The organism is Acidimicrobiia bacterium (assembly GCA_029210695.1).
In the GTDB taxonomy this organism is placed as follows: domain Bacteria; phylum Actinomycetota; class Acidimicrobiia; order Spongiisociales; family JAHEDJ01; genus JAHEDJ01.
The window spans coordinates 1-57671 of sequence record JARGFH010000014.1; the positions used below are offsets into that span (position 1 = coordinate 1).

Below are 57671 nucleotides of genomic sequence, written 5' to 3' on the forward strand. Positions count from 1 at the left end.
GATCGCCGAGGACACCCTCGGCAACGGGCGACGCTGGAACGAGATCCAGACCCTCAACGCCGGCCGCACCATGAACGGCGGGCACCGCTTCACCGAAACCACCGACACCCTCACGCCCGGCTGGCAGCTCCTCCTCCCCGCCGACGCCAACGCGACCGACGAGCTGGCGGCGATCGAAGAGGCCACCACCGAGGTGACCGTCGAGGTGGGGGATGCCTTCTGGAGCATCGCACAAACCGCACTGGCCGACGCCTGGGGACGACCGCCGTCCACGGATGAGATCACCCACTACTGGCACGAGCTGGTCGACACCAACCGGGACCGGCTCGCACCCCCATACGACCCGGACCTCATCTACCCGGGACAGGTCTTCGCACTCCCACCCGTCGCCTCCGACCCCCGCACTGAAACTACCGTGCCACCTCCAGCCGAAAGTACTACGAAGGTCACCGTCGCAGGGGGCGACACCTTCTGGAGCATTGCTGAGAGCTCCCTCACGAACGGGCTCGACAGAACGCCGACGACCGCCGAAGTCGCCGAATACTGGCGCGAGCTGGTTGACGCCAACCGGGAGCGGCTCGCACCCCCCTATGACCCGGACCTCATCTACCCGGGACAGGTCTTCGAACTGCCCGCCATTCCCGGCAAACCGGTTCCCGCAGCCGAGCCCGACACCGTTCTGGCCGAACCGAGCGTCGATGTGCCACCACCGTCCACCTCGACACCGGACCCCACACCGCCAGATGCGACGCCGCCAACCACCGTGCCTGCCCCGGCAACGACAACACCGACGGTGCCGCCCGTGGAAGACACCACGCCGCCGCGCCCGATCCAGGCCGACGACATCGAACCGGCCGATAACGAGACGGCTGATGACACCGCCGACGCCGGGCGGTTCGGGGATCTATTCCCAATCGCCGCCCGGCTGGCCGGCCTCGGCATCCTCGGTGTCGGTGTCGTCGCCCTGCTGCGCCGCCTCCGAGCCGGTCAGCTGCGACACCGCCAACCCGGGACCACACCCACACCGCCACCCGCAGAGGCACGCGAGACAGAGGCGACGATACGAGCCGCAGCTGCCCCGACGGCCACCGAGTTCGTCGACATCGCCGTGCGAGCCATGATCCACGACGTCACCGCTGCCCACCAACAGCCACCGCATGTCGTCGGTGTCCACCTCACCCCACACACCCTCCAGCTCCTCCTATGGACCCCGCACACCAACCCGCCACCCGGATGGACTATCGACGACGACGGCCGCACCTGGACACTCCCGGCCTCCACCGACCCTGAGCTACTCCGACGCAAAGCAGCCAGGGTCCCCGCCCCCTACCCGACACTCGTCACGGTCGGGCACACCGACGACACCCACCTCCTCCTCGACCTCGAATTCGCAGGAGCAACCCGCATCGCCGGCGACCCGGACGATCTCCTCGACACGTGCGCCACAATCGCCACCGAGCTCGCCACCACACCCCTCGCCGACGGCATCCAAATCATGTGCGTCGGATTCGGAGACGGCCTCGAACAGCTCGAACGGATCACCGTCGCCGACAGCCTCACCGACGTCCTTCCGATCCTCGAAGCCAAAACAGCCGCAGTCGAGGTGACCGCGACCACACCGCTCGATGGTCGGCTCTCGCCAATCAACGACGGCACCTGGGACCCGATCATCGTCCTCGACCCCGCGCAAGAGGCACCCGACGGAGCCGAACGTCTCCTCGCCATGGCCCAGGCAGGTCGGGGAGTGGCCGCCCTCGTCGGCTACCCAACCGGCGACCGCTGGCAACTCCAAATCAATGACAACTCGGTTCGCATAGAACCGCTCGGCCAGACCTTCGACCGACGCAACCTCACCGCCGACGAGCAGACAGCGCTGGCGGACCTCGTCACCGCAGCCAAAGACACCGACGGCATACCAGCTGAGTTGGTCGACGACCCGCTGGCAGACACCGCAATAGCCGACGACCCGATCGAGGAAGCCGACGAACCCGTCGAACAGACCCTATTCCACGCCGATTCACCCGCCGTCGAAGGCGAGCTGCGCGAGTTGCCCGAGATGAAGCTGCTCGGGACCCTCCGAGTCGAAGGCAGCGACCGCCCGTTCCCGCTCCGCAAATGCACCGAACTCGTCGCCTACCTCACCTTCCACCGCTCCGGCGTGGAACCCGACACCCTGATGGAAGCCCTCTGGCCAGAACAGCCACCCGACAACGAACGACTCAACCGGCACACGTCCCGAACCCGAACCACCCTCGGCACCGGTCCCGACGGTGAGCCCTACGTGCCCTACATCACCGACGGGCGGTACCGGATCAGCAAGCACCTGCGCAGCGACCTCGAACACTTCACCAACCACATCCGCCAGGCCGACAAGGAAACCGGGGACGAACGAGCAGGTCGTCTCCACGCCGCCCTGGAACTCGTCGAAGGCGCACCGTTCTCAGGTGCTGGCAACGCCTACACCTGGGCCCACATCGACGGCATCATCACCCACAGCATCGTCGCCATCGACAACGCCGCCCACCGCCTCGCCGAACACGCCCTCGACAACGACGACCCAGACGAAGCCAGATGGGCCGCACGCAAAGGCCTCCTCGCCACCGGCGCCTGCGAAGCCTGCTACCGCAACCTAATGCGAGCCGCCGCCGCCGAAGGCAACCAAGTCGCCTTCGAAGCCACCTACAAGGAACTACTCGCCGTCCTCGACGCCGACGACGGCCCCGACGCATCTGCCTACCTCGACCCCGAAACCATCGACCTCTACGAACAAGAAAGGCGCAGGGGGCGACGCCAGGCCGGTTGAGCGACATTCCAGGCATGAAGAGACGCGCACGAACGACCAATGGATCGGTTCGCCCGGAGTGTGCGAGTCGGCATCCGTCTGCGGCCATGACATCAGGACACGTCGCCACAAGGAGAGGCATTGATTAGCGCATCCGACGACGACGTCCGGCTCATCTCGGCCGGTCAGGCAGCGGAGCTCCTGCTCATCAGCTACCCGATGATGCTACGCATCATCAGTGACGGGACACTCCCAGCCGAATGCATTATCGCACGACGCCCATACCAGATATCTCAGGACAAGCTGCTCAACTGGTTACGGAAACACCCCATACCCAACGACTGACATGACACGTCAGAGACGTCCCGGATACAGCGACTGATTCCGGCCGTGGGACGTAGCGGAGTTCAACTGCGAGCGTTGGCGGCAGGGTTGGTGGTCGCGGCGTCGAGTCGGCGATGGAGCATCGAAGCCAGGGTCAGCATGTCGAGCGCCTCGGCCTGGTCGGTGGCCCAGAGCACCTTCGGGGCGTGTGCCGTCGGGTTTCGAAAGGTGCCGAAGAGGCCCTTGAGGAGAGTTGCCAGGCCGTTCTGTTCTGATCGCTCCCAGGCCGTGGACAGACTGTTGAATGCGAGGATCGGACCAGACGCGAGGGAGCAGGTGGCATCGACGAGGGGGGCGCCATCGCCAGCGTGACCGGTCAGATCCCGGAGCTTTTGGGCGACGCTCTTGCACGCCTCCAGGACGGCGTGAAAGTAGTTCCTCTGCAGGAGCTCGGCGCGGCAGAAACGGAGCACATCGGGGTGCACGCCGCGACGGGAAAGCTCAGTACGGAGGGCGTCAGCTCGCTCCTGGGCTTCGGCGAGGGTACGGGCGGCCCGCACCCGACCCACCTTGCCATCCTCTCGCACCATGTACCCCGACAATACGAGGCGCTCGTTGACCGCTGTCCGGTGTGCCTCGAAGTCCTCGGGCGAATCGAAGCGAACCGGCTGCATCACATCCCCAATGAGTCGTAGCAGTGGCCGTCCGTCCCTCTGTCGGTTCTGTGCCTCAGCGACGGCGTTGAAGAGACGCTTCCATTTGGTGTTGCGCTCCTCCCCTGGCGGCTCGGAGACCTTGAGCCGAGCTATAAGGTTAGGAATCTGACCCCCGGTCACAGCCTGGCCGAGCGTGCGGGTGATCATTTCCACGGTCTCAGCGGTGAACGCCACCGGCGGTTGGTTCGTCTCCATGGCGACCATTATCGACTGGCTGGTGCTCTGGATGATGGCAATGTCCCTACGACTCTGTCCATCATCGCTGACTGCGGACTACCGCGCCTGACCACGGGGTCGCGTAATTTGCCAGTGAAGACGTTTGTCGCGCTTCGTATCGGGCTGACGTGGTCGTCGGGTATCGTCCGAAGGCAAGGCAAGGTAACGTCCGGGGGGCGGGGTGATGACCGATCAGGACCGGCCAGCGAACCATCCGGTGTTTGACCATCCGTGGCTGAGTGAGTCGCTCGATGAGGCTCACTACTTCCTTCATGAGTGTGTCGAGCACTACCACGACGCGGAGCTGGTTCGATTCAATCTGAACGCTGCTATTCAGGCCCTCCGCAACGTCACATTTCGCATCCAGGCGCACAAAGACGAGATCCCTTCTTTCGATGATTGGTACGAGCCGTGGCAGAGATGCCTGGGCGCTGACAGCTCGCTCAGGTGGGTGAAGGACGCACGCACAACCGTCGTTCACAAGAAGGGCCTTGAGACGGCAAGCCGTGCGAGTGTCGAACTCATCTACTCGTACGAGCAATCGCCGATACAAGAGTTTGATCTACCTGCATCATTGCCCACGCACGTGCTCGTCACGCGGGCGCTTGAGTCGGTACCGGAGGCTCTCGCCAAAAACTCGCTCGTCGAGGTCAAGCGCCGATGGATATCCGGATTGTTTCCCGATGCGAACGTCCTCGATGTCGCCGGGCGAGCCCTGTCGGTGCTAGGAGCAATGGCGTTCGACCTGAGCCGGTACCTGTCCGAGGGTGGACTAGTGGACGTCGCTAGCTTGGCTGATGGTGCCGCGCTGCCAGATTGCCTCGAGAACATCGAGGAATCGACGGCGATTCGTGTCACCCCCGGAAGCGGCGAGTATTACGAGCTTGTCTCTCAAGGAACGATGCGGCCGACCGAGGACGAACTCGAGGAAGCCGAATCGCGTTATGGGGTCGAAGCGTTGCTGGAGGCGATCGACCCGAAGAGGGTTCACGACCCGTTCTACTTCGTAGAGGCATTTGTCCTGCCGCAAGCGAGGGCCATCATTGCCCTGGACGGCCACCATGTAACGGTCGTCTTCCTCCGGATCAGGGGAGCCTGGGTACCTCAGGAGTTCCGGTCCGAGAATCGACTGGAGAAATACCTGATGTGGCGGTCTATTGCCAAGACCGTGGCGAAGACGAAAGCCGATGGGGTGATACTTGTCGCTGAGGCTTGGTTCGCTCATGCAGATGCATTCAACGGCGAGCTATACCCCGACATCGCCAATGCGGAGGGTCGGATCGAGGGGCTCCACATCTACGCCGAATCCGAGGATGGACCACATCGCTCGTGGGTCCTTTTCTTCCGACACGTCAACGGTCGCACTGTGGTGGATGAACCAATCATCGATGACGTAGCAGGCATGTTTCTTGAACCCGTCCGGGAGGTGTGGAGGTCGACCTCCGCAGACTGCTAAGCCGATGCGTCACCTCTGAGGCAGTGAACGAGCGACCAACGGATACGGTCGAGCGGCACAGAAGCGATACCCAAACATCAGATGAAGAGATATCCACCAGGTCGCTCCCCTTTCAGAATTGTCCTTGTGATGGTGCTCGATTCTGCCGACGACAGTGTGTGAGCTCGTGCCCTAAATATCCAGCCGGTCAGACCATTGAGAGCCGCTGAGCGACGTCGCCGGGGGTGGGTCTCCAAGTCAGATATTGCTCGCTACGAGCGGTGCGCGTATGGCTGGTGGGCGTACGAGAACGGCCTGATGGTGCACTCGCCGCTTGCGTTGGCACTCCTGGACAGAGGTAACAGGCTAGATCGGCAAGTAGCCGAGGATTCCGATCCAGCCGCACAGCAGCTCTCCTCGTTGGCTGGCGGCGGCCCGGTTACCGTCGGCAGCGCGAAGCTCCGAGACCGGAAGCGGAAGATCTACGGTATCCCCGACGGGTCCGTTGCTCTGCCCGATGGAACGATCGCTGGTCTGGAGGTGAAGTCCCATGGGCAGCCCCGGCGCAGCGACGACCTCGAACTGGCCTTCTACAACATGCTGTTGTCGGGACACCACGGCACCCCGATCGCTCAATGCGGATTCCTTGTGACCGTCGCCTTGGACGGCTCGCAGCGTTGTCACCTCCGCCAACTGACTCAGGCGCATTTCGAGCGTGTCGACGAACTGATCGGAATGGTGAGAGCGGGTCGACGTAACCCACCGTCTGATCGCTACTGCGGGTGCGCGACCTGCAAGGCGCGTTTGACGGACAAACAGGAGCGGAGCCGCCTCGAGCGAGAGGAGCTAACCATGCTGTGGAACCTCGGCCCGGCCAAAGCAGATGGTCTGGCCAAGGTCGGCATCACCACGATCACACAGCTAGCTGAGGCTGACCCGAACACCCTCCTGGGTGAGCTGACTGATGCCGGGATCCGCCACAGCATGGAAGACCTCCGTGGGTGGCAGGCCCACATAGCCGCCTACCGGACCCAAGCGCCGGTGGTCTTCAACCGGCTTGAAGTCCCGGAGCCCCCCTACTACCTCCTCGACACCGAGTACGACACCACCAACCCGACGTCAAACCCAATCTTTCTGCTGGCGATCGGCACAGTGCCGCCCTCGGGAGATCTCGAGAAGCCACGGACGTGGTGGGCCCCAACACCCGAACTTGAACACCAAGCGCTTGTCAACCTCAGAGAGGTCATCGACGACAACCCCGACTGGCCGATCGTCACCTACCATGGCAGCAACGCCGACCTCCCGAGGCTACGTGAAGCTCAGCATCGGTTCGGCATCGTCGACATCACCGAACAGATCACCGTCCGTCATGTCGACATGTTCCTAGCGGTCAAGGCGGCGCTCCGCCTCCCCACCGCTCAGCTCAGCCTAAAGGCTGTCGAACCCTTTGCCGGCATCGAAAGGGAAGGTAGCCTCGCCGACGCCGAATCAGCCCTCGCTGCCTACAAACGAATCAGACGCCGACCAGACCAAGGAGCAATCGCCGCGCTGGTGACATACGCTGCGGAAGACATTGTCGGGCTTGCAGAGGTCCTAACTTACCTACGCGAGATCTCAGGATCTGTGTGCTCGCCGTAACGTGATGGCTGACACCCCGGCGCAGCCAGGTTCACCCCTATCGGGGAGTGACGAGGATCGGTGCGAGATCCTGAACGGCGGACGCTCTCGAAGCGGCAAGCAAATGGTGCCATCGATCCGGTCAATGCTCTACGCCCGCCTGATGGCCATGCGGTGGGGTGCACCTTCCGGCATCGTGCACCCTCGCCGTGGTGGCACCGCCGTCGACGATGTGTCAGACCGGACCGGCGCAATGTCGCCATGAGCTGCATGCACGTGATCCGATCACCCAGGCGATACTCGACGATCGTGCCGTTTCGTCCTGCGAGGGGTGGGGTAGGGGAGGACACCCCCTGCCCTCGGGCTTAGGTTGCGAAGGTCAACAACGGAATCGGAGCTGGAGCGGCCGCCGCCGGATCTCCACGCTGGAGTGGACCGCAATCCCCCTTCACACTGTGATCTCCGGGTAACCCGTCCGGAAAGGACGCCGTAGCCTCACCCGACCTGATCGACGGCGGGGTGTGGAACACTATCGACGTGGAAGAGCAGACAATTCTCCCGTGCGTGTTTGTTCCGAGCTGTCAAACCCCGGTGCTCGTGTGTCCTGGTGACCCGCGGTGCGCCGACGCGACTGCTTGTACGCATGTGGTGCGGGGCTGCTTCGCCCGCCGCAGGGATCCGAACGAGCTCGTAGTGGAGCCAGGTGCGATCCGCCTCGTACGTCTCTACGAGTGTCGTTCTGATCTCGGTCAGCGGCGTCGGGCCGTATGGAGCCCGCACGGCTATCCAAACATTGAAGTCGTTCTTGAGACAGGTCCGATGCAGTTACAGATGGAGGCCGCGCTCAGACGGACGGTTCACAGCTACGGGCTCGGAACGATGCATGAGTTCCTTTCGAGCACGAGCGTCGCTGACTCTCCCGAGATCACTGCCAGCATCGAGAGTCGTGCATCCGAGGTGATATCTCACGTGTCCCTCAGCATCGAACTCACGCTCAGAGACGAAGCAGTGGCAATGCAGAGAATCCTGTGGTGCGCAGACCACCTCAAACACATCTACGGATCGCTCCTCGACGCGGCCGCTGCGATGGCCGCCGCTCATATTCCTGAGCCGTTCGTCTCGAATGGGATGAAGGAACAGCTCTTCCTGCGACACAGCGAGGATGACAAGTGGATCTGCACACTGACAGAACGGGCACCGTCCCTGACGCTTTCATCTCGGTCGTCCACCATCGAGGCGGACATGACGCTCCTTGAGGCCGCACTTGCCTGCCTACACATCGAGCTACCGATCCTTCACCGATCGACATCAGAACTCACAAGTGGCGACACCAAGGACCAGAAACGGCTCGAGCAATCACGAACCTATCGACGCTTCGCCCTTGTCGCCTACCACTCAAGCCTGCAAGAACGGGCTCCTTGGTGGCGGCTTCTCACGGCCTACGTTGCCGTCGAGAACCTAGCACGGTCCGCAACGATTGAGTTGGGGCGAGACGGCTTCGAAGCAAACATTGTCCAAGCCTTGAAGGCTGTCGAGGAACGATCGGGTTACGCCCGCAAGCCGGACCATGACAACTGGGTATGCCGAGAGAGCCTACCGGTCGACGTCCAAGTGGCGCTGGCACTACATGTGGCCGGGATCGACGATGTAGGCGAACGAATCGCAGCGCAGTGCGCCGTCACTCGAGCTCGCAACTCAATCGCTCACAGGTTCGAGCGCGATACGGCTGAGATCGCGGCAGCTGCAGTTGAGATCGCGGCCCTTCTGATTCGCATCGGCTCTGCAGCGGGCTCGTAGAGCGGCGGTCGTTGGCTCAACGACAGCTGACGAACCCGCACGGCGGCGACCCTCTGGCTCGCGTTTCGTACGCGACCGGCAGCCAAAGGCGGTGTTTCGGAGGGCATCACGCACGCCGCTCGCCGAATCCGGTTGCGTGGTCCATGTCACACGCACGCAACGATCGCCCTTCGCTCCGGCGTCCCGGTTCAGCGAATCCACGCCACAACTTGCAGGGTGGTCGGTTGTTCCCTCTCTATCCGAACCCCGCACCCTGCCGCGCTCTGACCAGAGCGTCACGAATGAGCTGGCGGTGGTCCGGGCGACTGTTGAGGTTCACGGGGGAGGGGTGGGGTGCTTCGATTGAGGGCACGTCGAGCTTCAACCGAGCCCATCCCTTGGAGGCCTTCCTCCCGAGTAGCAGCACGACTCGGAGATCCGGGAGAAGACGAGTCACCAGCTCTTCAACATAGGGTCTCGCCTCATCCAGATCTCCAACCCTGACTCCTCTGATCCTGTGGTCGTCACCGACATACCACGGAACCACATTCCAAGTCGCAACCTCAGACCGGCGGTCAACGCCGGCTTCACGAAGCAGCCACCACATGTTCTCCGCTGTGGCGTCGTTGTTGTCAGGAGAGACGAAGCCCGACCCACCGCGCTCCCGAGTTGCTCTTGGTCCGGGTGCTTCTAGCAGCAGCAAGACCCGCGCCTCGACCCCAGCTTCTGTCGGATCGAAGTCAGGAACCCTGTCCGTGCCTCGCTCGCCACGTATCTGTTCAACGTGAGCAACCAATGGCACCATGCGCGGCGCCATCATCAGGTTTCGTTTTCTGTGGAGTTCCCCAGAATCGCGATTCGTCCTCGAGGAGTCGGTGCGCGGCCCTTGCATCTCCTCACAGAGCGTAACCGGCGGCCTACTCGATTGCTCGCCGAGGACCGACTCCACGTCAGTGGCCAACTCAAGGGGGTCCCGGAGCCTAACCACCTCGCCCCCGCTCGGTCTCTTCTCCACCTGTCGAGACCCGGCACGCGTCGTCGAAGAGGTCGGCGGCAGCCTCATCAGCCCGTCGACGAGGTAGTCGTTAGCGTCGAAAGCGATCATGGTCTGAGCCTGGCCAGGCCCCGCAGAGGGGGGATCGGGTCGAGCCGGTTGGTTCGGGCGTAGTCGCGGAACCACTCCTGTCGTTGCTGGCACTGATACACGGTGTCCAACAGGTCGGGTGTGGACCGGCTGACTTGTTCGTCGGCGAAGGTCAGGAAGTCGGGGATGGGAACAGCCTCGCGAGGTGGCTCGGTGAGGAAGAAGAATCCGACAGGGGTGTGTGTGGCCTTGGCGTACTTCTCTAGCTGCTTGAGGGTCGATGCCACCTCCCCGCCTTCCCATGCCGCAAGGCGGGGAACCGTCCAGCCAGATCGTCGAAATCGGCTCCGGCGACCGCTGGCAGCGGTGCCAGGTTCCGAGCGCGGCTGACGTCACCCAATGCCGATCTCGCGGACCGGGTGGCGGCATCGAGCCGACCGGGCCTGTGCGAGTGCCATTTCGATGATTGCCGGATCTCGGCCGGTGGTGCGGGCGAGGTGTTCGGTGGCTTGAGCCCGGTCGCGGGGCTCGGTGACACGTGCGATTACCGATGATGCCTGTCGGATCGCCCGAGCGGTTGCCTCTGGCTCCTTGAGGTTGTGAGCCCCGACGATCTGTTCGATGAGGTGGTGCTCTATTGGGATGGCGCCGGCGAGGGCCTGCTGGAACGACCGCGTATTGTCGATGAGGAGGTCGGCGGGATCACGCTCCGGGGGCAGCCGGACGACCGACATGCGCAGTTGGCGGCCGGCGAGATCGAGTTCGGCCACGCGCTCCACAGCACGCAGTCCGGCGTTATCGCCGTCGAACGCAAGCGTTACCTTGCCGGCGATTTGCCCGAGCTGGTGGAGGTGCTCTGAGGTGAGGGCGGTGCCGGCTGTGGCGATGGCGTTGGTGAATCCGGCTTGATGAGCGGCGATGACATCGAGGTAGCCCTCTACCACGATGGCGTTGCCGATCTCTCGGATGGGTTCTTGGGCGAGGTGAAGGCCGTAGAGGAGCGACCGCTTCCGGTAGAGCTCGGTCTCGGGGGTGTTGAGATACTTGGGCCCTTCGCCTTCGAGGAGGCGGCCGGCGAAACCTCGAGGTCGTCCGCTGGGGTCGAAGACGGGGAAGACGACCCGGTTGCGCATCCGGTCGTAGAGGCGTCCAGTCCGAGCCCGGCCGGCGACACCAGCTTCGATGAGGATGTCCTCGCTGAACCCTTGATCGAGGAGAGCGGTGGTCAAGGCCCGCCAGGAGTCAGGAGCCCATCCCAGATGCCACACCGACGTCGCTTCCTCCCCGATGCCGCGGGAATGCAGGAACCTGAGAGCCCGCTCTCTGCTGTCGTTTTCGAGTTGGTGGCGGTAGAACGTCACCGCAGCTTCGAGGACCTCCATGAGCTCGGAACTTGGCGGTAGCTCCACGGCAGGAGAAGGCTGCGTCTGGACCAGCGACTCGTTCGATGCCGGGTCGAGCTGAAGTTCGCGGTGGTGTTCGATCTCGGTGAAAACGGTGCGGGCGCAGCCGATGACCCGATTGGCGGTAGCTGTGACCTTGGTGACGTCGCCTCCACTCCACGATGCCACGTAGGGCAGGCTGTAGCCGGCGCTGTCGATTCCGAGGGCTGCGCAGACCACATAGGCGACGGATTCCGCTTCCACTTCGACGATGCCACGACACGCCGGCCGGTCTCCTGACTCTGGTTCGTGCAGCCGCACGTGGGCGAGTTCGTGCACCGCGGTCTTAAAACGCTGTGCGCCGGGCAGGCTGGCACGAACAACGACATCCCGATGGCGCCAATCGGTGATGCCGTTCGCTTCCCCAAGTCGTTGATCATCGGCGACCTGGAATCCGAAACCGGCCTCGGTGATCAGGTTGGTGACGTGGTTCCAGTCGGCAGGCAACTCACCATCCACCAGGGCTGCGGTGACCTCGGGGAGCGGTTCGCCGTCGGTCTGGGCGATATCGAAGACGTGGACGACCCGGTAGCCGACCACCCGCCGTTCCTCTTCCTTCTCCTCGCCGTCTTCGGCTGCGACCTTGCGGACAACCGGAGCGAGGATCTGCAGACCCTTCTCGCCCTTACGTACCTGGCGGCCGAGCCCCTGCCAAGCCCGGTAGCCGGCCACCCGCCTGGGCGTGAAACCTCGGGCGAGTGACTGCGCCCAGATGAGCCGGGTGTTGGAGAACGAATAGTCGTGGAACCGGGCCGCCACCGCCAGGGCTCGCTGCCAGTCGTCCGAGGTGACCAGCTCGGCGAGCGAATCCCGGAGTTGATCGTGGAGATAATCCACGACATCGCTGCGGTCGGTGGTTCGCGTGCTTTCCACCCTCGGATGATCCGATTCGACCCTGTTGTTCGAGTGTCAGAAACCCTGTCAGAAACCCTCCAACTTGCGGTCGGCGAAAACTCGGGTGACGGATCACCTTCAGGTGGCCGGCTGTAGATGCCCTATCCATGGGCTCGTTGAGCGGTGGCTGGCCGTAGGTGGCGTCACCCCGCATCGGCCCAACTCCCGGGAGCGCCGGTGCCCGCCCCGCCTGATTACCTGCCAATCGCACCGGAAATGACCTCAGAGACGCTCGAAATGACCGTCGACTGACAGGGTCCCCCCTCAGGATCGACGACATGAGCAAGTTCAGGTCAATGGACACAAGGCAGATCCATCGCCCAACTCAGGCGACCGCAGCCAAGGACCTCGTCCACGCGTGCACCCGCCTGTCATCCAACTGCCCTCAACACCACACGCACGTGCAACAGGTTGTTGCGGGTGTATCAGTTGACCGGATCGGGGGGTCTGGATGCTGAGCATCGCCAAGGCCCACAAGGACTATTACCTCCAGAAACTGGGCGAGATCACACCCCGGGAGGACTACTACCTGCGAGGTGGAACCGCCACTGGTCGTTGGCACGGCAGCGGCGCCGTGGAGCAAGGACTGGAGGGCATCGTGTCGGCGGAGGGCCTGGTGCGGCTCTTCGACGGTCAGCACCCGGCGACGGGGGAGCAGCTCGGGCGTCAGCTTCGCAAGGACGGCGTGGCGGCCTGGGATCTGACGTTCTCGGCTGACAAGTCGGTGTCGCTGCTGTGGGCCTTCGGGGACGACCAGGTTCGACGCCACGTGGTCGAGGCGTTCGAGGAGTCCACCGCCGAGGCGCTCACCTACTTGGAATCGGTTGCGTCGTCGACGCGGGGAGCATCGCGAACCCCGGTTCGCGACGTTGAGGGCCAGCCGATCCTCGGCGACAACGGAAGTCCTCGCTATCGGGTCGAGACATGGCCGATTCGAACCCACGGATACGTCTCGGCGTGGTTCACTGAGTTCACGAGCCGGGCGGATGATCCTCAGATGCACACCCACGTGGTTGTGGGGAACCGGGTGAAGGGTGTCGACGATACGTGGCGGGCGATTGATGGACGTCTCTTGTATCGGCACAAGCTGGCCGCTGGCTACCTCCACGAAGCCGAACTGCGCCACCGCCTCACCGAACGGCTCGGGGTCCGCTGGCAGCCGGTCCGTAGCGGTGTGGCGGACATCGAGGGCTTCACCCGGGAACAGATCATGACCTTCTCGAAACGCCGCCAGGCAATCGAGGAGTGGCGTGACTCCCACGGCTACGCCGACACCGCAGCCGCCAACGAAATCGCCACGCTCGCGACACGAAGTCCCAAACAAGACCACCCCATCGACAGCCTGATGCCCGTGTGGCTGGAGCGGGGCGCCGAGATCGGACTCACCCCCGAGTCGGTGACAGCCGTGCTGGAGCGCAACCGGGAGGTCACGGTGCCCGACCCCGACACCATCCACGACCGGATGGCATCCGCCGACGGGCTCACCGCCCAGGCGTCGACCTTCGGACGAGGTGACGCCATCAAAGCCGCAGCAGAAGCCCTCCCCGAAGGCGGACGACGAAGCGACGTCGAGGCCATCGCCGACTCATTCCTCCGTCGCTCGGACGTGGTCCCTATCCTCCCCATCCACCCCACTGACCCAGCGAGCGACCTGCCGATCGAGCTCGACACCGCCGAACTGGACCGGCTGCTTGAGCTGGTCAACTCGAGGAAACCACCGACCATGCGGCGTAGCAACGGCGACATCTTCCCCGGGCTGGTCAACGAACGCCGCTACACAACCACTGAACTCCTCACCATCGAACAACGAGTCATCGACCGCGCCCAGGAAGGTATCGCAGCCGACCGGTGGACTATCCCTGAGGCGAAGGTCGAGGCCGCCCTCGCGGCGCACACGGACCTCACCAACGGCCAACGGGCGATGGTCCACCGGTTCACCGGGTCAGGAAACACCATCGACATCGGCGTGGGGGCAGCCGGGACCGGCAAAACGACTGTCATGGCCATCATCGGGGAACTCGCCACCGAGACCGGGACACCCGTGGTCGGAACGGCATTGGCGGCACGGGCCGCAGCCGGATTCGAAACCGCCACCGGCATCCCATCCGCCACCATCACCCGCTTCCTGTGGGAAACCAAGGCAGCCGGTGGTCTCCCAACCCGCGCGATCGTCGTGGTCGACGAGGCAGGTATGGTCGGCAGCCGCCAGCTCGCTGCGGTCTCCGACCTGGTCGAAGCAGCCTCCGGGAAACTCATCCTGATCGGCGATCATCGCCAGCTCGCCGAGATCGACGCCGGCGGCCTGTTCGCCGCGCTGACGGCTCGCCTCCCCGCCATCGAGCTGACTGAGAACGTCCGCCAGGACCAGGAATGGGAACGCACCGCCCTGGCCGAACTCCGCCACGGCTCGATCTCGCGGGCGGTGGCCATGTATGACCGGCGCGGACTGATCAACGTCGCCGCTACCCCCGATGACACCATCGTCCAAGCCGTTGATGCCTGGTACAGCGACGTCCAAGACACCGGTGACCTTGCCCAGGTGCTGCTCATCGGACATCGCAACACCACCGTCGATCAGCTCAACCAGCGGGCTCGGGCTCTCATCGCCCAATCCGGCTTGCTCCACGGACCGGCGGTAAACGCAGGCGATCGCCTATTCCAGGCCGAAGACAGAGCTGTGTGCCTCAAGAACCGTTCGCGGCTGGGTGTGCTCAACGGTGATCTCGCAACCGTAATGGCTGTGGACACTGAACGGCGCACGATTACGCTCAGACTCGACCGCACTAACAACACCGTCACCGTTCCCCATTGGTACCTCGACGAAGGAAACCTCGACTGGGGCTACGCCCTCACCGGCCACAAGGCTCAAGGCGCAACCGCCCGGCGCGCGCACACGGTCGCCGGAGACGGCGTTGACCGGGAATGGCTCTACGTCACGATGAGCCGAGGCCGGGAGGCGAACACGATCTACCTCACCGATCCGGACGTCAAAGAGAGCGAATGCACGCACCTAACCCACCAACACCCCGAACGGTTGCCTGCCCTCATTACCGCCCTTGGTCGCACCGCAGCGGAGCCGGCGGCTTCTGACTCCGGGCGAGGACCTCGCACGATCACCGATGCACAGCTGCAGGCCCGTTTGGCGGACCTCGAGAGCCAGCTCGAATTCGGAGAGGCAAGAAGACCCGTCGACGGTCGGGACGACCTTCTTGCTGAATACATCGCCCTCCGCCAGGAGACACGCGCCCGACATCGAGACCGGCTCGACGCCATCGCATACGAGCCACCCGGATGGATAGTCGATGTCATCGGCGAGCGGCCCACCGAACCCGATCGACGAGCTGCGTGGGATCGGATCGTCGATCGAGCGGTTCACGTCCGAATCGAACTTGAAGTTCCCAACGATGCCAGCCATCTTCTGGGACCCGAGCCTCCCAGTCGGGACGTCGCCCGTCGCACAACATGGATGGTCGCCCGCCGGAATATGGACGAGGATCTTCGAGCACTGAACGGTCCAAGCGATCGAAGCCTTGGTGCAGTCGCTCGCTGATCTGATTCGTAGGCGCCTAGCTACTTCCCCCTGAAAAACTCGGGTGGTGGTCCTCGCGTTTTGGGGGCGGGGTGACGATGATGGCTCCAACCCGTAGGGCTAGTACGGATTGGAGCCATCATGTTGCGGACGGTAGGTGATCAGGCGACGTTGTGGGAGTCGGTGTTGCCCGAGGGGGTGGTGCCGATGTCGGCGGAGTTGGCTCGGGTGGACGAGTTGTTGGACGATCCCCGCTTTTTCGAGCCGTTCAAGAGGCACTTTGACTCGTCGTGGGGGCGGCCGTCGATTCCGATGGAGACTTACCTGAGGCTCATGTTCTTGAAGAACCGGTACCGGCTCGGCTTCGAGACGTTGTGCCGGGAGACGGCTGATTCGATCAGCTGGCAGCGGTTCGCTCGGATCGGGGTGGGAGGCCGGGTGCCGCATCCGACCACGCTGCTGAAGATCACGACCCGCTGCGGGTCAGCGACAGTGGACCAGCTCAATGAGGTGTTGATCACCAAGGCAGTGGAGGCCCGGTTGGTGAAGACGAGCCGGGTCCGGGCGGACACCACGGTGGTCGAGGCCGACGTCAAGTATCCGACCGATTCGGGGTTGCTGACTAGAGCGGTCGGCAAGGCATCCCGCCTGATCGGACGGATCCAAGCAGCCGGGGCGGCGAGGCGGACCTCGGTCACCGATCACGTCACCGAGGTGCAGCGTCATGCCCATTCGATAGGGGTGTGGCTGCGTCGCCGCAGTGGCGAAGCCAAAGACGAAGTGTTGGCCATCACCGGCCAGATCGCGGACCTCACGACCGAAGCGATGGCTGATGCTGCCAGGATCGTGACCAACGCTCGAGCCCATCTGCGACGCCACCCAGACACTCCCGAAGCCGGAAGGGTCGCAGCTACGATCGACGATCTCGAAACGCTGATCGAACGGGCCGGCCGTGTCATCGACCAGACCCGACAGCGCCTCGCCGGTGACACCCCGCCAGGGTCAAACAGGCTGGTGTCGCTCCATGACCCCGATGCCCGCCCGATCCGCAAAGGGCGGCTCGGCAAACCCGTCGAATTCGGATTCAAAGCCCAGATCGTCGACAACGAAGACGGCATCATCTTGGATCACACCGTCGAGATCGGAAACCCATCTGACGCGCCGCAGCTCATCCCCGCCATCGAACGAGTGAAACGGCGCTGCGGGCGGCCTCCCGATCAGGTCACTGCCGATCGGGGCTACGGCAAAGCCTCGGTCGACAAAGCCCTCATCGACGATGTCGGGGTCAGCTACGTCGCCATCCCCAGACCCGGCACACCAACCCAGAAACGTAAGACCGAAATCGACACCGACGAGTTCCGAGAACTCGTCCGATGGCGCACCGGAGCCGAGGGCCGCATCGCCTGCCTGAAACGACAACACGGCTGGTCCCGTAGCCACCTCACCGGCATCGAAGGCGCCCGAACCTGGTGCGGACACGGTGTCCTAGCCCACAACCTCACCAAAATCGCCCGCCTCAACCCCTAACCAGCCCGCCCATCGACCGACCACCGAACAAGCCGCTACCGCCTCAGAGATCCTCGCAACCACCATCACCCCGGACCCACTTCTTCAGGGGCAAGTAGCTAGTCGCTCGAAGTGATCCGCCTGCGAAGGCTCGTCAACAGGCGACGGGGGGGTGTGTTCGGACGGCCCTCGAGATTCACGGGTGGGTCGAGCATGTCGAGCACCGCTGCCTCGATGCGCCCCAGCGAATCGCGGTCGTCATAGGCAACGATCGCTACTTCGAGGTGCTTCTTGATCCAGTCGGAAACGACCCTGTTGTCGTCTGGTGCGAGCCGACCGGGCCTAAGCACCGTCAGACTTAGTGGGTCCAGCAGCAACCCTGAGAGCGTCAGTCGGAAAGTCGATGACGATGCGTTCCCGTTGATGTGGTTGCCGCGGATTCGGCTGGCCAAGGTTGCGGTTGATATTTTCCCGGAGGGCCAGCGTGTGGCGCCGGCTTGACCCGCGTATACGAGTGACGGGATAGTGGTCCCGAGTTGAGTGCCGATCATCGACCGGGCTTCCTCATCCCCCCACCACGAGTAGAGACCTGGGTGCGAGGCAAGCTGGCGATCGCATGGGAAACCGGAGGGCGACTCCGATCGGCGACTGTCCGTGAGGACCTTGGCCAGGTGTTCGGCGATACGTACATCACGGCTTGTCACTGGCGTGTGATCTCCATCTGCAGGCCATCCGAACTTGTCCGGCTCTCGGGCAGGCGCCCCCTCTCGGCAATGGCTGTCATCCATTCCCCCTGGGCGCGCGGCGCTTTCACCATCGCACCCGGTGCTGACCGCGGACTGGCGAGAATCACATCCTCGACGTGCTTCGGCCATCGGGTTCGTCGGAACACAGTGGAGTAGCCGGTAGTGGCCGACAGCACCCCAATGACCTGTATCACTTTGTTCGCTTCAGCGAAGCCGGCAAGGCAACGTTCGATCAGCCGGTTCGGCCACATCGCTGGACGGAACACTTGCTCGTACATCCCGATTGGCTCGTCTGGGAGCACCAGTCCGTACCCACCGGAGATGATGACAATGCGCGCCGCTTGATCTGCCAGTTCTCGCAGTGCAGACCGCCCAGCTTTGTAGAAGGTCCCTTCGTATCGCTGAGCAGCAGGGAGGAGCGTCGACTCGTCGACACCCGCAGAAGCTGCGTTGTGGCGCCTTCGATCTGACAACTCTCTGTGGAGGTCCCGTGGTAGCGCGTCAAGAATCGAGGTTTGCGTGGGTGGTGCGTCGCCCCTCCTCTTCGATCCAGAACACGGCACCACGATCAAACAGCCGGCAAGTCGGAGCGTTGGGACCGGAGGCTTAGGACGAAGCCGTGAAGCTTCTAGTCTCGATCGGGTCGGAGTCTGCAAGGAGCGCTGCGCTGGTGGTGGGATCGAAGGCGCTTCGATCGTCTCCGCTTCGGGCAGGTTGAGTATTCTTCCCTTGGGTCCCGTGACTCGCTTGGTAACTCCAGCGGAGGCCAGCGACCGGCAGATTTGGTTGACCTGCTGATGAGGTTCGATGCCGGTTCGCTTCCGGATTTCGCCATCCGTGAGCCCCGGAACGGACTGGATCAGTTTCAGGATTCGCTCTCGATTGGTCACCAGGCCTCTCTTCTGCCCTGTCGATTCTTCAACTTGACATTGGCAATTTCTGCTGGTCCGACCGGTCAATCTGGCTGGTCGGTTGTCAAGACGGCCATCGCCGGCCCTTGCAGAGTTCGGCGGTTGCCTTGGCGATGAGTTCGGCTCGGGCATCAATGAACGCTCCGTAATCGGCCCGAATGTGATCCGCCCGTTCAGTCTCATCGGCGAAGCTCGAATAGCCACCGACATTCAACTGATCGTATGGGATGACGTGAGTGGCGAGCCGATTGGCAAGGTCTTGTTCGCTCAGGTCTCCTCGGTCGATGCGATCACGCAAATAGCGAACGGGCTCCTTCGCTGATATGTCTCGATTGGTCTTCCACGTGATCAGGGCGCAGTTCAGGGCGCGGAAGCTCTCCGCTTCCGAGACCTGGCCTTGGTTGACCAGTAGCGAGTTAGGAAACAGGTGGTGATACTCGCGTCGCGGGAGCTGCTCTCTGGTGGCAGGCGTGTCGTCAGCAATGTCTCGCCCGCCAGCGCGAAGTGACACGGCCAGGATGCCGCGGGCGAGGATCTCTTTCGTGCTCGGCCAGCCGGCTCGCTTGAAGACCTCTACCGTCGGGAGCGGGAAGAGGTCCTCGTTGAATATCGGTGCCTCCGGGGCGTCCTCCCCACGCAAGCGTGCGCGCAACCCGCGAAGGTCCTGCAGCTGACGCGTCGCCGCCTGGTTCTCGTATCGACTTGTGAGGAACGACCTCCAGACGTAGCTGCGGAGAAGCGATCGTGCTTTGCCGTGCTCGTCGGAATCCTCGGGCACGTGCGGGTGGAGGGCAGAGAGGATTGGTAGCACTGCGGTGGTTGGGAGACGCCTGCCGTCGTATACCGATTCGTCCTCGAGGAAGGAGATGGCCCATCTAATGCCTGCTGCGATGTTCGACCACTCGTTGACAACCCGATCGAGATCCAACTTGAAGTAGCTGGCCTGAGTGGGCGCACGATCATCACGTAGCGCGGCGGTGTCCAGCACGAGGTCTTCGGCGTCGATGTAGGCGCCCACCATCGGAACGGCGGCGTGGACTTCGCCGATGAGATCGTGCAGGGACTGACCTGTAGCGGCTTCAAGTTGGGCGACGATGATGTCGTAGGCGGTCAATCTGACGGATGTCGTATTGAGCTTGACGAAGACGTTCAGTGCGACGTCCCTGGGGGTCTCCGAGGGGAGAGCAAGAAACGGGATGTTGTAAGCGGCTATGGATTCGCGGAGCGCGTTGATTTGCCGCTCCAGGGCGCGGCTGGCGACAACATCATCGGTGGTCGCTGAGTCGCACCAGCGGCCTATCTCTTGGTGGATATCGCCGGGCCGAAGCAGACGCAGTGGAATGAAGCCCCGGCCCCAGACCTGAACTGGATCGTCCGCCCATACGGGGTACCGCTTGCCGTTGCGCGACCAGCGGGCCTGTGAATGCATCCGGGGGACACGGACGCCGCCGTGCTCCTCATCCGGCTCGAGGGAGAGCAGGTATGTGCGGTTTTCATAGTCGTCGTGGAATGACCGCCAGAGGGCAGTGAGGCGCTGCTGACCGTCTAGCAGGTGCTCGGTGGGTCGTTCGACCGGATCGGGGGAGCCGATCATCTGTCTGCTTATGAATGGTTCCTCGCTGCCTAGCTCAAGGACGAGCGTTGAGCCTGCGGGTAGACCGTTCAACACGGCCTCGATGAGGTTCGAGATCTCATTGTGGCCCCACGCTTCGAAGCGCTGGAACCGTGGCAATCGGATCTGTCCTGTCCGGATCCGATTGAACCATTCTGGCAAGTTCCGATTCCTGGCTTCCACGGTCTACCTCGTTTGGTTGGCTTTCGTCTGATTGGTGCCTGATCCTGCGATCTATTTGTCATTCCTCGAACTCGTGGGACTCGAATCCCAGTTGGGTCGCGTTCTCGCTGACCGTTCGACGGGTGCGATCATCAAATCCGTCGGATTCGGCATTGATCTCGACGGTGATGGACACCTTGCTGCCCTCTGCGTTGCCGAGGTGGGAGGCGACCTCGTTGATGAGATCTCCGAAGTCTCGGATTGCCCGAACTGGGTCCAGGTGCTTGCGACCGTAGAAACGGGTCGGCACGACGAGCCCCGGGGGCTTGGGCTGATCCCCACCGTCGTCCTCGTTGCCGCCCACCGCTCCGGGTTCATCGACGGTCTGCTCGTCAAGCTGACGCCGAGCCCGATCGGGCTTGACGACGACAGCGGTCTGGCTCATCCCCACTCCGACGTGCTCGCCGGTTTTGAGTCCTCGATAGCGGTCGGTTGACTCGTCGTGCGCATCTGCGAAAGCGAATGTGTCTTGCTCCCAGTTGATCTGGGCTGCTCCATCTGAGACGGCAGCGGCGAAAACTCCGAAGTTGGCGAGCCTCGGCATGTACAGGTACTGGGAGTAGTAGCCCCATAAGCGGCGGACTCCGATGTGGTCGCCGTCCCACAGGCTTGCCTCGGGCCGATCGAGATCCATCCGTATCCGAATCCCGCCGTAGGAGGAGATCAACTCCTCAGATGATTCCAGCTTCTTGGCCGTCTTGGCAGCTAGGTCGCCATTTCCTGCCGCCCGGATCGCTTGCCACGAGATCTCCGCCTTGCCGGGCTGCTGCTTAGGTGTGAGGACATGTTGGAACGTCTCACCGATCCGCTGCCGGATGGTGTCGTCGGCCTCCTGCAGCTTGGTTTCGGCCTGCTTGATCTCCGACCCAGACAAATCGAGTCCGTCGGCGCCTCTCTCGTCGAGAATCGACTTCCACGCCATCCAGTCCCATACCGCCGATCTCAGTTCGGGAACTCGGTTGGGGTCGGCGGCGAGGAAGGCGAGGAGGTTGCGGTTGATCCGTGGCCCGCCCTGCCTTTGCTCGAGGATCGCGGCGGCTGCTTTCACGGCGGGTGACTCGTCGGTGGCGCCTCGGTGGGGAGAAGTCGCGGGCAGGATCACCAGCCTGACACCGTCGTCCTCGTCGGGGACGTCCCCCGGGCCATCGGGAAAGACGTGCACCGCTGCGAACGGACCAGTGGACCGGGCGGCCTGCACCCGGTTGCGGATCTCGATGTCGGCGTCATCGTCGGTGAAATTCGATTCGGCCCGATCGCCCGCCAAACGAGTGAGGGTGGGTTTGGTGTCGTACCAGTACTGGGCGCCCTGGCTGTATAGGTATGTGGCCTCCGACGACAAGTGACGGAGAGCGTCCTGTATCACTCCCGGTTTCTCTCCCGGCTGGACACAACCCAACACGATGTGCTTCAGATCGACCCCTCGACGATCCTCCTGGCGTGGAGCCGACCCGACATAGGTAGCACGGGCCACCCGTCGAGTCGCCGAATATTTCCCGAGATTCGGCCGAGCCTGGTCAATGCGGAGGGGCAGCGAGTTAGGTCCGTCGACATCGGTACGGATGATCGGCTCCCACCGGTCATCGAGATACTTGGTGAGCTCGGAGACGACCGCACCCGAATCCATCGGGATGGTCCCTGGCATGATCATCAACGACGAGTCGCCCCGTTTCCACAGCTCCGAGATGACGGTCGCCATCAATCGCAGCATCCCGCGGGTACGTTGGAATCGCTCCAGGGTCGACCAGTCTTGATAGAGTCGGTCGAACAGCTCAGGATGGATCGGGTAGGCCGCCGCCATCCGCCGTTGATACTCGCCCTCCTTCGACTCGGATGGAAAGTCGGCGGGGCTATCCAAATACAGGTTGTGGTAGGCGCGGATCACCGCGTCGCGTTTCTTTGCCTCGGACGCCGGGACTGGTTCGAACAGCCGGCGACGCACGATCTCAAACGACTCATCAGTCGACGCCGGTCGCCACTGGGCTGCTTTACGGGAAACAACGTTCTTGAGCTTGGCGAGGGCAAGCTGACCTTTCTCGCCACCAACCTCCAGATCCGAGGAGGGTATCGACACCAGCACCAGGGTGTTGTCCACTGCTGAAGCGGCCTCGGTGAGCGCCTGGGCAAACGTGAACTGCGTGTCGAAGTCGCCGCCCGGAAGTCTCATCTCGTCGGTCTTGGTGGGAAGGTCGCGGGCGTAGGCGACCCATTCGTCGATGAGCACCAGTGCGGGCCCGAACCTCTCGAAGAGCTCGATCAGTTTGGCGCCAGGGTTGGTCGCGTTCTGGTCGTCCTCGGCAAGGATCTTGTAGCCCTCGACGCCGCCGAGCTGCCACGCGAGATCACCCCACAGGGTGTGAACCTTGGTCCCGTCTGGCTTCTCCTGCGGTGTTGACGGTGACACCATCTGCCCGACGAACACCGCCCGCCGTACCTCACTTGGGATCGACAGGTCGTCATCCGCAAGGACGTCGTCGACCCCGGACAACACAGATGTCGGTACGCCGGCGACGAGGTGAAAGAGGGCGATGAGGCTGTGCGTCTTCCCGCCGCCGAAGCTGGTCTGCAGCTCGACGATCGGGTCGCCGCCCCTGCCCGAGAGCCGCGAGGCAGCGATCCTGATCAGGTCGCGGAGCCCATCGGTGATGTAGGTGCGGGCGAAGAAGGCCGTCGGATCCTGATACTCCTCGTCAGCCTTGCTGTGAAGCACTTGGTAGAGATCAGCAGCGAACTCGGCCTGTTCGAAACGGCCCTGCGCGACATCTGGATGGGGAGCGACGATCTCGCGCCACGGCGCCAAACCCGCGGCTGGCTCGCCTTTGGTTGCTTCTGCGGCCAGCTTGCGTTGCTCGCCTCGTGCCTCTTCGGAGAACACCTGTCGCTGCAGACCCTTGCGAAGATCCTGCACTTGCTCGACGTGTTCACTTGCGTGGAAGGCCTTCAGGAGGATCTCGCAGAAGTCGAGAATGCGGTAGGTCTCGTCAGAGCTGAACTTCTTGTTGTGCGCCCAGTCGTTCCGTGCGTCCCTCAGCAGGATGACGTAGCTGCGTTCAGATTTGGAAAACACTTGTTTGAAGAACTGATTCCAAGTGGCTTCCATCCCCTTCAGCAAGAAGGCGAGATCATCGGGATCGGGATTCCGGTCCGGCTGGTACAACGCGTCGTTTACCGACTGAGTCCACCCGTTGCCGTACATTGATTGCCAGGCCTTCTCCAGCCCAGGCCGGATCCCATCCCGGAGGAGGGTAAGGGCCTTTCCAACACGTTCGTGATTCGACATCGCCATAACTCAGATCATTCTCCCAATCTCTGCTGCACTGGGGTTTCAGATCGGCTGGCGAGTTTGACCAAATCGGGCCACGCCTGAACGAGGGTGTTATAGGCCACAGCCTCCTCGGCCCATCCACGCCGATCGGCTGCTTGATAGAGAAGGTAGGCAAGCTGCCTGGCACGCTCGCCGATCCCTGTACCGATCCAGCGCAGGAGATTTGCTGCGACCAGCTCCGACTCGTCGAGGGATGCGATGAGGTTTTGCGTGACCTCCCAAACGGTTAGACGAGTGTCGGCAGAAGGGTCCCAGTCTGCGACGAGATCATCCCGATCGACCAGGTACACCTTGCCGTCCTGCTGGACTGCGATACCGGCTTGAACTACGCCGCCTACCGATGTGTTCTTCGCTTTCGACAGCGTCTCTGCATCCCCGAAGAGTCCTGGTTTCATTCCGTTCTGCTCATACCACGTCAAGGCCCATCGCGTATCAGCGTCGAACTCGGTCTCCTCCTCGGAGAGCACCTCCTGAAGCACTTCGTTTATGAGCGTCAGAGCGTGGCGAACGGGCATATCGGTACCATCGGATTCGATGACTTTCGAAAATCGAGAGAAGACGGCCATTCCGGGTCCGATTGCCGATTGAGCCATGTCCACGGGTGCGATGGACTCTCGTTGGAGAAGTCGGATCGCCGGCGGCAGTTCCCGGCGGAGAGCGGCCAAGAATTCGCCGCGAGTCGCCAGCGGGGCCATCGGGTGTTGGGGGCGACAGGCTATGACAATCGAGGATGCGAGTGCTGCCTTCTTCATCGCTAGCGGACGATTGACCAGTTCCGTCCTCACGGGCCATGTCGACGTAATGGCGAGGCCCGCAGACCTCAAGCCTTGCAAGAAGGTCTCCCAGCCCGTCGACGCGGTTCCGCTTGCGTCCGTCTCGGCCTGCTTAAACGCGTAGAACACGACGGATGGGAAGTCGGGATTCTGGTGCGCGGCGACGGACGAGAACACCTCCTTCATCCCGGCCTCGAAGTGTGCCCTTGCCTCTGGATTGGAGCCATGGCGGTAGGGGTCTGCGATGAGTTCTTCGGCCTTGGGAGTGAGCACAGTGGATAGCTCGTCGGGCCAGACGTCGCGAAGGCTCGTTCTCAGCCATACGTAGAAGAAGTCGGAGAGATCGGAGTACCCAATGTTGTCGTAGTAAGGAGGATCAGTGACTACAACTGGGTTCGCAATCTCCGCGACCCTCGCCGTCGCATCTCGTTGGGCCACCGACGCGGCCCCGACCGCCGGCAGATGTTCGATCGCCTTCGCAACCCAATCCAGCATCGACCGCCAACTCCCAGTTGATCCCGAGAAAGGGTTCACCTCGGCGAAATCCCACGTCATAGGAATCGCTTGGCGAGCGAACGTGTTCCTGATCAGCTCCTTTGAATTGTGCCAGGTACATACCGTGGACCAATAGTCGGCACACTTGTCCAGAACGAAAGCAAGGTACGTCATCACGGCGTCCGCGTATGCCGTCCCTTGGTCACCGCCATCACGGAGTCGGCGGCCATCGATTGTCAAGCCAGCCGCTTGAGCGTCTCGTTCGATGACCATCCGAACTTCTTGAAGCTGGTCCGAGAATGTCGTAAGTGCGAGGAGTTGGCGGTCTGTGAACAGGTCCTTCCAATGGCCGAGCCCGTACCCCGGCGTCTTGAAATCGCGCGGGTTCCGGGGAAGCTCTGCTTCGAGGGCTGATGGAATGTGCACGGCGGGTAATGCGGGCGTCTCAATGCCGGCGACATACTCGCGACCGCGGGGACCCTGCGCTACGGCCGCCATCGCATGGCGACCGAAGCCCGTCGTTCGGCCTTGCTGACGTACGTAATCGAATCCGAATGGCGTTCCCGTTGCTACGCAGCGCCCGGCTGTGCTCCGGCCAATGGTTCCTTCCGGTGGTTCCCCTCCCTCGCGTATCGCGTATCGGATCTCCTGGCGGTGTCTGTCAATGATCGGCTCGATCCATATGGAGGGCTTTGACTTAGTCGCTGAACGAAGCGTCCAAGAGCGAACAAGGGGTACATCTCCGCTCCATGCTGGATCTGGAGATGCCACCGTTCGCGCCCAGATCCACGCAATCGCGGTGGCGTCCTCGCTTCCCTTGCTGGCTGGCAACCGCACCTTGGGATAGAGGCTTCCGATCCGCTCGAATGCTTGTTCTTGAATCCGAAGCCCGTAGTAGCGGACGTCTTCTGCCAATCCTTGGGCTCCGCGCCAGCTCTTCAGACCCGACCCCTGCCGGGCTTCGGGGTTCATCGGTGGCTTCCGGTCGAACCGAGGAGGGATCTCGATCATCGCCTTCGAGACCAACACGGCAACAGGGTTCAGATCGCCGCCGAACGCGGGCAGCCCAAGTCGCTGCGCCTCTAGCGGTATCGATCCGCCTCCACAGAAAGGGTCAAGAACAGTGGGTAACTCGCCGTCGCACGAGTCCAGTATCTCCTTCGTTGCCTCGTCGAGTATGTGCTGATTGTCCGAGTTCTCCCAACGCACGAGTTGCTCAAGGATCCGGAAGAGCCGTTGTCGCTCCGTCTCCTGCGCCTCAAGGGTCGGGAATAGCTCAACGTCTGCCGAAGGGTCGTTGACCAAGGACGCCCACAGAACAGCTCGCGCTGCAGCGAGCGGACGACGCGCCCACCAGAGGTGCAGAGTTGAGGGATGGCCGTGCCGGATGGATTTCTCCCTTGCAGCCTCCCGATTGATGGCGTCGAGCGGCAGCGCCACCTCGATCAACTTCTTCTTGTACGTCATCTCGGCTCCACGGCTTCTGAGAGCAGCTTGGGTAGTGAGAGATTGACCGACACCGCTGCGAATGGAAGCTCTGTGCCCTGAAATGGTCGCAACAGGTATCGCACTGTCGGATCCGCAGCTCGATCTTCTGGGACGGAGACAAGAGCGAGGATGAACCGGTCGGGGGTGTTTTGTGCTTGCCGAACCTGGCGGGCTTTCACTGTGACGGTGTCGGATCCTTCGATACGACCTTTGACCTCGATGAAGTAGAGGTCGCCGCTCTCGAGGTCGCGGCTTTCGATGTCGTAGCCTGGTTGGTGGTGGGGCATCTCCTGCGGTTCCCTTTGGAGAGCCCGCTCTGCTGAAAGCACGGCTGAGACTGCCCTTCGGTCGACCTCCTCGACATCCTTCGCGTAGGTGTGCGGGGGCTGGGTGCGTTCGCCGGCGAGCCGGTCGAGAAGACCTTGGGGGATAACGATGGCCCCGCCGACGACCGTCGGAGGTTGGTTGGAGAGATCGAGTTCTTGGTCGAGTTGGCGGTTTCTGCGTTCTAGACGCGCCTGCAGGTCGTCGGCGATGTTGCGAGCATGCCCGGACGTGAAGCCTCCCTTTGGCTTCTTACCTTGGAGTTCTTTGGCCTTGGCGTCGGCGGCTCGTGCGTCCCAATAGTTGATCTCGCTGGTGAGCCGGTCTACGACAGCGGCTCGTACCCGGGCGACGCGGTCTTCTGTAATGCGACGGACTTCCTGGATGTGGGGTCCGGCGAGGTTCTCGATGGCGTGGCTTCGGGCGGTCGTTGACAGCGCGGCTGTGATCCACTCACCTCTGAGAGTGTCGGACAGGATTGGGCGTTCTTCGTCTGCTGGCCGGTAGTCGAGGTAGGGGGCATAGCCGGCATCGCTCGGGTCGCTACTTTCAGGGATCTCGACGAACTGGTAGCGGCGAGACACTGTCCGCCTACCGCCATCTTCTCCGGGCCGTCCGTCTTTCACGGCATGTTCGAGGTAGACGAGTGCCCGGGGGGTTTCGGTCGGATCGTCGGGGTCGATGAACACCGTTCCGCGTTGGAGCAGTGCGCCATGCCGGTCTCCAATGGTGTCGATGACTGCCGTAAGGAGTGGGTGGCCGGGGCTGAGCAGTTCCGCCGGTGGCTTGCCGTCGACCTTGATGAGTTCCTTCTCGAAGGTGACGCGCTCGTAGACCGGCTGCAACGGGGATCCGACCTTCGCTTCCCGCTCGGTGGATCGGACTGCCGAAGGGACGCGGGTGATTTCAAACCGTCCACCTTCCCGTTCGGTGATACGACCGCCCAGGAGTCGGAAGGCGTCGAGGAAGAACGCTCGGATAAACCCGGGTTGGAGCTTGCGGGCCTTTGCCCGTTCCATCATGTCTCGGATCTCATCGACGCGGGCCTTGCCGAGGATGTCGACTGCCAGTGCGCGCTCAGCAACGACATCTTCTAGTCGCTTGCCGATGCCCTCGTCGATGATCCGCATTTGTCGAGCCCGAACTTCGGGATCATCGCCGTAGCGGATCGCCTCGATAAGGAGTTCACGCAGCGAGCGGTCGATGAATGAGTCACCCAGGACGTCGTAGACCTGGTCGCCCAGCGCTTTGCGCTGTTCTTCGATCTTGTCGAGGAGCCGCTCGAATACGGCACCTTCTCTGGTGTTGTGGGCGACCATGTTCCATAGGTGGCACACTTCTTGCTGTCCGATGCGGTGGATGCGACCGAAGCGTTGCTCGATGCGGTTTGGGTTCCACGGCAAGTCGTAGTTGACCATCAGGTTGGCCCGCTGCAGGTTAACGCCTTCACCGGCTGCATCCGTGGCTACGAGCACCTGGATGTCTGGGTTGGTGATGAAAGCATCCTGGGTGCGGCGTCGGTCTGCCCGTCGAAGGCCCCCGTGGATTACACAGATGACTTCTGGTTTGCCAAGGAGGCTCCGGATGCGACGCTCTAAGTAGTGGAGAGTGTCGCGGTGCTCGGTGAAGATGATGATCTTGCGTTTTGTGCCGTCGGGTGCGTTCATAGCGTCGGATTGGAGAATCGAGGACAGCTCCTCCCACTTCTTGTCGGTACCTGATGCTCGGACTGCGGCAGTGAGCTTCTCCAGTTTTGCCAGCTTGTCGATCTCGTCCCGGAGCTCGGGGACGGTCGCGGCTGCTGTGGCCTGGTCGATGGCCTCGTCTTCCAGTTGCTCGAGTTCGACGTCGTCGTAATCGTCAAAATCGAAGTCCTCGAGGTCAGTCTCTGAAAGGCCTTTCGGAATGGTGGCACTATCGCGAGCTGTTCCATCGAGGATCGCTTCCAGCTCGATGAGCCGCTTCTGGAGGCGCTCCTTGCGGCGCTGCACCGAGCGGTAGATCGCCTCCGGCGAGGAAGCGAGTCGCCGCTGAAGGGCGGTAAGAGCAAAGCCGACGACAAGGCCACGTCGTCGGTCGCCGCCCTCTTCGATCGCCTTGGCCTTGTCCATCTCCTCGCGGACGTAATGGGTGACTGCCTTGTAGAGGCTGTCCTCCAGCGGCGACAGGTCGTACTTGACGGTCCGGGCGATCCGTTCCGGGAACAATGGTCTGCCGTCGAAGGTGAGGAGGTTCTCCTTGACGTAGCGGCGCATCAGGTCGGATGCGTCGGGTGCACGCCCGTCGCGCAATCGGCCCGCAAAGCGGTCGGGGTCGAGAAGGGCGAGGAACTGTTGGAAGTCCTCTTCCTTGCCGTTGTGTGGCGTGGCGGTCAACAGCAGGAGGTTGCGGGTGATTCCCCGGAGTTGTTCGCCTACCTGGTAACGCTTGGTCTTCTCCAGCTTGGAACCGAAGTAGCGGGCGGCCATCTTGTGGGCCTCGTCCACTACGACCAGATCCCACTCGGAGGCACGGAGCTTGACCTGGAGGTCTTCGTTGCGTGCGATCTGATCGACTCGGGCGATCAGGAAGTTCCTTTCGATGAAAGGGTTGCCGGTCCTGGCGTTCTCCACCATGTCCCGAGACAGGATGTCGAACGGCAGTTGGAACCTCTGCCAAAGCTCGTCCTGCCACTGCTCCACCAGCGAACCGGGGGCGACCACAAGGACCCGTTCGGCGTCACCCCGGATCGCCAATTCCCGAATGTAGAGGCCTGACATGATTGTCTTGCCGGCCCCGGGGTCGTCGGCCAAAAGGAACCGGAGAGGTTGACGGGGGAGCATCTGCTCGTAGACAGCTTCGATCTGATGTGGCAGCGGGTCGATGTTGGCTGACTCGATCGCTACATACGGGTCGAACAGATGTGCCAGCTCGATTCGACGGGCCTCCGACGCCAGCTTGAACAGCTCGCCATCGGCGTCGAGCGTCCAATGGCGCTCTTCCGAGGCGATAGTCAGACGTGCCTCATCGGATCGGGAGAGGAGGCGATTATCTACAGCGCCGCCCGAGGTGCGGTAGACAACCTCGACCGTGTCCGTGCCATGCCAGGTGGTCGCCACGATGGCGACCGGCTTGCCAACGACGAGGCCCTCAACGATCGATTCCGGTTTGAGGTCCTCCAATGTTGCCAACGGCCCACTCCAATACCCTTGCGCTGTCTGGGCCAGACTACCGGATGGGTCTGACAGAGACGCTCGGTCACCAATCGGCGCCGACCTGATCCGATCGTCGAGATAGGGCTGAGCGGTCTAGATTCGCCGTGTGGGAACCCACCGAGAGTTGCGAACACACCTAGGTGGCTGCCGAAGAAGTGGCCTTCGGCGAGTGGTCGGGGAGGTTGGTTGTCGTGTCGGGGGTTGATGGTGACGTTGGCGTGTCGGGGGTGGGAGGGCGCGCTGGCGCGTCGGGGTGTTCAAGCATGTTGCAGTCTTCCCGGTTCGTCGAGCAGAGCGAAGAGCCGCTTCATGTTCAACAAGCCGGCGGTCACACGCTGTTGGAGGAGCACTTTGCGTGTTCCGCGGTAGCGGGCCTTGCCCATCCCGTGGCGTTTGCCTTCGGCGAGTTTGCGTTCGACCAGGGCCCGTCGTCGGAGCTTTCGGCGGGTTGACGGTCGGGCCTGTTCGGCTCGGGCGGCTTGGAGACGCGCCTCGTGGAAGTTCAGGGTGATGCTGCGGCCGTTCGAGTTCGTGGTGCAGCGTTGGCGCAGCGGACACGCGTCGCACAGGTCGGGCGCGAACTTCATGACCATGACCCTTCGGCCCTTGTGGTCGGTGCTCCAGCTGTGACGGGTCGTGGCGTGACCGGCGGGACAGGTCGCCGAGGGTGTGTCGGGGTCGACGACGAAGTCGGTCTTGACGAACTTGCCGGTGGACGCTGGCGGCTGGGTCTTTGCGGTGACTTTGACCCCGATCTCCTCTGCGGCGACCCGGGTGTCGCCGTCGCCGTAGGCGGTGTCACCGAGCATCTCACGCACCGGGACACCGGCTGCCTGTGCGGTGGCCACCATCGGAGCCGCCTCGGGCCCATCGGGGGCGTTGGCCCCGGTGACACCCACGGCCAACACCAGTTCGGTGTCGTGGTCGGTGAGGAGGTGAGCCTTGTAACCGTCGACCCGCTTGGAGGGGCTCTTTCGCCCGTGACGCATGTCGGGGTCGACGACCGACACGATCCGGTCGCGGGCCACACCCCGGCGGATACCCGGCCCACCGCCGTCGTCGGGGGCCTCCTCGATGTCTTGGTCGACGATACGCTCCAGCAGGTCGCGGGCTTCAGCGAGGTCGTCGACCCCGGCGGTGGCTGCCAGCACCGCCCGGGCCACCTCGACCAGCTCACCGAGGTGGGTCCGCCTGGCGTCAGCGTCGGCCCAGTCGATGCCGGCCTTGTTGACACACACACGGTCGATGGCCCGGCGCAGCCGCTTGGCCAGCCGGTCAGAAGCGGCGCTACCCAGCTTGGCGATGGCCTGACGCAACAGGCTGTAGGTGTCAGAGACCGCAGCCGCTCCCATCACCCCGGTCGAGTCGGCGATGGCGAGCACCCGCTTCGGGAAGAGCCCGGCCTCGACGGCGTGGACCAGAGTGGCTCTCAGCACCCGTTCGTCGGCGTCGTTGAGGAGCAACCGGCTGCGGAACACCGCCAGTGTGGTGTGGTGAAACGGCACCTGATCGGCCTCCACGCCGAGGGCGCGCTTCCAGTCGAGATCCTTGGCCGCCCGCCGCGCCGCCTCCCGGTCGCTCACGTCGTCGCGCACCTGCAGCAGCACTGTCTTCATCAACAGCGCAGGGGGGATCGAGGGGCGTCCCATACCCATCGAGTAACAATCGGCGAAGTCCTCGTCCCTGACGAGGCCGTCACCGTGGGCTGCCATGCGGGCATAGAACGACGAGTCGTCGCCCTCAAACAGCGGCGCCAAAAGCGACTCCACCCCCAGCAGGCTCCCTTGCCGATCAGTAGTTCCAAGCATCACAACCTCGCAGAGACACCATGGAACGAGTATCGACGAAAACGACCCCGATCGCGAGCACCCTCGGCCCCCACCCACCGACTTTTTCGGCAGCCACCTAGACCTCGCGATACGAATTGACGAGGCTATTCGTCGTTCGGCAACACCGGAGGTGCTGACGGTGCCCGCCGTGGATGTCGGAGGGTGGGCAGCTGTCCTCGCTCCTGGTCGAGCACGTCTCACCGAGAATCTCTGGCTTGCCCGCCGCACCTATTCGACGGTCCACTTCTTGATGCATCACACCGATACCGTCGACACCCCGGCTGGCGACTTCACGGAGGACGCAGGCGTTCTCATGAGAAGGTTGCTCGAACTCCTCGCCCAGACTTCATGGCTCACGGACTATGAACCCCCCGCTGACCTTGCCCTACCTGCAAACATCGGAGAACGAGCAGACCACGAGGCGCTGGCAAGGACGGCACCATGGCCCGACGAGGAAAGCCTCTCATTCGTCCTGGCCTACCTTGCGGCCGCTGTCGACTGGATCGACGTCCAGGCGCTGAGAGCGGATCGAGCTGAGCTTGCGCAACAACTCAAGACGGCTCGCGCCCTTGCGGGCGGCATCGCTGGTGAAAAGGCGTCGGAACGTCATGCAGCCGGAATCGCACTGATCGAGAACAGAGATGCGTTGATAGAAGCACGGCTCGATACGATCGGGGCGCCGAGAACGCCACGGTCGGACACGACCGGGATACTCACGAGACTCGGCGGCCCTTATGTAATGGCATGGCGGTATGAGTCAGACGCGGCGCACGCCATGGCGATGGGGCGCTTGCACCAGCGTGGCCTAGACGAGGAGCCAATGCTCGGCGCACCTTCGCCCCCGTGGCGACGGGAGATGGTCGTGTCGGTGGCCAACGCGACGATGCTCGAAATGGGATCCCGAGTCCTCGGTGCCTTAGAGGCAGATACCTCGGAACTTCAAGCAGCAACTGCCGACCACCGTGAGCTACTGGAAGCCCGAGCCTCCAGATAGTCGCGCCTGCAAGCCGCCAAACCATGCTCTCTGGTGGCTCGGCACACGTAGGTCTATCCGTGCAGGGTGGAGGTTTCCGTAGACCAGGACTCCGGTGCCGGTATCTGCGCGTCTCAGGTCGGCGGTGGGGGCGAGTGGTCGGTGTCGGGTGGATTCGGTGGTGCTGGTTTTGCCGTCGGGGCTGCGGCTGCGGGATTCCTCAGTGACCTGTTCATCGCCGATGAGGCGGCTGATGTAGTCGAGCGTGGGTGTGTCGGAGATGCCGGCGAGGACGACTTTGGCGCGGTGATTGTTGATGACCGTTTGGGCGAACGTGCCGTAGCGGGCCTGGATCTGGGCGAAGTCTTGCCAGATGGTGACGAGTTGGATGCCGACGCCGCGGGCGGTGGAGGCGATCTGAGCGAGGTCGGGGAGGGGGGCGATGTTTGCTGCTTCGTCGATGGCGAGCAGGAGTGGTTTCTGGAGGCGGTCGGTGGTGCGGTTGGCTCGGTCGTAGATGCGGGCGATTGTCTGTTCGATGAGGGCGGTGAACAGCGGGCGGAGGCGGGCTTGTTCGTGGAGAGGTCCGCAGATGTAGAGGGTGTGGTTGCCTCCGTCGAGGAGCCGGTCCGGGTCGATGGCCGGTTGGCGGTTGGTGGTGGCGAGGACGCCGGGGTCGGCGAAGGCGGCGAGCACCGTCTCGGCGGTGGTATAGGCGGAGGAGCGGGAGCGGTCTTCTCGGTTGATCGTGGCGGCGAATGCTTGGACGGCGTCGACGCTGCGGGCTTTGTGCAGGGCCTTGATCGGTTCCTGCTCGTCTTGGAGGTCAACCCAGCGGAGGACATCGGCCATGGTGGCCCCGCTGGTGGCGGCGGCGTAGAGGAGTGGGGCGAGGAGCTTCTGAGCGACGGCGTACCAGAAGTCTGAGTCTTGGAGTCCGCCTCGCTCTCCGGCGCGGGCTGTGGAGGCGAGCCATGCGGCCATCCGTAGGGCGCCTTGCCAGTCGGTGCAGGTATGGAGTGGTGACCATCCTGCGGTCGGTTCACCTGTGGAGGCGACGGGGTCGAAGACGTAGGTGTCTCCGATGGTTCGGCGGTGGTCGATGGTGTGTTCGAGGAGGTCGCCTTTGACGGAGGTGGCGATGACCGGTCCGTCCCATTCGAGGAGGGCGGGGATGGCGAAGCCGGTGGTTTTGCCGGTGCCGGCTGGTCCGATGACGGCGACGGAGTGTTGGGCTTCGGTGGCGATGAGGCGCCGGTGGACGGTGCCGAGGGTGAGCCGTCCGGGTTGGGGCTTGCGGATGAGGAGGGGTTTGAGGTCGCGTGGTTTGGCCCAACGCGCCGAACCAGACTCGGCCTCTGTCTGGCGCTGGTGCCAGCGGTAGCCGAATGTGGCGACGGCGAGGAGCGCAAGGGTGATGACCGTGAGGGTGGTGTAGTAGGCGAGAGGTCCGGGGAGGAGGCTCCGTGCCGGTGCCGGCCAGGCATTCGCGGGATCGGTGGGGTCGACGATCAGTTGCCAGAGAACGATCGGGCTGTCGAACAGCGGTGTGGGGAGCCAGGTGCCCTGCCAGAGGCGGGCCGCAACCTGGCCGGCGCTCCACACGAGCGTACAAGCGGCAACCAGGACGCTGGCGGCGACGGTGAGGAGCTTCTCGGCGTCTGGTTGGGTCGCGGGCGGGGTCACAGTCCGATGCCTCGCTGCCGGTCGTGGCGCCGTTGTTCTCTGTCGAGGCTGCGGAGGCGGGGTAGCTGGCAGGCGCCGCAGCGGCAGGCCCGTGGGGTGGGTTGGGTCCAGCCGTCGGGCCAGTAGGGGATGGTGGTGACGCAGCTGGTGCAGAGGGCGTGGCTGCCGAGGAGGGGGATGAGGGTGTATTCGCCGTTGACGGGGATCTGGTTGTTGCAGAAGTCGCAGATCCAGAGGCTGTTGTCGTTGGGGACGCTGGTGATGACGACCACGCCGAGTCGTTCCATCTCTGCTCGGAGGTTGGCTTCTGCGGCGACGCGTCTTCGGTACGCCTCACGATGAGCGACCGGCCGGACGACGAACCGCAGCTCCCCACGACACGGCGCACAGAGGCCTTGGGCGTCGACCTGGGTCTCGTTGTCGCAGCTGACGCACGGTTGGGTGCTCATCGTTGCACTCCCAGGTCGTGGGCCCGGTGACGCCCGTGGGTGGTGATCTCGGCGAGGAGGAGCAGCCCGGCGACTTGGTCGTCGACGGCGAGGCCGTCCCATTCGTCGAGGATGGTGTGGGCGAAGGCGGCGAGATGGTGGTCGGAGCGGTCGACCGCCTGGGCGATGCTGTGACGCTCGCCCTCATCGAGGCGCACTCGGGGGCCGTCTGGGCCGGGGCTGGCGAGGGTGGCGAAGGCGTCTGCGATACGCTGCCGGGTGAGGATCTCCTCGATCGATGGTTGAGGGCTTGCGGGCATGGGCGGCTCCTTTCAGTGGGTGCAGCCGGTGGTGGGGGCGGTGACCGGGCTCAGCCCGATGCCGCTCCACCAGGCTTCGAGAAGTTGTTGTGGGCAGACGAGAGTTCCGGCGGGGTTGCGGATCTGGAAGTGGAGGTGGGGGCCTTCGGCGTTGCCGGTGGCACCGGAGGTCATGATCAGCTGCCCGGCGGCAACCTCGACTCCGGTCTCGACGGTGAGCTGGGTGCCGTGGCAGTAGGTGTAGCGGTGGTTGTCCGCTCCGGTGATGGTGACTCCCCACCCGCATTTGCAGGTGGGGCACGGCTGGTAGACGTTGGTGACGGTGCCGGGGTGGACGGCGTAGACGGGGGTGCCTTCGGGGGCTGCCAGGTCGGAGGCGGGGTAGTCGTGGTGGCTGGCCCGGATTTGATCGAGGGTGACGGTGTCGTGGGGGAGGGGGAAGGCGTAGAGGCCGTCGGCGGTGACCGTGCCGTCGGTGAGGGTGAAGGCGCGGTAGTAGTCGATCCAGCCCGTGACGGTGGTGACGTAAACGTCGGAGTTGTTGTAGCGGTGGAGCGCCGCTGCGAGATCGGCCTGTTCTGTGTAGTCGCCGGGGGCGGTGAGACAGAGGTGGGCGACGGTGGCAAGCGCGGCGTCGTACACGTTCTGCGGGTCAGCGATGCCGTCGCGGTTGGCGTCCTGTCCGTAGGCGCGCCACGAGTCGGGGAGGAACTGGGCGGGCCCGACGGCACGGTCCCAGGTCGCATCGCCATCGAGCAGTCCGCCGTCGCTGTCGGGGATGACGGCGGTGCCGGGGACAGATCCGTCGAGGATCGGGCCGTACAGCGGTGGGGTGACGTCTCCGGTCTGGGTGATGGTGCGGCCGCCGGTGGTGGCGTGGCCGGATTCGACTTTCCAGATACTGGCGATGATCGGCCAATCCACCACGCAATCAGCCGCGATCGTCGAGGCGTTGGTTTCGGCCGAAAGGTAGGCGGAGAACACGACCGGGGGGATACCGATCGCTCCACTGGCCGCAGCGGCGGGGGCACCGGCACCGAACGCGACCGCGCCGAGCAGCACGATGGCCAGCACGAGCGTGAGCGGGCTGGTGGCGACGGCGATGACCAGGACGAGCCGCCACCACCGCGGCCCGGATCCTTCGGTGAGTGTGTCGGCGATTCGTTTCTTGGCGAGTTGCCCGGCGGCTTTGGTAAGGAGTTGCCAGCTCATGCCGTGCTCCTGCGTCGGGCGTGTTGCCACGCCGCCGCAGCGTCGGCCGGTGTCGGCTGGTGTTTGCGGCGGGGCATGTTGGGTACCTCGTTGGTGATTTCTCTGATGGTGTGGGTGACGCCGAGGCTGGTGAGCCCGCCGGATTGGTAGGGGCGGATCCAGGTGGCGCCGTGGGCGCCGCCGATGCGGTTGCCTTCGAGACGTTGGAGGGTGGAGTCGGCGAAGCGTTGGGAGATGTCGAGGAGTTGGCGGCGGCCGACGGTCATTACTGCCATGAAGAAGATGACGAGCAGGAACCTGGTCCACATCCCCCCGGCCACCGTGAGGAGTCCGTTGAGTCCGGTGACGAGGAGGGCCAGGAAGATGCCCATGACGATGACGAGGGCGACGACCCGGACCAGGGCGGCGACCCAGTGCCACAGTAGGGAGCGTCCGGCGCCGGGGAACAGCCCGGCGTAGAGGGCAATGGGGAGCAGGGCGATGAGGAACAGGGCGAGGCCCTTGGCGACGACGAGGGTGAAGGCGGTGAGGACGAACAGGGCCAATGCGGCGGCGGCGACGATGAGGTACAGGAACGCTCCGACGAGCCGGGAGACGGTGGCGTCGTTGTTGAAGGTGGCCTGGGCGTCGCAGCCTGCGGTTTGCATGAGTTGGCGGGGGGTGTCGTCGAAGCCGTGCGGCCCCGATGCCAGCGCCTCGTTTCTCGCCGGGGCGCAGCTGGTGTTTTGGAGGGTTTGGCCCCAGTTGATGGTGTCGTAGGGGTCCCTGACGAACCCGGTCATCAGCGCGGTGCTCACCTGTCCGGTGGCGTCGCCGTCGGAGCCGGTGTTGGCGGAGAGGGCGACGATCTCGGTGGAGATGCCACCGGCGGTCTGGATCGCACCGGTGACGGCTCCCCCGAACCCCGACCCGGTCGAGACTGCGACGAGGACGGCGTAGACGATGAGGGTGAGGGCGAACTCGCCGGCTCCTGCCCCGAAGCGGCCTTTGAGGAACTGCCAACCCATGTAGAGGGCGGAGACGACCAGCCCGAGATGGGATAGCCGCATCGGCCCCAAGATGCGGGCGTCGAGCAGGTTGCCGACGGTGGCGGCAGCGTCGGTGAGGGCACCCTCGATGACGAACCCGGTGGCCGCCTCCAGCAGCCATATGGCGACGGCGACGAGGATCTTGGCGAGCGAGAAGACCAGGTTGGTGGCGGTGCCGACGGTGACACATCCGATGTCGCCGACGAACCCGTCGTTGGCGCAGCCGATGTCGTAGCGTCCGATCTCGACCACACCGTCCGCTTGGTTGGTGGGGTAGTCGGTGGGTGGGTACAGCTCCTGACCCATCTCGGTCGGTGGAGCGGGTTCGTCGACCTGTGCCTCGGCGGGGGTCGCAGCGAACAGCTCGATTGCGACGATGGCGGCGAGCAGCCAGACGATCGCCCACGCCCAACCATCCAGGGAGCTCGATCGGAGTCGGGGGCGGCGTGGCCCGCCATCAGGCTCGTTCATGTGGCCACCCCTTCCGCTAGCTCGGATTCGTTTCCGAGGCTCGCTACCGAGGGCCAGGGTCCAACCATCAGTCGCCCGGCGGTACCGGGGGTCGTCGAGAAGGCGTCGGCGACCGCCGGATCCTCCGGCGTGGCGATACGGACCAGCCCGAGCCGTCCCCTCGGGTCGCGCATCAGACACTCACCAGTCCCGAGCGAGGTGACCGTCGCGAGGTTCTCGTCGCGGTCGTCGGAACCGAGGAACCGCAACGCGGCCGGAGCGGCCTGGTGCGGTTGGCGGAACACCATCCGGTACCCCAACAGCGCATCAACATCCTCACCGTCGCCGGTGAGGTCGGTCGGGAGCTGGCTGAACGCCCACACCGCGGCGTAGTGTTTGCGGCCGTCCCGGATCAGATCCATCACCAACCCGTGCCCCTGCGTGCTCGCGGTGAGGGCGTGGGCTTCGTCGAGCAGTAGTGCGGCGAACCGGTCGCTGCTGCGGAACAGCATCCGCCTGGAGAACGCCGCGACCAGGTACAAGATGGCCTGACCGAGCAGCTCCTCGGGAAGCTGGTCGTCTCGGGGTGTGCCGGTGCGGGGGAGGCGGAGTCCGGGGATGTGGAAGCACACATAGTCGCCGCTCAGGTTCACTACGGGTCCGGGGTCGTCGAAGACGAGCCGGCCGTACGAGACCCCAGCGAGAGCGGACAGTTTCTCGGCAACCTCGCTCCCGGGTCCGCCGCTCGACTCGAGGTGGGCGATCAGATCTCGGAGACGTGGCTGCGTCCCGGTTTCAACGGCCGACTCGAGGGTGTGTTGGGCGGCCCGGTAGCAGTGGGCGGCGGCAGCGGAGCCCGGTGGGGTGGCGGTGAGCAGGGTGATGAACCCGACGCCGTAGCGGAGCCGCAGCTCGTCGCTGTCGAACACCTGAAACGGGTCGAGCCCGACCTTTGCGTCGGCGGAGATCTCCACGATCTGTGTCTCGCCGGTCAGGATGGCGGCGAGTTGTCCGTATTCGCAGGTGTCGGTGCGGTCGACCACGACCACCTGGCCGCCCATTGCCACCGTGTTGTAGGCGAGGGTCTTGGCCAGGAAGCTCTTACCCGACCCGAGCTCCCCGATCGCCGCCAACGACCCGGACCGGTTCAGATCACGCGGCCCATGCGCCGGATCGAGGAACACCGGCACCGGGTATTGGGCGTCGAGCGAGTGGCCGAGCAGCATCCCACCCGGGTCACCGACACCGGACCCGGCGAACGGCATCGCCGACGCCAACCCATCCGGCAACAGGTCCTGTGCATACTCGCGCACCACCGGCGGCGACGCCGACCCGGGGAGCATGGCGGTGAAACAGGAGAGCTGGGCGCCGGTGGGTCGGTAGAAGTTGAACTCCGCCCCCCGGAACGAGGCTTCGAGGATCCCCACCCGCCGTTCCACCTCACCGAGATGCCGGTGCGCAACGGCGACGATGGTGGTGGCCCGGAACGCAGGCAGCGCCGGGTTGGATTCGAGGCGTGCCCGGTGTTCGTCGACCATGTCAACCGAGCTGGCCAGGGTGGTGGCGGGACCGGCCGGGTCGCCACCCGGTTCGGTCAGCTGCCCCACCAGGTTCCGTTTGGCCCGCAGGGCGCGCCGGCGGGCCGCCTGGTTGTCGATCTTCTCGATCCGGAGTGCCCAGTCGACGGGGAAGGGGAGTTGGTCGTCGAGATGCCACAGCCACTCGCCGGACCCGTATGGGAACGACCACGACGCCGGAAGCTCGGCGAGACACGAGAACGCCTGATGGGCGGTCCCATAGTCGGGGTGCTCGACGGTGAGGTAGCGCCGATGCGACAGTCGGTCAGGGTCGCTGCGGCGGCCTCCCTCGAAGTAGACGGCGTCCCGATCCAGCCGCACCACCGACACCCGATCGCGCTCGCTGTCGACGGAAGTGGGAGGTTCGATCAACCCGCGCAGCACGGCCCGCTCGAACAGCCACCGCAGCTCTGGTGATCGGAGCGGCCGCAACCCGAGATGTTGGCCCAACTGATCGGCCAGCGATCGGCTCGCCGCCATCGCCGCCGCCACCCGCCTCGAACCGGGAGTCGCCGCCGGAGTACCGAACGTCGCCGCCACCTCTCCCGCTGCCGTGCGCAGCCGATCCACCACACGGCGAGTCCCGCCCGGTTCGGGAAGCTGGATAGCGAGGAACCAGCGTCGCTCGTACACCGGCTCACCAGCGAGACGGAGCGCGGTACGACGTGCCAGCCCAACCCAGCTCGCCGACCTCTCTACCGCGTCGCCGCTGATGCGTCGCTCCAGCTCGTCAGCGGACAGCTCGACAGCCACGGACAGGACGAGCGAGTGGGCCGGGAGACCGAGCAGGGCGGCCACGGTGCGGGCGTGGGCGTCCCTGGCATCGCGGGTCGACCGGTGCGGGTAGGCGAACGGACCCACCTCAAAGCACACCCACGCCGTACCGTCGGTGCCCCACACGAGATGGTCGTTGATGCCGTGGACCGGGAGCGGGCTACCCATCCGACACCTCGCCGTCATGCTGGCCTCGAGTGATCACGACACGCACAGGGCGCGCCCTCACCGGTCGAGGGATTGGAACGGGCGCTCCGTTGCGGACCCCGCGGCGACACCCCGGCGACACAAGGACGGTGGCGACGCCGACCGCCACCAGGAATGGAGAGCGTCCCTCGATCCGCCAGTGCCGTACCGCCCACGCCGAGCCGGCCACCGCCAGAGCGAAGACCGCCAGGTTGCCGACAGCACCCAGATGCGCCCACATCGGACGAGTGATCAGCAGCAGACCGCTGGTAGCGGCGACCGCACCCAGCTGCGATGCCGACAGCGCCCACGGCAAACGCCACCCGGCGACGTGGCCGATGATCACTGGATGCCGCAGCGCCTGCGTGTACGAGAAGTAGACGTCGGTGTCCATGGCGGTCACACCGATCCGGCGGACACCACGACGACGTGGGCAGGTGGCGCGAGGGCGCCGACATCCTCGGCGACCTTGTTCTGGAGCCAGTCGGTGGCGTTGATGGCGAATAGGACGATCGCCGCCAGGATGATCACCCCGATCACGGCCGAGACGGTGCGTTTCACCAGCCACGACCACAAGATCATCCCGATGGCGATCAGTACCGCCGCCGCAATGGCCAGATTGGTCAGATTCCCGACCACGTTCTGTGCTGTGTCAATCATGTCGTGCGTCCTTTCAATCGGTGTCTGTTGTTACGAGAAGGGGAGCGGGGAGGAGATCGGAAACTTCCCAGCGGCCGTCACGCTGAGAGACCATCAGCGAGTACTCAAGGAGCTGTGCCCGGCCGTCGGAATCGGTCCCACGGACGAGGACGGAGATGGGAGTGACGCCGTCTGATGGTTCGGCCGATCCGGCTGCTGCGACCTCGATCTCGACAAAGGGTGGAGGCTGGACTGCGACGATCTCGAGCGCAGGAGCGACGTACCGGGTCAGGTCGCCCTCACTCGCGAGGTAGGCGGCGAAGAACTCGGCCAACAGCTCGGCGACCGCCGGCTCGACATCGAGACCATCGAGACGGTCAACCAGCAACGCGGGTGCTTCCACGTTGGGCGGCGCTGAGATCAGCGAGGGGAGACCGGTTGCTGTCCAGCCGTTCCTGGTCTCGGCAACACCCACAGCGAAGAACCGGGTCCCCGTCGGCACCGTGGCGGGCGCCCGGCCCGGCTCGGTCACGTGCGCAACGACCTCGGCTGCAACCGTCACCGCGTAGTAGCCCGGGGCCACTTCTTGCGCACCCAGGCTGACGGTGCTGGTCGCCGACCACGCTCCATCCTGGACACTTGTGGGGGAGTCCGCGCCGAGTATTGATTCGGCACCGCCGGACGACTCCGCACCCGCTGCCACGTACGAGGCAATGAACAGCTCAGCGAAACCCTCCGCCCCGGATGTGTCGATCGCAGTTGCGGTCGCGGGTTGAGCGGCAGCCGCATCGACACGGGCATCCAGTGATGCCAGCTTGCCGGCGATGATGAGCGCGGCGGCGGGCCCGGACACCACCAGAAGCCACAACACGACGTGGAGGATTCGCACCGTGACCGCGGGGCTCAACCAGTCACGGACGCTTCCCTCGGAGGAAGCCACACGGTCGGTGCCGGTGTTCATGCGAGCCCCATCGATCGGGCCGGCTGCCGACTGTCCCGGCGAGTAGTTGATAGCTGTCGCCGAAGAGCCTCGGTACGAGCCGCCTCAGCCCGCCAGTAGCCGTCCTCGAAGAACGCCGTCACCCGACCCGCCAGATCACGAGGCGGCAACATGCCGCCGGTGTTCAACAGGTCATCGAGCAGATCGCACCAAACATCCCATCCAGTGCGGATGCGCCGATCCAGCTCCACATCGCTCAGCTGACGGGCGTCAGGGTCGGGCTCCGGCTCGACTGCAGCCAGTTTCCGGGGACTCGGTAGGTTTGAGGTGGTCATGGGTTCCTTACCTTCCTGTCGTGCCGTGTTTGGTCGATCGAACCGGTAAGGGGCAGGCCGATGACCGGGACGCGACGGCTTCTTTCTCTTCCACGGGTCACAGCGCCAGACTCAGGCTGCGGCGCACCCGACGTTCCGCCCGCAACCGTCGCTGCCGCAACGTCTGAGGATCCACATGCTCAGAAGACGCCAGCTCGTTGATCGAGAACCCAGCAGCGCGCGACATCACAACCAGACGCGCCGCGTCCTCCCGCAGATGTGCCCGCTGCTGCACCCACTCCACGAGCGTCTCGAGCCGCTGCTCGTCAGCTGATGCGTCGATGACCTCCGAGCTAGCGTCGAGGTTGCGGTAGTCCTCGACGAAGACCAACGGCTCCGAGCGCTCCCGGACAGCCGACCGCAGAACCCGGCGCCTCGTATTGCTGTAGATCCGGAAGCTCGGCTGCGTACCTGCCGGCTCAGTCGCGCACCACGAGATCACGTCCAGCGCCGTCGCCACGACCCGCGCTGAGCGCTCCTCGACATCCCATCCGCGGATCCCGACGATCAGGCTCTTCAGCCCTGGGAGGACCACCTGCAGCGCCACCCGCCTGGCGAGGCCGTCGTCAACGGCTCGCTCGAGCAGTGTGGACAGGACCTGGTCCCGCTCCGCCCAACTCGCGACATCCCGCCGCTGCGCAGCCGACACCAGCTCATCACCGTCGGTGAAGGCCAGCCGGTCGTCGCCTGTCGACCAGGCGAGGAGGCGGTCACGCAGGCACGTCGACTGGGACAAGACCCGCCACTCCGCATCAAGCCGGCGAATCAACTCACTATCCGCCGCTTGTGACGGGCGGCCTCTCAGCCACGCGGTGCTCCTCTCGTGTGCCTTCACGTGAGGAGCGTCCGCGCGAACCCTGTCACCAGAATGTCATCAACCCTGTCAGAAACCCTCCAAACCTGGGAACGTCGCTTGGAATGTCGCTTGGTTGGCGACGCCAGAGGAGTTTGCTTGTGAACGCAGTCCAGCTGCGGCTCGCCACAGATTCCGACGAACTGCGTTCTCGATCGGACTCCCGTGGTGTCGATTCCCGTGTGCAGGGTGTCAATGCCTTGCGCACGCAGCCGATTCCAGTGGCCCTGTCAGTTGTCAGGTTGCCTTGTAGGGGATGAAGTAGTGGCCGCCACCGTCGGGGCCTCGGGCATGGCTTGCCTCGATCAGATGGGTGCCGGGCGCGGAGCTTCCAAGGTGACCAGCGAGGAGGCTGACAAGCGAGCCGGCAAGACATGCGAGATCGGCCGCCGATCCGTGGAATGTTGGAGTTGAGCAGCCGAGGGCAGGCACGAGTTGGTCGGTCTTCCTTGGTGGTGTCCAGAATCCATGGAAGCGTTCAAGGGTCGGATCGGTGTGCACTGCGAGCCAGGTGGCGTCGTCGATGGTGGCCGGCCCGAACGGGGCGGCGGGATCCGCAACGGCGAGGATGCCGAGTGTTGCGCTTCGCGGATCGGTGGCGACTTGTGCGATGAGGGGTCGGCCAGAAGCGGCCCGCGCCCACTCATCGAGCCGCGCTCCGACTGTGACGTTGATCGTTGCGTCGATCAGGATGTCGGTCGTCGGGACATATCCGTCGGCGAGCACGTCGAGTGCACTAGACGGCTCGGCGGACACCTCAAGGTCGTCGGAGATCGCGCGGAGCCGCATTGCGAGTTGGGTTGCCTTGGGGAGGCCGACGTCATCCTCCGTGTAATTCTGTCGCACCAGGAGCCCGCCAGCCACAGCTCCTGTGTCCCGGAGGACGAAGCGTCGGGCACCCGCACGGGCAATGAACTCGGCCATCCATGAACCGAGGCCACCGCAGCCCCAAATCTCGATGGTCTTGTCTGTGTAGGCCGATGTAGGTCGTTGGTGGTCGCGACGAGTGGCGATTTCAGTCCGTTCATCAGACACGGTGATCCATCCGATCGGCAGGTTGTGTAGGTGGCTAGCGATGGTCGCTCGCTGTGTGGCGATGCGTGGCACGGGTGCCATGGCGCAGGCGACGTAGGTAAGAGATTCGACGGCTGGGTGGGCAACCTCGACGATGATCCGAAGGGTCCCGTCGGTGAGATGAGGCAGGAGTCGTTCAACAGCTCCGAGGACTGCTACCACCGGTGGTCCCTTTGCAGCCTCGACACGGGCGAGGAGATCACCCAGGGTGGACGTACGCCCCAATCCGAGCACCATTGGCTCTTTGGTGCGAACCACGAGTGCGCTCGTCGTGCTGGCTGGGTCGTCGCCGGATCGTTTCGCCCAGCGGACCAGGTCGCTGCGATGTGGGGCGCGGCTCTCGATTGTGGCGAGGCTGATTGGCTTTCGGGGCGGGGCTGGCGTCGATGGTCGAACGATCAGGGTCCCGGCAACGCGGGGGCTGGGCGGGAGGCCTCCGATAGGGTGGTAGAGCGCAGTTCGGCTGTCGAATCGGTCGGCAGCAGCATCTTCGAGCCACTCGACCAGGCGGGCGACTACGCGATCGAGACCGAAGGCGGGGTGCCATTCGCGAGCGACATCGAGGTAGATGCAGATCGAGCAGAAGAACACATCAGGGAAGCGAACACATTGTGCCAGCACGTGGGGATAGCCAAGAAATCGCTTGTGCCGGACGACGACGGAGGGAGGCTTGTCGGGGTAGTCACGTCCGAACCAGAGTTCGAACTCCTCGCTGTTCGGCGAGATCGGCAATCCGGAGCCGACTCGATCCAGTGTCTGCGTGGATAGGCGCAGGAGCGCGCCGTACTCGCCCTTCCCAGCCTCTAGATGCTTGGCGGCCAGAACCAGGGGGTGGCGGTTGGGGAGTTCGCGCATTTCCGCGGCTGCTCTCGTCTGCCCGGGCGTGTGCCGTCCGGCGGGCGCGGCGGCCTGCTGTCTGCGCTTCGGTCGGCGTCGCTTCGCCTTGCTCGACATGGTCTTGTATCAGCCGCCGCGCCCGGCCCCGACGGCAGCGAGCCCTGCACCGGCGGTGCCGGCGTTGGAGGAGCCGCCACCACTCGACGTGGCCGGGAGCTTGAAGTCCAGGCCGAAGACCTTCTGCCACAACTCAAGGCTGTGTTCAATCGACGTGTCGTCCTCATACGCGACCTTGGTATCGGCCGCGATGGACGAGATCTTCTTCCGGAATGCCTGGTAGGTGTCCTCTGTCCAGCGGTGGTCGAAGGTGATCGGGTTACCGTCGGGGTCGGTGGCACCTGAGGGATCGGCGATGGAGGGCTTGGTTGGGTTGGCCTGGAGCCATTCGTTCAAGTCGGTGATTAGGTGGAAGAAGGTGGTTGGCAGATCCTCGTAGTAGGACGGGTCTGCGATCTTGCTAGCTGCGTCGACTCGTTCGCCGAGCATCGCCGTGAGCAGGACGGACCGGGTGCGCCTGAAGCTATCGCGATGGTCGCGAAGGTACTTCAGCAGGCGGATGACCCGCTTGAGGTGGCCGCCGGTGGTGTCGTTCTTCTCTTTCATCCACGCGGTGAAGCCGGCGGGGTCGGTGTCTTCCCACTCGTCGCCGTCACCGTTGACGATGACTTGACGGCCATCGCTCAGCACGACGAAAGGTACAACATCGACGTGGTAGTCGCCGGCGTACACGACGCGTACGCATCGGCACTTGGGCGGCTTGACCAAGTCCTTGTAGGTGCCGTTCCGGGCGAGTGCCGCGTGGACCACAGTGATGTACGTCTTGGGGCTATGGGCCCAGGCCTCCTGCTCGTCCATGACGAGCATGAAATCAGCGTCGAACTCCACACCGTCCGCCGGCTTGATGATCGTCCCGTGTGGCCACGAACCCTGCGGGTCGTAGTCGAGGACGATCGAGCCGATCTCACTATCGGCTTGGAGAGCGTCGAAGATTGCGGGGACACTCACGTCCAGGTTGTCGATTCGCGTCTGGTTGATATTGACCGTATTGGTCATGAACGCGTTGAAGCTTGCAGTCATTCTCATTGTGCGCTGACCTCCAGTGCAGGGTGGTAGGAGCCGTCGTCGCGTCGGTCGTAGACGACGAGGCGGGGATGGATGCCCCAGCCGACGGAGCGGCCGAGGGTGACGCCGACCGAGACCGGTGCGGCTGGGAACACGTGGATGCGCCGGACGGTCTTGTCCGACTGCTCGAGTTGGCCGAGCATCTTGCGAACCGCTCGCTCAAACGAATCGCGCACACGACGGCTACATACCGAATCAGTATGTGGTGTGCCGTCCAACTCGACGAAATAGGTGGGAAGGCCAGCAGTCTCTGCCGGCAGCTCGGCGGGGTGGATCGTCCCTGAGGCATTGATGATTAGGACAGCGTCGGTGGCCGGACGGGGTCCGGGTGCGTGCGACGGGTCCTCGCGCCGGGCCACGAACTCAGGGTCATCGTCGGCCGCTGCCGGCCAGATCCAGTTCTCCGTGGCGCGGTGTCGTTGGAACACGTCGACGGTGAGGGCGTCATCGATGCGCGAACCGAGGTAGACAAGCAGGGGGAAGCGGGCAATCGCGAATACGCTGAGATGCGGCACGATGCCCTTCTCGACGGCGGGCCGAAGGCGTTGAGCGATGACCTCGTCGATCCGGGAGGCTGCTGCTTTGTAGTAGCTATCGGCGGCGGTGAGTTCGCCGGAGATCTGGCGAAGGTCGATCTCGACGCCCCGGCGGTCGAAAGACAGAGCGAGTTCGGGAAACCGGTTCGAGGAGCGAAGTACTGCCTCCGTCGCAGCCTCCACGCCAAGGTCGACAGTTGCCCCGCGCACGTGCCCCTGCATGCGGAGCAGCACCGTACGTCTGCGACCAACGGTCTCGGTAGCCTCGAAGACCCGACGCTCGTGTTCCTCCTTCAACGTGCTGATCTGCTCCACGGTCAGTAGATCGAGTTGCGCACGCTTGTCGGCGTCGGGGTGATGGAGGCCGCAGAGCAGCAGCAGGTTGTCCGCCGCATTTCGCTGGTCGCCTGGAATCTGATGATCGCCTCGGGGGCCCGCAGCACTTGCTGCAACGTTGTGGGCGACCTCGCCGAGCAAGACCGGTCGCAGGGTCAGATCCGACTCCAGCAGGTACGCATTGCAGAAAGCGCACCGTCCACCCGAGCGTACCCACACTCTTAGTCGTTCGTTCTCCGGAACCTTGCCTCGACGTCCAGCCATCTGCTTCACCTCGCCAGTATGAATGCACGGTGTGACACTTCTCGCGACACACCGACTACGTGCGGCGCTCGCCACGAACCTTCGCCTGCCCGAGGCTCAGTGCGCTCGCCGACACGCAGCTTCTCCGCTCGGGGTCCCGGATCCTGAGGCATCACGCCGCCCGTACGGCTCACGCGCCGCCCGTTCATCTCCGCTTCTCTCCGGCGTCGGACCGCTTGCGCCGCCAACGACCTGACTTGGTCCGTGACCGTGGCTGCTTCCCGCCGCCCTGCTCTGGCACATGGGGGACCTTCCCCGCTCGTCGGTCTGGCATCTACTTCTCCTCAACTGTCACAAGATGGCCTCCTGCCGTCTCTTCTCACAGAATACTATACCATAGGGAGAGATGGACAGCGACTATGCTCAGAGGAGAGCGTTCCTCTATGGAGGTGTCATGCGGGATTCGTTGGGTTCGAGGTTGCGGGCTCGGCGCACAGAGCGGGGTCTGAAACTGACTGATGTGGCGGACGCCACCGGGCTATCGATGCAGTACATCTCCAATCTGGAGCGCGACCGTGGGAACCCGACCCTCAAGGCGTTAGCTGCCATCGCCGGCGCGCTCGAGACGACAGTCGCGGCGCTGGTGGGGGACGACGTGGATGTCGAGGACGAAAGCGATGAGCTCGTTCTGGCCGCCCTTCCAACGTCGCTCATCACCTTCAGCCGGACGGACCGCTTCGAGTCTGTAGTCGAGCAGCTCGGGATAGCGCAGGGCGTCAGCCGTGAGGACATGCGGCGTCGGGTTCTCGTTGGGATGGCATCGGCGCCGCGTCGCAGTGCTGGTGAGCCAACGCGAGACGATTGGCAGCGGCTCCTCGACGCCTACCGGTTGATCCTCGACGAGGCGTGACATGTCATCCCGTACGCAGATCGATGCTGCGGATGCCGTGCTGCTCGAGCTTATCGACCCTGCGATCCTGAGCGATTTGGCGAGGGATCCCCGATCTGTCATCGAGGCGCGCTTTGGGCCCATAGGCATCCAGCCGCTTCCATCGGCTTCGATGACAAATGACGAATGCTCATGCGACGGCTACTACGAGACGCTCCTCAACCCGGCGAAACCCTGGATTCTGTACGACTCTCGCGTCTCGGCCGAACGTCGCTCCTTCACTCTCCTCCACGAGTTGGGCCACCATCTCATAGCCTCGCGAGTCCCGGAACTCCTCGATGTGATCGATGAGATAGCTGGTCCCCGCGGCGATCCAGCGGCCGTTGAGGAGGTGCTGTGCCACCGACTCGCTGGCAAGCTGCTCACGCCCGACACTCTGCTCGATGAGGTGGTTGGCAGCGACGCCCCAAGGCCAGGGCATCTACTGGAACTCAAGGAGAAGGGTCACGCCTCGTGGGAGGCCGCTGCCGTTCGACTCGCCGATCGGATCAGCGGTCCCGGTGCAGTCGTGTTGTTGCGAGAGCCCGGGCTCGTCTCATTCGCAGCTACGTCGACCGGCGCCAGGTTCGGGTGGCCGCGCAACAGCCGGCTTCGCCCCGGAGGCGCATTGAGTCGCGCATTCTCGGTCGACGCTCGGACCAAGGAAGATCGATACCGGTGGGGACTGCCTTACGAGGAGGAGCTCTTCTGCGACACGGTCAAGGTCCACGACGAACTCGTCGTTGCGGTTATGTCTCGGCATCGCAGTACGAGGGGTCTCAGCTTTCTCGAGGAGGTGGAGCCCGTTTGGAAGAGAAGGCTTGAGCTTTGTATCGCTTGCAACGGCGAGCGAATCGTCGGATGGTGCGACAAGTGCAAGGGGCGGTTCTGCCGTGATTGCGGCAGATGCGGATGCTATCGGCCAGCGGCCACGAATCGTCACTGCGAAGGGTGCGGCCTCATCAAACCCTTCCGACCCGGGTCGGGACTTTGCCGAGACTGTGAATCGTGACTGCCTATGAGTTCGAGGCTGAGGTCGGCTGGCCTGCCCCGGGGGTTCTGCTTCAGGAGCTCCTCGAGAGCGTGGTCAGCGTACGCGAAGCCGTCAAGGCCTGGGCAGGCCAACCATCCCGCAGCGAATCACGCGGATGCTGTCAACCACCTCAAGACTGAACCGGGAAGGGAGATAGAGGAACGAAAAACCGGAATCGGGGAGCGATCTGTCCCCGCCCAGTGACGATAGCAATCCTCGGTCTACGTGCGTCGCTCAAACCTACCTGCGACCGGGCGCTCGCAACTGTCGTAGTTCTGCAAGGCGTCCCGATGCTTCGAGAGCGTAGATGGCCCCTCGCGCATGGCGGGCATCACCCAGGAGCGACTCGGCGCGTTGAGTTAGCTCCCCGCCTTCAACAACGTCAAGGGGGTCAAGGAACACAAGGTGCGCTATCTCCCAGCGATCCTTCCCTGCACCGAATCTGTACAGGTGGCGTTGGTGGAACTGCCGTTCAAGCGCGGCGCGGTCCTTCTTGTACTTGAGGTGAGCGTAGAAGTTCAGGTCCCTTCCGTATCGGAGGTTGAACGCTGCACCCAGGAACGGCCACCGATCCTTATAGAACGATCGTGATCCAAGGCCCAGCTCTTCTCTCGTCTCGCGGTACATAGTCGTCCGAAGGGAGCGACGGAATAGTCCTCTCCGCCACCAACGGAGATCCCCCCAATCTGCCGCGCCTCCGCTGCTGCAGCCGACCCCACCCCTAGCTGCCTGCACACGGTCGGAGCGTCGCTGGAGAACGATGAAGCCGTCAGCTGTGGTCACTAGCGTCGACACCCCGACCATCATTGAGTAGTACGCCGCGGCGTCTTCGCCCGAGGGCAGGTCAACTTGACGGAGCGTCCACGCCGAACCCTCGAAGAACTCGCGCAGATATGGAAGCTGCCCTGGGACTTCGAGGTGAACGGACCCCTCGGCCAGTAGGTAGTCCTCGTACTTCACCTTGGCACACCGCATTCTCAGGCCCGCACGCGTCTTGACGCCCGACATCTGAGGTAAGTCTGCAAGCCGGACCTTCGCACCCCAGTTGAGGCCGGGTCCGTAGTAGCTCTTGCGCAGCTCGCGTCCGCGCCAGCGGGCATAAGCGTCCCAGCTAAAGGGTAGTACGTCGGATCGTTCCGAAGCTTGTGCAAGGTCTGGTTTCGGCGCCTTCCGAGCCAGGCTGCAATGGACGTCGAATTGAAGATCCTGCTCCGGGTGGATGAGGAACGAGATGGGCACATGGGCGTACGGCATTGACGCTTGGAGTACGGTCGGGTTCTTAGCTCGGCGGCGGTACTCGCTGGAAAGCTCCCGGTTGGTGCGATCGACCACCACGGTAGGCCCAAACCGAGGGTGGACGCCCGAGCGAACCACGCTCCACGCGTCCCGAATGCCTGTTCGGAGAAACTGGTACAAACCAAAGAGAATCCCTGTCGCGCCAGCCCCAGCAAGAAGACTCTCCGCCAACTGGAGCATGGTGCCTGAATCTCCCGTCGCGGGCGGGGTATGGCGGAGCAGAACGCTGAGACCAGACATGCTCAGCGATAGGGCGAGCAGGAAGACAAGGCCCACGCCGATAAGATGTAGCCGAGCGCTGAGTCGCGATCGTGGCGAGAGCAGCGGCGCTGTCGTTTCGGATGGTGCGACGCTTCGTGTGGCGGTGGGTGCCGAATACATGCTTGCCCGTACCCAGTCCTCCGGTTCCGCAACCGACCTCGCATGGCGTACGTATTCGAGGATTCTCTCGACGCATTGCTTGCAGCGCGCGCCCTCATTCTCGTGGTCGACCGCGCATTCAGAAGTGTTGAGGAAGAGTCCGCCCCCGTAGTACGGGAACGACCTAGCTTCGGCCCGCACCTGGGACTCAGTCAGATCGACGGCAGGGTGGCTCGCACGGCGCTCGCGAAACCTTTGCGCGGCGTCCTCTGCCGAGACGTAGCACTCAACCAGGAAGAGCTTCGCTCTGTGTTTCTGAGCGATGCCAACGATTCCCGAACGGTGATACCACGGGGCGTAGGTCGCGTCGACGATCACAGCGACCGCCCTCCCGCTGGCGAGCTCCATGTCAGCAAGGCGATGCATCTGCCCATAGCTGAGATTGCGAACGCGTTTGCTGTGGTCCGAATCACTCAGAATGTCTCTTCGTATCTCATCCATCTCAAGGTGCGTTGCAGCCACATCGAGGCCCGCCTGGACCTGGCATGCGAGCGATGACTTCCCCGACAAGGAAGGACCAGAGAACACGATGACCCGCCGCCCGCCAGGAGCCACCCCCGATCCATCACCGGTCACCGAGGCACCGTCGCGGGGCATTTGACCTTGGCGTCGGCGTACGAGCGAGCGAGCGACGCCAGCTATCGCTCGCCATATTCTCATTATGTACCTCAACACAAGGCCGACCTTACTTGTTGATGTTGTACCCCAGCCAACTCTCGTCCAAAGATCAGTCCATGGCGATCCTCAACGTCCTGTACCTGAGCGCGCGTGGTCGCGGAATGCCACGGTTCTCCCGACTCACGGACGGGTGTAGTTGGCGTTGCAGGTGAACGACCTGCGCTGCCACGGCGACGCCAAAGTCGAGCTGCTGACGAGGTTGATCTGCCCTTGCCGGTCGTCGAGTGCCCATTCGACGGCGACTTCGAATCTGCCCTCGTGGTCGAAGTCAGGGAACATCAGGTCTGCAGCACCACCCACGAGGACGGTTCTGCCTTCGACGTCGGCATGAGTACCGGCGATCCCGTCGCGGGAGGCGCGCCGCCGCGGGCCTGGGGCGATCCGAGCGCCGTGTGACGTCAGTGCCCAGTACGCAATGGTGGTTCGGCATCGCTGGCGGCTGCACTGGAATGGCAGCGGCGGCGTGGTACGGAGCGGGTCGAGGAGCACGTTGGGTTCTGGGTCGTCGATTAGCGCCGCCTCGGCGACGTCGTTGTTACGGAGCCATCGAATTACATCGTTGACATTTACCGTCTTGCTCGCGACAGTAACCAGTAATCGACCCGGTTATCACAATGGATGCCCGCCCGCAGTGCTGCGACTGCGGCATTTACGTGGCTCGTGGTCGCAGAAGGACTATGGCGCGACCTAGAGGGGCATCGTACTCGGCAGCCGGACCAAGTCGTTCTTCCGATCTGGGATAAATACAAGGCCAAGCGATTCGGGCCTAGCCTACCGTGGCCGGTGGAATCGGTAAGCGCCGCACAGATCGTTCTGAACGCTGCGGATCGAGACATCGTCGACGAGCCGATCCAAGCTGCCAACACCAACCGCCACGGGTTCCTTCATGGCAATGTCGCAGGGATCATCCGCATCCACCATGCGGTGAAAGTGTTCACACTGGTCGATGCACTCGTGGATATGGCTGAGGAGTACGCGAGTGATCTGCCTGACGAGCGGCGGCTGGAACGGGCGCCGTGGGAAGATTCGCCCGGCAGCATTATCCGCACACCGGTTCGTTACGGACCATTGCCCGGCATGTCCGCCTTGAACGACGAGTGAGCAACCTACGCGGCAAGGCAGGCCGCCCCCACTGGCGGGTCCGATTGGTCAGCTCTCTTAGTCGACCCTTTGCATCAATGTCACCGGGATTCTGAACTCGCCGCCCACCAGGTGAGGAGGGCGCGGCGAGCTATGTGCTCAAAGATGTGGAGATACATCGGGAGGTCTTCAGCCTTCCAGACGCTCTGACCGACAGCTGCGGCGAGACCCAAAGGTCGTTCCTCGGTGTTCGGATATCTGATCGGACCGTCAAGCAGCGGGCCAGGAAACGCCTTTCCGCCGTGCAGACTCTTGCTGCGGTATCCGTAGATCTGGCTCAGACCATGTCGCAGTTTGCTCCAATCGACCTGCATCGCCGGTTCTGGTCGGCTCTCCGGCGGAGGGGGTTTGAAAGCATCAAGGAAATCGAGGAACTTCCTTGTCGATCGAGTGACCTGGACAAGCTTCTCAGCCGCGTAGTCAACCAATTCAGCGCCGCCAGCTTGCTGGAGGCGCTCGAAGAGGCCTTGGTCCCAAGCTTCCAGATGCTCCGCCGGGTCGGCCTGCCCCTGCCACCAATGATCAGCGGCAGTCTCGACAGCTGACACGAACTTGAGCCATGCGTACTCGGGGTCGTCTTCGGCAACCCATAGGCCTGCTTGATACGCCCGTGCCGATCGGATCAGCGCGACCGCCGTCGACAGATCGAGGTCCGGATACGAGCCGAGCAGGTCCGCAACATCATTGAGCTGATGGGTACCCAGAGCCGAGGGCACAGCAGGTCGGTGAGACGCGGGCGGTATATAGGGCTGAACGTGTTTGTGGGAACGCGGTCGGCCCATGGGATCACCGTCTGCGTCGAAAGCGCGTGGCGTCCCACCCCTCTGTGTCAACCTGGGGTGAGGCGGGTTGATAGACGGAAATATTGTGCTTTGAGGGCGGGGAGGGATGTTCCCGATGAACACGGAAATGTTGCAGTCTGAGCAGCGACGCGGCGATGCTGGCGTCATGGAATCATCACATACCGATCCTGATCCTGAGGTTCCGGTGCGGGCCCGGCCGCCGCGGAGCTATTCGGCGAAGTACAAGGCCCGGATCCTTGCCGAGTATGAGGACCTGTCGAAGGGTGACAAGGGGGCGTTGTTGCGACGGGAGGGCCTGTACTCGTCGCTGATTTCGGAGTGGCGGAAACAACGTGACCGGGGAGCTCTCGAGGCGTTGTCGAAGTCGTCGGGTCGCCCACCGGCTGATCCGTTGGAGCGGGAGAACGTCCGGCTGGTCCGGGAGAACCGGCGTCTCGAAACGGATTTGGATAAGGCTCGCAGGGTGATCGAGGTGCAGGGGAAACTCTCGGCGTTGTTGGAGCAGCTCGCCACCGGCAGCGCCACCGAGACGAGGGGCGAGAAGCAATGATCGATGAGGCGATCGACGAGTTGGCGCCGGTGGTGGGGGTCACCGGGGCGTGTCTGGCGACGGGTCGGCCCCGTTCGACCCATTACCGCCGGCACCGGCAGAGCCCGCCACCGCCGAAACCCGAGCGGGTCCCGCAGCTCCAACCGCGGGCCCTTTCGGAGGTGGAACGCAAAGAGATACTGCGGGTGTTGCATGAACCCGACCATGTCGATGAGGCACCCGCAACGGTGTTCGCCAAGCTGCTCGACGAAGCAACCTATCTGGCGTCGGTATCGACCATGTACCGGATTCTGCGGGCCGAAGGAGAGGTGGGTGACCGGCGCCGCCACGCCACCCACCCTGCCCACAAGAAACCTGAACTGATCGCTGTGGCACCCAACGACGTGTGGAGTTGGGATATCACCAAACTGCTCGGCCCCCACAAGTGGAGCTACTACTACCTGTATGTGATCATCGATATCTACTCGCGGTATGTGCCCGGGTGGATGCTCGCCGACAAAGAGAACGGCCGGCTGGCCGAGCAGCTACTCGCCGAGACCACCGCCAAACAACACATCGAACGTGACCGGCTCACCATCCACGCCGACCGCGGTTCACCAATGGTCGCCAAACCCGTAGCGCATCTACTCGCCGACCTCGGAGTCACCAAGAGCCATTCCCGGCCGCATGTCAGCAACGACAACCCGTACTCGGAGAGCCAGTTCCGTACCCTCAAATATCGGCCCGAGTTCCCCGAACGCTTCGGCAGCATCCAAGACGCCCGCAGCTACTGCAACTGGTTCTTCGGCTGGTACAACAACCAGCACCGCCACTCCGGTATCGGGTTCCACACCCCCGCCGACGTCCACTACGGCCGGGCCGAAGCCATACAGCAACAACGAGCCCAGGTCCTCAACGCCGCCTACGCCGCCCACCCCGAACGATTCGTCCGGAAACCACCCCAACCACCGGCCCTACCCACCGCGGCCTGGATCAACCCGCCACCCGACAGCGAGGACAACACAACGACACAATGAAACCCCAACCAATCCGTCTCAAAAAGGTTGACAGGCACCGGTCGCTCGGCGAATGGTGCCAGCTGACGCGAAGCACGACCGCTGGAAGAGGGTCCCCGGGTCTATGAGGTTGGATTGGCACTGTATTGAGCAGCGAAAACGGCCCGAGTCCTCCGAGGATCTCGCCGGTCACGTGAGCGTCCGTGTAAAGCGTGTACTCCTCAACGCCGTGAACTGGTTCGCTCGCACGAAAGGCACGCCAGTTCTCATACGCGGTCAGATCTGAAGGGGGCTGCGGCATCTCGCCATCTTCGAACGTTTGGTTCACGGCCTGCCTCCCCTGCTAATCCGAGGCTCGTCGTCCATGTCATATCGAGTCAAGCGTATCCGTCGTTGAAGAGCTGCCACAGCACGAACGAGCCTCTGAGACGTGTGTCGTGTCAGTCTTGATCCCGCCTGCTGGCTCAGTCGCTGGCCAACTCGTCGAGTATGAGAAGGCCGAGCGCCACGAATCGGTCGACCGCGAGGTGTCGAGCGTGGCTCGGATCGACGGCTTCCTCCCTTCCACCAACACGAACGGTGTATGCGGCTGATTCACCGATCATCACACTCAGCGGCACGTGGCGGTGGACGAGAGCGTTGCGAACATCGATGAGTCGATCGACGTGTGCCGACCCATGCGTCTCGACAACCCACCGCTGCTGAGCGGGCGTCAATGAGTCGAGCACCGCTCGTGTGGTTGCTACCTCGCGGAGGTCAGGCTCTCGTTGCGTCCGTCCTGCAAGTGCTGCCAATGCAGCTGCACAGAGGTCGATTGAGGCGGCTGCAGACACGACCGTGAGCTGGAACCCACTGAGATACACGAACTGAGCGTCGTCCTCGAACGCGACGCTCAGCGAGGGTGCCTGGTCGTACATGCGGGCTCCCACCCCCGAGTAGCGAAGGTGAAAGCCCGCCTGAACGATCCGGTGTCCCGCCTGAGTCCCGGAGTACCCGTGCTTCGCAGACAGATTCGCCAGAAGCCCTGCTGCGAACCGGTGAGTCCGAGGTCCTTCCTCGATGCGGTGACCGCGGAACTCGTCGGGGATGTCATCAACTGAGAGCATGGATGCACCTCCTGGGCGGCGATTGCGAACAAGCGATCCCTCGGAGGCATTGCGCCTCGGTCTGTCGCTTGGGGGAGTTCGGCGGTTCGAGCATTGGGCACCAGAGTACGGGTCGGGTGTGACGGGTCGGGTGTAACCCCGTTCGCAGGGGTCGGCGACCGTGGCGCGCAGGATTCCGGTTTTTCGTTCCTATGTCTCCCTTCCCCTCAAGACTGAACCAGGCTTTCGCCCGTCGCTCCGCTTGGTCGATGCCTATCGTTGCGTGTCGTACTTCCGGCGCTTGGCCCGCCTTACTTGCCAAGGGGCTGGCGGCGACGGGGCTCGGGCCTGACGTGTGGTGAGCATTGCTCCATCGCGCTGTCCGTGGACTGTCCGTCAAGTGTCCGTCAGAGGACCGAAAACGACCAAAGACTACGAGAGGTGACAACAGACGAAATCCCTTGCCATGTGGGGGTTTTCGCCCAAATCGCCTGTGCTGCCAAGACCCTTGTTCTGCCTTCACACGGCAGAGGCCACTGGTTCGATCCCAGTAGCGCCCACTCGGAAACCGTTGCGCCGCAACGGTTTCTGGCGTTTCTGAGAGCGCGAAATCCAACGGTGGCTCCGCTAGGACGCGCATGGGACGCGTTTTGTCTCGAGCTACTCCTCAACTCTGGCCGCCGCGACCGCATCGTGACGACGTCCGGATGCGCCTCGTGGACGGCCTCTCGTGCTCCGTCACATGGACGGTGGCATGATCGAGTTCTCGATACTCGGACCGCTGCTGGTACTGGCCGATTCTGTTGAGGTCTCGATTACGTCGCCACTTCAACGGGCGTTACTGGTTCGGCTGCTTCT

The 57671-nt window shown here is 63.8% G+C and carries 44 protein-coding genes (1 of these 44 running past the window's edge); 14 read left to right on the forward strand and 30 right to left on the reverse strand.

Going from position 1 to position 57671, the window contains the following annotated elements; genetic code table 11:
• Both P1T08_06380 and P1T08_06385 read left to right on the forward strand, forming a co-directional pair.
• Nucleotides 1–2803, forward strand: a 2803-nt coding sequence (locus P1T08_06380) for a LysM peptidoglycan-binding domain-containing protein (protein MDF1595707.1), incomplete at its 5' end; no start/stop codon positions are given.
• Nucleotides 2804–2923: 120 nt separating this feature from the next.
• Complete coding sequence (locus tag P1T08_06385; protein ID MDF1595708.1) at nucleotides 2924–3127, forward strand: hypothetical protein; 204 nt, start codon at nucleotides 2924–2926, stop codon at nucleotides 3125–3127.
• Nucleotides 3128–3189: 62 nt separating this feature from the next.
• Here P1T08_06385 and P1T08_06390 read toward each other — a convergent pair whose 3' ends face one another.
• A complete protein-coding gene (locus P1T08_06390) occupies nucleotides 3190–4017 on the reverse strand; it encodes a TIGR02391 family protein (protein MDF1595709.1) in 828 nt (275 codons plus the stop codon).
• A 205-nt stretch (nucleotides 4018–4222) separates the two neighbouring features.
• Here P1T08_06390 and P1T08_06395 point away from each other — a divergent pair, with 205 nt between their 5' ends.
• Nucleotides 4223–5494 (forward strand): hypothetical protein, encoded by a 1272-nt coding sequence (locus P1T08_06395; GenBank protein MDF1595710.1) that lies wholly within the window; start codon nucleotides 4223–4225, stop codon nucleotides 5492–5494.
• Nucleotides 5495–5839: 345 nt separating this feature from the next.
• Here the strand turns inward: P1T08_06395 and P1T08_06400 are convergent, their stop codons facing one another.
• Nucleotides 5840–6157, reverse strand: coding sequence for a hypothetical protein (locus tag P1T08_06400; protein ID MDF1595711.1), 318 nt, complete (start codon nucleotides 6155–6157; stop codon nucleotides 5840–5842).
• A 168-nt stretch (nucleotides 6158–6325) separates the two neighbouring features.
• On the opposite strand from P1T08_06400, the gene P1T08_06405 reads away from it, so the two are divergent.
• Together P1T08_06405 and P1T08_06410 are read left to right on the forward strand one after the other, a co-directional pair.
• Entirely contained in the window at nucleotides 6326–7111 is a 786-nt protein-coding gene (locus P1T08_06405; protein MDF1595712.1) for a ribonuclease H-like domain-containing protein, read from the forward strand.
• Nucleotides 7112–7909: 798 nt separating this feature from the next.
• Nucleotides 7910–8887 (forward strand): hypothetical protein, encoded by a 978-nt coding sequence (locus P1T08_06410; protein MDF1595713.1) that lies wholly within the window; start codon nucleotides 7910–7912, stop codon nucleotides 8885–8887.
• A gap of 235 nt (nucleotides 8888–9122) precedes the next feature.
• Here the strand turns inward: P1T08_06410 and P1T08_06415 are convergent, their stop codons facing one another.
• The 3 genes from P1T08_06415 to P1T08_06425 all read right to left on the reverse strand — a co-directional run bounded on the left by P1T08_06415 (nucleotide 9123) and on the right by P1T08_06425 (nucleotide 12265).
• Entirely contained in the window at nucleotides 9123–9686 is a 564-nt protein-coding gene (locus P1T08_06415; GenBank protein MDF1595714.1) for a uracil-DNA glycosylase, read from the reverse strand.
• 281 nt (nucleotides 9687–9967) lie between these two features.
• Complete coding sequence (locus P1T08_06420; GenBank protein MDF1595715.1) at nucleotides 9968–10237, reverse strand: hypothetical protein; 270 nt, start codon at nucleotides 10235–10237, stop codon at nucleotides 9968–9970.
• A gap of 105 nt (nucleotides 10238–10342) precedes the next feature.
• On the reverse strand, nucleotides 10343–12265 hold the full coding sequence (locus tag P1T08_06425) for a toprim domain-containing protein (protein MDF1595716.1): 1923 nt from the start codon (nucleotides 12263–12265) through the stop codon (nucleotides 10343–10345).
• Nucleotides 12266–12737: 472 nt separating this feature from the next.
• Here P1T08_06425 and mobF point away from each other — a divergent pair, with 472 nt between their 5' ends.
• Together mobF and P1T08_06435 are read left to right on the forward strand one after the other, a co-directional pair.
• A complete protein-coding gene (mobF, locus tag P1T08_06430) occupies nucleotides 12738–15836 on the forward strand; it encodes a MobF family relaxase (GenBank protein ID MDF1595717.1) in 3099 nt (1032 codons plus the stop codon).
• A 120-nt stretch (nucleotides 15837–15956) separates the two neighbouring features.
• A complete protein-coding gene (locus P1T08_06435; GenBank protein ID MDF1595718.1) occupies nucleotides 15957–17342 on the forward strand; it encodes an ISNCY family transposase in 1386 nt (461 codons plus the stop codon).
• 98 nt (nucleotides 17343–17440) lie between these two features.
• On the opposite strand, the gene P1T08_06440 is transcribed toward P1T08_06435, so the two are convergent.
• The 7 genes from P1T08_06440 to P1T08_06470 all read right to left on the reverse strand — a co-directional run bounded on the left by P1T08_06440 (nucleotide 17441) and on the right by P1T08_06470 (nucleotide 32216).
• Nucleotides 17441–18025, reverse strand: a complete 585-nt coding sequence (locus P1T08_06440; GenBank protein ID MDF1595719.1) for a hypothetical protein — start codon at nucleotides 18023–18025, stop codon at nucleotides 17441–17443.
• A complete protein-coding gene (locus P1T08_06445) occupies nucleotides 18022–18540 on the reverse strand; it encodes a hypothetical protein (protein ID MDF1595720.1) in 519 nt (172 codons plus the stop codon). Before P1T08_06445 ends, P1T08_06440 begins: the two co-directional genes overlap by 4 nt.
• Nucleotides 18541–19042: 502 nt before the next feature.
• Nucleotides 19043–20752 carry a DUF262 domain-containing protein gene (locus P1T08_06450; protein MDF1595721.1) on the reverse strand — a complete coding sequence of 570 codons (1710 nt, stop codon included), beginning with the start codon at nucleotides 20750–20752 and terminating at the stop codon, nucleotides 19043–19045.
• Between the two features lie 79 nt (nucleotides 20753–20831).
• Nucleotides 20832–24089 (reverse strand): DUF499 domain-containing protein, encoded by a 3258-nt coding sequence (locus P1T08_06455; GenBank protein MDF1595722.1) that lies wholly within the window; start codon nucleotides 24087–24089, stop codon nucleotides 20832–20834.
• A gap of 14 nt (nucleotides 24090–24103) precedes the next feature.
• Nucleotides 24104–26869, reverse strand: coding sequence for a DUF1156 domain-containing protein (locus P1T08_06460; GenBank protein MDF1595723.1), 2766 nt, complete (start codon nucleotides 26867–26869; stop codon nucleotides 24104–24106).
• Nucleotides 26866–30384, reverse strand: coding sequence for a helicase-related protein (locus tag P1T08_06465; protein MDF1595724.1), 3519 nt, complete (start codon nucleotides 30382–30384; stop codon nucleotides 26866–26868). The genes P1T08_06460 and P1T08_06465 overlap by 4 nt, the downstream gene beginning before the upstream one ends.
• Nucleotides 30385–30665: 281 nt before the next feature.
• Nucleotides 30666–32216, reverse strand: a complete 1551-nt coding sequence (locus tag P1T08_06470; protein MDF1595725.1) for an IS1182 family transposase — start codon at nucleotides 32214–32216, stop codon at nucleotides 30666–30668.
• Nucleotides 32217–32376: 160 nt separating this feature from the next.
• Here P1T08_06470 and P1T08_06475 point away from each other — a divergent pair, with 160 nt between their 5' ends.
• Nucleotides 32377–33231 carry a hypothetical protein gene (locus tag P1T08_06475; protein MDF1595726.1) on the forward strand — a complete coding sequence of 285 codons (855 nt, stop codon included), beginning with the start codon at nucleotides 32377–32379 and terminating at the stop codon, nucleotides 33229–33231.
• Here P1T08_06475 and P1T08_06480 read toward each other — a convergent pair.
• From P1T08_06480 to P1T08_06545, 14 genes are all read right to left on the reverse strand, one after another.
• Nucleotides 33205–34896, reverse strand: a complete 1692-nt coding sequence (locus P1T08_06480) for a type IV secretory system conjugative DNA transfer family protein (GenBank protein MDF1595727.1) — start codon at nucleotides 34894–34896, stop codon at nucleotides 33205–33207. The two genes, P1T08_06475 and P1T08_06480, sit on opposite strands and share 27 nt — an antisense overlap.
• Nucleotides 34893–35345, reverse strand: coding sequence for a hypothetical protein (locus P1T08_06485; GenBank protein ID MDF1595728.1), 453 nt, complete (start codon nucleotides 35343–35345; stop codon nucleotides 34893–34895). The genes P1T08_06480 and P1T08_06485 overlap by 4 nt, the downstream gene beginning before the upstream one ends.
• Complete coding sequence (locus P1T08_06490; GenBank protein MDF1595729.1) at nucleotides 35342–35644, reverse strand: hypothetical protein; 303 nt, start codon at nucleotides 35642–35644, stop codon at nucleotides 35342–35344. Before P1T08_06490 ends, P1T08_06485 begins: the two co-directional genes overlap by 4 nt.
• 12 nt (nucleotides 35645–35656) lie before the next feature.
• Nucleotides 35657–36856 (reverse strand): peptidoglycan DD-metalloendopeptidase family protein, encoded by a 1200-nt coding sequence (locus P1T08_06495; GenBank protein ID MDF1595730.1) that lies wholly within the window; start codon nucleotides 36854–36856, stop codon nucleotides 35657–35659.
• Entirely contained in the window at nucleotides 36853–38355 is a 1503-nt protein-coding gene (locus P1T08_06500; protein ID MDF1595731.1) for a hypothetical protein, read from the reverse strand. Before P1T08_06500 ends, P1T08_06495 begins: the two co-directional genes overlap by 4 nt.
• On the reverse strand, nucleotides 38352–40853 hold the full coding sequence (locus P1T08_06505; protein ID MDF1595732.1) for an ATP-binding protein: 2502 nt from the start codon (nucleotides 40851–40853) through the stop codon (nucleotides 38352–38354). The genes P1T08_06500 and P1T08_06505 overlap by 4 nt, the downstream gene beginning before the upstream one ends.
• A complete protein-coding gene (locus P1T08_06510) occupies nucleotides 40846–41265 on the reverse strand; it encodes a hypothetical protein (GenBank protein MDF1595733.1) in 420 nt (139 codons plus the stop codon). The genes P1T08_06505 and P1T08_06510 overlap by 8 nt, the downstream gene beginning before the upstream one ends.
• A gap of 5 nt (nucleotides 41266–41270) precedes the next feature.
• The gene (locus P1T08_06515; protein MDF1595734.1) at nucleotides 41271–41531 is read right to left on the reverse strand and encodes a hypothetical protein; all 261 of its coding nucleotides are present in this window, start codon (nucleotides 41529–41531) and stop codon (nucleotides 41271–41273) included.
• A gap of 13 nt (nucleotides 41532–41544) precedes the next feature.
• Nucleotides 41545–42471 (reverse strand): conjugal transfer protein, encoded by a 927-nt coding sequence (locus P1T08_06520; protein MDF1595735.1) that lies wholly within the window; start codon nucleotides 42469–42471, stop codon nucleotides 41545–41547.
• Nucleotides 42468–42785, reverse strand: a complete 318-nt coding sequence (locus tag P1T08_06525) for a hypothetical protein (protein ID MDF1595736.1) — start codon at nucleotides 42783–42785, stop codon at nucleotides 42468–42470. The genes P1T08_06520 and P1T08_06525 overlap by 4 nt, the downstream gene beginning before the upstream one ends.
• Before the next feature lie 97 nt (nucleotides 42786–42882).
• Nucleotides 42883–43659 carry a hypothetical protein gene (locus tag P1T08_06530; protein ID MDF1595737.1) on the reverse strand — a complete coding sequence of 259 codons (777 nt, stop codon included), beginning with the start codon at nucleotides 43657–43659 and terminating at the stop codon, nucleotides 42883–42885.
• 255 nt (nucleotides 43660–43914) lie between these two features.
• Nucleotides 43915–45705, reverse strand: coding sequence for a ThiF family adenylyltransferase (locus P1T08_06535; protein MDF1595738.1), 1791 nt, complete (start codon nucleotides 45703–45705; stop codon nucleotides 43915–43917).
• Between the two features lie 9 nt (nucleotides 45706–45714).
• Nucleotides 45715–46731 carry a nucleotidyltransferase gene (locus P1T08_06540; protein ID MDF1595739.1) on the reverse strand — a complete coding sequence of 339 codons (1017 nt, stop codon included), beginning with the start codon at nucleotides 46729–46731 and terminating at the stop codon, nucleotides 45715–45717.
• Nucleotides 46728–47906: an SAVED domain-containing protein gene (locus P1T08_06545; protein ID MDF1595740.1), complete on the reverse strand. Its 1179-nt coding sequence runs from the start codon at nucleotides 47904–47906 to the stop codon at nucleotides 46728–46730. The genes P1T08_06540 and P1T08_06545 overlap by 4 nt, the downstream gene beginning before the upstream one ends.
• A 385-nt stretch (nucleotides 47907–48291) precedes the next feature.
• On the opposite strand from P1T08_06545, the gene P1T08_06550 reads away from it, so the two are divergent.
• A complete protein-coding gene (locus P1T08_06550) occupies nucleotides 48292–48795 on the forward strand; it encodes a helix-turn-helix transcriptional regulator (protein ID MDF1595741.1) in 504 nt (167 codons plus the stop codon).
• Between the two features lies 1 nt (nucleotide 48796).
• Entirely contained in the window at nucleotides 48797–49825 is a 1029-nt protein-coding gene (locus tag P1T08_06555) for an ImmA/IrrE family metallo-endopeptidase (GenBank protein ID MDF1595742.1), read from the forward strand.
• Between the two features lie 261 nt (nucleotides 49826–50086).
• On the opposite strand, the gene P1T08_06560 is transcribed toward P1T08_06555, so the two are convergent.
• Nucleotides 50087–51178, reverse strand: a complete 1092-nt coding sequence (locus tag P1T08_06560) for an NUDIX hydrolase (protein ID MDF1595743.1) — start codon at nucleotides 51176–51178, stop codon at nucleotides 50087–50089.
• A gap of 387 nt (nucleotides 51179–51565) precedes the next feature.
• Here P1T08_06560 and P1T08_06565 point away from each other — a divergent pair, with 387 nt between their 5' ends.
• Entirely contained in the window at nucleotides 51566–52060 is a 495-nt protein-coding gene (locus P1T08_06565; GenBank protein MDF1595744.1) for a hypothetical protein, read from the forward strand.
• A 300-nt stretch (nucleotides 52061–52360) separates the two neighbouring features.
• On the opposite strand, the gene P1T08_06570 is transcribed toward P1T08_06565, so the two are convergent.
• Nucleotides 52361–52729 carry a hypothetical protein gene (locus P1T08_06570; GenBank protein ID MDF1595745.1) on the reverse strand — a complete coding sequence of 123 codons (369 nt, stop codon included), beginning with the start codon at nucleotides 52727–52729 and terminating at the stop codon, nucleotides 52361–52363.
• Nucleotides 52730–53023: 294 nt separating this feature from the next.
• Here P1T08_06570 and P1T08_06575 point away from each other — a divergent pair, with 294 nt between their 5' ends.
• Complete coding sequence (locus tag P1T08_06575; GenBank protein ID MDF1595746.1) at nucleotides 53024–53341, forward strand: hypothetical protein; 318 nt, start codon at nucleotides 53024–53026, stop codon at nucleotides 53339–53341.
• 80 nt (nucleotides 53342–53421) lie between these two features.
• Here the strand turns inward: P1T08_06575 and P1T08_06580 are convergent, their stop codons facing one another.
• A complete protein-coding gene (locus tag P1T08_06580) occupies nucleotides 53422–54096 on the reverse strand; it encodes a hypothetical protein (GenBank protein ID MDF1595747.1) in 675 nt (224 codons plus the stop codon).
• 232 nt (nucleotides 54097–54328) lie between these two features.
• On the opposite strand from P1T08_06580, the gene P1T08_06585 reads away from it, so the two are divergent.
• Nucleotides 54329–55749, forward strand: a protein-coding gene (locus tag P1T08_06585) for an IS3 family transposase (GenBank protein ID MDF1595748.1) whose coding sequence is annotated in 2 segments (ribosomal slippage) — nucleotides 54329–54668 and nucleotides 54668–55749 — 1422 coding nt in all. Because the reading frame shifts where the segments join, the coding sequence is not laid out codon by codon here.
• Nucleotides 55750–56192: 443 nt separating this feature from the next.
• Here P1T08_06585 and P1T08_06590 read toward each other — a convergent pair.
• Nucleotides 56193–56834 (reverse strand): hypothetical protein, encoded by a 642-nt coding sequence (locus tag P1T08_06590; protein ID MDF1595749.1) that lies wholly within the window; start codon nucleotides 56832–56834, stop codon nucleotides 56193–56195.
• A 709-nt stretch (nucleotides 56835–57543) separates the two neighbouring features.
• Between P1T08_06590 and P1T08_06595 the strand changes: the two genes are divergently transcribed.
• Nucleotides 57544–57671, forward strand: the 5' end (the start) of a protein-coding gene (locus tag P1T08_06595; GenBank protein ID MDF1595750.1) for a BTAD domain-containing putative transcriptional regulator. The gene runs 3061 nt beyond the window's last position; the window shows 128 of its 3189 coding nt (coding positions 1–128); the start codon lies at nucleotides 57544–57546; its stop codon lies off the right edge, out of view.

What these genes read in the sequence shown, in the direction of transcription:
- P1T08_06415 (MDF1595714.1), bottom strand. Translation starts at nt 9,686, where the DNA reads ATGATGGCGCCGCGCATGGTGCCATTGGTTGCTCACGTTGAACAGATA.
- P1T08_06515 (MDF1595734.1), bottom strand. Translation starts at nt 41,531, where the DNA reads ATGATTGACACAGCACAGAACGTGGTCGGGAATCTGACCAATCTGGCC.
- P1T08_06460 (MDF1595723.1), bottom strand. Translation starts at nt 26,869, where the DNA reads ATGACGTACAAGAAGAAGTTGATCGAGGTGGCGCTGCCGCTCGACGCC.
- P1T08_06555 (MDF1595742.1), top strand. Translation starts at nt 48,797, where the DNA reads ATGTCATCCCGTACGCAGATCGATGCTGCGGATGCCGTGCTGCTCGAG.
- P1T08_06520 (MDF1595735.1), bottom strand. Translation starts at nt 42,471, where the DNA reads ATGAACACCGGCACCGACCGTGTGGCTTCCTCCGAGGGAAGCGTCCGT.
- P1T08_06510 (MDF1595733.1), bottom strand. Translation starts at nt 41,265, where the DNA reads ATGGACACCGACGTCTACTTCTCGTACACGCAGGCGCTGCGGCATCCA.
- P1T08_06550 (MDF1595741.1), top strand. Translation starts at nt 48,292, where the DNA reads ATGGACAGCGACTATGCTCAGAGGAGAGCGTTCCTCTATGGAGGTGTC.
- P1T08_06435 (MDF1595718.1), top strand. Translation starts at nt 15,957, where the DNA reads ATGTTGCGGACGGTAGGTGATCAGGCGACGTTGTGGGAGTCGGTGTTG.
- P1T08_06395 (MDF1595710.1), top strand. Translation starts at nt 4,223, where the DNA reads ATGACCGATCAGGACCGGCCAGCGAACCATCCGGTGTTTGACCATCCG.
- P1T08_06590 (MDF1595749.1), bottom strand. Translation starts at nt 56,834, where the DNA reads ATGCTCTCAGTTGATGACATCCCCGACGAGTTCCGCGGTCACCGCATC.
- P1T08_06485 (MDF1595728.1), bottom strand. Translation starts at nt 35,345, where the DNA reads ATGAGCACCCAACCGTGCGTCAGCTGCGACAACGAGACCCAGGTCGAC.
- P1T08_06505 (MDF1595732.1), bottom strand. Translation starts at nt 40,853, where the DNA reads ATGGGTAGCCCGCTCCCGGTCCACGGCATCAACGACCATCTCGTGTGG.
- P1T08_06410 (MDF1595713.1), top strand. Translation starts at nt 7,910, where the DNA reads ATGCAGTTACAGATGGAGGCCGCGCTCAGACGGACGGTTCACAGCTAC.
- mobF (MDF1595717.1), top strand. Translation starts at nt 12,738, where the DNA reads ATGCTGAGCATCGCCAAGGCCCACAAGGACTATTACCTCCAGAAACTG.
- P1T08_06540 (MDF1595739.1), bottom strand. Translation starts at nt 46,731, where the DNA reads ATGAGAATGACTGCAAGCTTCAACGCGTTCATGACCAATACGGTCAAT.
- P1T08_06500 (MDF1595731.1), bottom strand. Translation starts at nt 38,355, where the DNA reads ATGAACGAGCCTGATGGCGGGCCACGCCGCCCCCGACTCCGATCGAGC.
- P1T08_06455 (MDF1595722.1), bottom strand. Translation starts at nt 24,089, where the DNA reads ATGTCGAATCACGAACGTGTTGGAAAGGCCCTTACCCTCCTCCGGGAT.
- P1T08_06565 (MDF1595744.1), top strand. Translation starts at nt 51,566, where the DNA reads ATGGCGTACGTATTCGAGGATTCTCTCGACGCATTGCTTGCAGCGCGC.
- P1T08_06490 (MDF1595729.1), bottom strand. Translation starts at nt 35,644, where the DNA reads ATGCCCGCAAGCCCTCAACCATCGATCGAGGAGATCCTCACCCGGCAG.
- P1T08_06470 (MDF1595725.1), bottom strand. Translation starts at nt 32,216, where the DNA reads ATGCTTGGAACTACTGATCGGCAAGGGAGCCTGCTGGGGGTGGAGTCG.
- P1T08_06535 (MDF1595738.1), bottom strand. Translation starts at nt 45,705, where the DNA reads ATGTCGAGCAAGGCGAAGCGACGCCGACCGAAGCGCAGACAGCAGGCC.
- P1T08_06390 (MDF1595709.1), bottom strand. Translation starts at nt 4,017, where the DNA reads ATGGAGACGAACCAACCGCCGGTGGCGTTCACCGCTGAGACCGTGGAA.
- P1T08_06545 (MDF1595740.1), bottom strand. Translation starts at nt 47,906, where the DNA reads ATGGCTGGACGTCGAGGCAAGGTTCCGGAGAACGAACGACTAAGAGTG.
- P1T08_06405 (MDF1595712.1), top strand. Translation starts at nt 6,326, where the DNA reads ATGCTGTGGAACCTCGGCCCGGCCAAAGCAGATGGTCTGGCCAAGGTC.
- P1T08_06495 (MDF1595730.1), bottom strand. Translation starts at nt 36,856, where the DNA reads ATGAGCTGGCAACTCCTTACCAAAGCCGCCGGGCAACTCGCCAAGAAA.
- P1T08_06525 (MDF1595736.1), bottom strand. Translation starts at nt 42,785, where the DNA reads ATGACCACCTCAAACCTACCGAGTCCCCGGAAACTGGCTGCAGTCGAG.